Source organism: Rothia nasimurium (assembly GCF_049068285.1).
Classification (GTDB): domain Bacteria; phylum Actinomycetota; class Actinomycetes; order Actinomycetales; family Micrococcaceae; genus Rothia; species Rothia nasimurium_I.
The window spans coordinates 57,158-112,948 of sequence record NZ_JBLKPV010000010.1; the positions used below are offsets into that span (position 1 = coordinate 57,158).

General features: G+C 62.3%; 52 protein-coding genes and 1 riboswitch (2 of these 53 only partly in view). Of the genes, 16 read left to right on the top strand and 36 right to left on the bottom strand.

Annotation, left to right across the window (positions count from 1 at the left end; translation table 11 throughout):
• Positions 1-10, top strand: the 3' portion of a protein-coding gene (locus tag ACMXX3_RS09450; RefSeq protein ID WP_421084459.1) for an MFS transporter. The gene continues 1,307 nt to the left of window position 1, outside the view; only the last 10 of its 1,317 coding nucleotides appear in the window; its start codon lies off the left edge, out of view; the stop codon is at positions 8-10.
• A gap of 62 nt (positions 11-72) precedes the next feature.
• On the opposite strand, the gene ACMXX3_RS09455 is transcribed toward ACMXX3_RS09450, so the two are convergent.
• The 3 genes from ACMXX3_RS09455 to ACMXX3_RS09465 form a co-directional block, all read right to left on the bottom strand.
• The gene (locus ACMXX3_RS09455) at positions 73-906 is read right to left on the bottom strand and encodes an aldo/keto reductase (RefSeq protein ID WP_421084460.1); all 834 of its coding nucleotides are present in this window, start codon (positions 904-906) and stop codon (positions 73-75) included.
• Positions 907-959: 53 nt separating this feature from the next.
• Positions 960-1,835, bottom strand: coding sequence for an aldo/keto reductase (locus ACMXX3_RS09460; protein ID WP_421084461.1), 876 nt, complete (start codon positions 1,833-1,835; stop codon positions 960-962).
• A 110-nt stretch (positions 1,836-1,945) separates the two neighbouring features.
• Positions 1,946-4,312: a Tex family protein gene (locus tag ACMXX3_RS09465; RefSeq protein ID WP_421084462.1), complete on the bottom strand. Its 2,367-nt coding sequence runs from the start codon at positions 4,310-4,312 to the stop codon at positions 1,946-1,948.
• 200 nt (positions 4,313-4,512) lie between these two features.
• Between ACMXX3_RS09465 and ACMXX3_RS09470 the strand changes: the two genes are divergently transcribed.
• The 3 genes from ACMXX3_RS09470 (at position 4,513) to ACMXX3_RS09480 (ending at position 8,177) form a co-directional block, all read left to right on the top strand.
• On the top strand, positions 4,513-5,964 hold the full coding sequence (locus ACMXX3_RS09470; RefSeq protein WP_421084463.1) for a hypothetical protein: 1,452 nt from the start codon (positions 4,513-4,515) through the stop codon (positions 5,962-5,964).
• On the top strand, positions 5,957-6,808 hold the full coding sequence (locus ACMXX3_RS09475; RefSeq protein WP_421084464.1) for an HNH endonuclease family protein: 852 nt from the start codon (positions 5,957-5,959) through the stop codon (positions 6,806-6,808). Before ACMXX3_RS09470 ends, ACMXX3_RS09475 begins: the two co-directional genes overlap by 8 nt.
• 100 nt (positions 6,809-6,908) lie before the next feature.
• On the top strand, positions 6,909-8,177 hold the full coding sequence (locus ACMXX3_RS09480) for an MFS transporter (protein ID WP_421084465.1): 1,269 nt from the start codon (positions 6,909-6,911) through the stop codon (positions 8,175-8,177).
• Between the two features lie 87 nt (positions 8,178-8,264).
• On the opposite strand, the gene ACMXX3_RS09485 is transcribed toward ACMXX3_RS09480, so the two are convergent.
• Positions 8,265-9,761, bottom strand: coding sequence for an amino acid permease (locus ACMXX3_RS09485; RefSeq protein ID WP_421084466.1), 1,497 nt, complete (start codon positions 9,759-9,761; stop codon positions 8,265-8,267).
• A gap of 220 nt (positions 9,762-9,981) precedes the next feature.
• On the opposite strand from ACMXX3_RS09485, the gene ACMXX3_RS09490 reads away from it, so the two are divergent.
• The 3 genes from ACMXX3_RS09490 to trmB all read left to right on the top strand — a co-directional run bounded on the left by ACMXX3_RS09490 (position 9,982) and on the right by trmB (position 13,226).
• A complete protein-coding gene (locus tag ACMXX3_RS09490; protein ID WP_421084467.1) occupies positions 9,982-10,389 on the top strand; it encodes a hypothetical protein in 408 nt (135 codons plus the stop codon).
• Between the two features lie 165 nt (positions 10,390-10,554).
• Positions 10,555-12,258 carry an alanine/glycine:cation symporter family protein gene (locus ACMXX3_RS09495; RefSeq protein WP_421084468.1) on the top strand — a complete coding sequence of 568 codons (1,704 nt, stop codon included), beginning with the start codon at positions 10,555-10,557 and terminating at the stop codon, positions 12,256-12,258.
• Positions 12,259-12,404: 146 nt separating this feature from the next.
• Positions 12,405-13,226: a tRNA (guanosine(46)-N7)-methyltransferase TrmB gene (gene trmB / locus ACMXX3_RS09500; protein WP_421084469.1), complete on the top strand. Its 822-nt coding sequence runs from the start codon at positions 12,405-12,407 to the stop codon at positions 13,224-13,226.
• Between the two features lie 82 nt (positions 13,227-13,308).
• Here the strand turns inward: trmB and ACMXX3_RS09505 are convergent, their stop codons facing one another.
• The 9 genes from ACMXX3_RS09505 to ACMXX3_RS09545 form a co-directional block, all read right to left on the bottom strand.
• Positions 13,309-14,745: an alanine/glycine:cation symporter family protein gene (locus ACMXX3_RS09505; protein ID WP_421084470.1), complete on the bottom strand. Its 1,437-nt coding sequence runs from the start codon at positions 14,743-14,745 to the stop codon at positions 13,309-13,311.
• 150 nt (positions 14,746-14,895) lie between these two features.
• The gene (locus ACMXX3_RS09510; RefSeq protein WP_421084471.1) at positions 14,896-15,981 is read right to left on the bottom strand and encodes an LLM class flavin-dependent oxidoreductase; all 1,086 of its coding nucleotides are present in this window, start codon (positions 15,979-15,981) and stop codon (positions 14,896-14,898) included.
• Positions 15,982-16,110: 129 nt separating this feature from the next.
• Complete coding sequence (locus ACMXX3_RS09515) at positions 16,111-17,244, bottom strand: ATP-binding protein (RefSeq protein ID WP_421084472.1); 1,134 nt, start codon at positions 17,242-17,244, stop codon at positions 16,111-16,113.
• A 152-nt stretch (positions 17,245-17,396) separates the two neighbouring features.
• Positions 17,397-17,822 (bottom strand): heat shock protein transcriptional repressor HspR, encoded by a 426-nt coding sequence (locus ACMXX3_RS09520; RefSeq protein ID WP_421084473.1) that lies wholly within the window; start codon positions 17,820-17,822, stop codon positions 17,397-17,399.
• A gap of 2 nt (positions 17,823-17,824) precedes the next feature.
• The gene (locus tag ACMXX3_RS09525) at positions 17,825-18,820 is read right to left on the bottom strand and encodes a DnaJ C-terminal domain-containing protein (protein ID WP_421084474.1); all 996 of its coding nucleotides are present in this window, start codon (positions 18,818-18,820) and stop codon (positions 17,825-17,827) included.
• A 101-nt stretch (positions 18,821-18,921) separates the two neighbouring features.
• Complete coding sequence (locus ACMXX3_RS09530) at positions 18,922-19,527, bottom strand: nucleotide exchange factor GrpE (RefSeq protein ID WP_421084475.1); 606 nt, start codon at positions 19,525-19,527, stop codon at positions 18,922-18,924.
• 2 nt (positions 19,528-19,529) lie between these two features.
• Positions 19,530-21,377, bottom strand: a complete 1,848-nt coding sequence (gene dnaK, locus ACMXX3_RS09535; protein ID WP_237188402.1) for a molecular chaperone DnaK — start codon at positions 21,375-21,377, stop codon at positions 19,530-19,532.
• A gap of 341 nt (positions 21,378-21,718) precedes the next feature.
• Positions 21,719-22,579: a hypothetical protein gene (locus ACMXX3_RS09540; protein ID WP_421084476.1), complete on the bottom strand. Its 861-nt coding sequence runs from the start codon at positions 22,577-22,579 to the stop codon at positions 21,719-21,721.
• Positions 22,579-23,004 (bottom strand): hypothetical protein, encoded by a 426-nt coding sequence (locus ACMXX3_RS09545; protein ID WP_421084477.1) that lies wholly within the window; start codon positions 23,002-23,004, stop codon positions 22,579-22,581. The genes ACMXX3_RS09540 and ACMXX3_RS09545 overlap by 1 nt, the downstream gene beginning before the upstream one ends.
• A 687-nt stretch (positions 23,005-23,691) precedes the next feature.
• On the opposite strand from ACMXX3_RS09545, the gene ACMXX3_RS09550 reads away from it, so the two are divergent.
• Positions 23,692-24,165 carry a low molecular weight protein-tyrosine-phosphatase gene (locus ACMXX3_RS09550; RefSeq protein ID WP_421084478.1) on the top strand — a complete coding sequence of 158 codons (474 nt, stop codon included), beginning with the start codon at positions 23,692-23,694 and terminating at the stop codon, positions 24,163-24,165.
• Here ACMXX3_RS09550 and ACMXX3_RS09555 read toward each other — a convergent pair.
• Positions 24,162-26,810 (bottom strand): SNF2-related protein, encoded by a 2,649-nt coding sequence (locus ACMXX3_RS09555; protein WP_421084479.1) that lies wholly within the window; start codon positions 26,808-26,810, stop codon positions 24,162-24,164. The two genes, ACMXX3_RS09550 and ACMXX3_RS09555, sit on opposite strands and share 4 nt — an antisense overlap.
• Before the next feature lie 79 nt (positions 26,811-26,889).
• Between ACMXX3_RS09555 and ACMXX3_RS09560 the strand changes: the two genes are divergently transcribed.
• A complete protein-coding gene (locus ACMXX3_RS09560) occupies positions 26,890-27,507 on the top strand; it encodes a hypothetical protein (RefSeq protein ID WP_421084480.1) in 618 nt (205 codons plus the stop codon).
• Between the two features lie 126 nt (positions 27,508-27,633).
• The gene (locus ACMXX3_RS09565) at positions 27,634-28,869 is read left to right on the top strand and encodes a multidrug effflux MFS transporter (RefSeq protein ID WP_421084481.1); all 1,236 of its coding nucleotides are present in this window, start codon (positions 27,634-27,636) and stop codon (positions 28,867-28,869) included.
• A gap of 182 nt (positions 28,870-29,051) precedes the next feature.
• Here the strand turns inward: ACMXX3_RS09565 and ACMXX3_RS09570 are convergent, their stop codons facing one another.
• From ACMXX3_RS09570 to ACMXX3_RS09585, 4 genes are read right to left on the bottom strand one after another with little or no spacing between them, the layout of a single operon-like run.
• The gene (locus ACMXX3_RS09570; protein ID WP_421084482.1) at positions 29,052-29,936 is read right to left on the bottom strand and encodes an aminotransferase class IV; all 885 of its coding nucleotides are present in this window, start codon (positions 29,934-29,936) and stop codon (positions 29,052-29,054) included.
• Positions 29,937-29,946: 10 nt separating this feature from the next.
• Positions 29,947-30,747 (bottom strand): energy-coupling factor transporter transmembrane component T family protein, encoded by an 801-nt coding sequence (locus tag ACMXX3_RS09575; protein ID WP_421084483.1) that lies wholly within the window; start codon positions 30,745-30,747, stop codon positions 29,947-29,949.
• A complete protein-coding gene (locus ACMXX3_RS09580) occupies positions 30,744-32,327 on the bottom strand; it encodes an ABC transporter ATP-binding protein (RefSeq protein ID WP_421084484.1) in 1,584 nt (527 codons plus the stop codon). The genes ACMXX3_RS09575 and ACMXX3_RS09580 overlap by 4 nt, the downstream gene beginning before the upstream one ends.
• Positions 32,328-32,332: 5 nt before the next feature.
• On the bottom strand, positions 32,333-32,944 hold the full coding sequence (locus ACMXX3_RS09585) for an ECF transporter S component (RefSeq protein ID WP_421084485.1): 612 nt from the start codon (positions 32,942-32,944) through the stop codon (positions 32,333-32,335).
• A gap of 107 nt (positions 32,945-33,051) precedes the next feature.
• Positions 33,052-33,153: riboswitch (TPP riboswitch) on the bottom strand.
• Between the two features lie 202 nt (positions 33,154-33,355).
• Here ACMXX3_RS09585 and ACMXX3_RS09590 point away from each other — a divergent pair.
• Positions 33,356-33,628 (top strand): DUF4235 domain-containing protein, encoded by a 273-nt coding sequence (locus ACMXX3_RS09590; protein ID WP_421084486.1) that lies wholly within the window; start codon positions 33,356-33,358, stop codon positions 33,626-33,628.
• A gap of 139 nt (positions 33,629-33,767) precedes the next feature.
• Positions 33,768-35,075 (top strand): MFS transporter, encoded by a 1,308-nt coding sequence (locus ACMXX3_RS09595; protein WP_421084487.1) that lies wholly within the window; start codon positions 33,768-33,770, stop codon positions 35,073-35,075.
• A 43-nt stretch (positions 35,076-35,118) separates the two neighbouring features.
• On the opposite strand, the gene dcd is transcribed toward ACMXX3_RS09595, so the two are convergent.
• The gene (dcd, locus tag ACMXX3_RS09600; protein WP_421084488.1) at positions 35,119-35,709 is read right to left on the bottom strand and encodes a dCTP deaminase; all 591 of its coding nucleotides are present in this window, start codon (positions 35,707-35,709) and stop codon (positions 35,119-35,121) included.
• Positions 35,710-35,873: 164 nt separating this feature from the next.
• On the opposite strand from dcd, the gene ACMXX3_RS09605 reads away from it, so the two are divergent.
• The gene (locus ACMXX3_RS09605; protein WP_421084489.1) at positions 35,874-36,326 is read left to right on the top strand and encodes a MauE/DoxX family redox-associated membrane protein; all 453 of its coding nucleotides are present in this window, start codon (positions 35,874-35,876) and stop codon (positions 36,324-36,326) included.
• Positions 36,327-36,439: 113 nt separating this feature from the next.
• On the top strand, positions 36,440-36,934 hold the full coding sequence (locus tag ACMXX3_RS09610; RefSeq protein ID WP_421084490.1) for a hypothetical protein: 495 nt from the start codon (positions 36,440-36,442) through the stop codon (positions 36,932-36,934).
• Positions 36,935-36,986: 52 nt separating this feature from the next.
• Here ACMXX3_RS09610 and ACMXX3_RS09615 read toward each other — a convergent pair whose 3' ends face one another.
• The gene (locus ACMXX3_RS09615; protein WP_421084491.1) at positions 36,987-37,682 is read right to left on the bottom strand and encodes a hypothetical protein; all 696 of its coding nucleotides are present in this window, start codon (positions 37,680-37,682) and stop codon (positions 36,987-36,989) included.
• A 76-nt stretch (positions 37,683-37,758) separates the two neighbouring features.
• Between ACMXX3_RS09615 and ACMXX3_RS09620 the strand changes: the two genes are divergently transcribed.
• On the top strand, positions 37,759-38,742 hold the full coding sequence (locus ACMXX3_RS09620; protein WP_421084492.1) for a hypothetical protein: 984 nt from the start codon (positions 37,759-37,761) through the stop codon (positions 38,740-38,742).
• Between the two features lie 72 nt (positions 38,743-38,814).
• On the opposite strand, the gene ACMXX3_RS09625 is transcribed toward ACMXX3_RS09620, so the two are convergent.
• Positions 38,815-40,740, bottom strand: a complete 1,926-nt coding sequence (locus ACMXX3_RS09625) for an NHL domain-containing thioredoxin family protein (RefSeq protein ID WP_421084493.1) — start codon at positions 40,738-40,740, stop codon at positions 38,815-38,817.
• 246 nt (positions 40,741-40,986) lie between these two features.
• Between ACMXX3_RS09625 and ACMXX3_RS09630 the strand changes: the two genes are divergently transcribed.
• A complete protein-coding gene (locus ACMXX3_RS09630) occupies positions 40,987-42,420 on the top strand; it encodes an amino acid permease (protein ID WP_421084494.1) in 1,434 nt (477 codons plus the stop codon).
• A gap of 87 nt (positions 42,421-42,507) precedes the next feature.
• On the opposite strand, the gene ACMXX3_RS09635 is transcribed toward ACMXX3_RS09630, so the two are convergent.
• The 15 genes from ACMXX3_RS09635 to ACMXX3_RS09705 all read right to left on the bottom strand — a co-directional run.
• A complete protein-coding gene (locus tag ACMXX3_RS09635; protein WP_421084495.1) occupies positions 42,508-44,709 on the bottom strand; it encodes a cytochrome c oxidase assembly protein in 2,202 nt (733 codons plus the stop codon).
• 39 nt (positions 44,710-44,748) lie between these two features.
• Positions 44,749-46,116 carry a Dyp-type peroxidase gene (locus ACMXX3_RS09640; RefSeq protein ID WP_421084496.1) on the bottom strand — a complete coding sequence of 456 codons (1,368 nt, stop codon included), beginning with the start codon at positions 46,114-46,116 and terminating at the stop codon, positions 44,749-44,751.
• A gap of 14 nt (positions 46,117-46,130) precedes the next feature.
• A complete protein-coding gene (locus ACMXX3_RS09645) occupies positions 46,131-46,787 on the bottom strand; it encodes a copper chaperone PCu(A)C (RefSeq protein ID WP_421084497.1) in 657 nt (218 codons plus the stop codon).
• Positions 46,788-46,896: 109 nt separating this feature from the next.
• Positions 46,897-47,523, bottom strand: coding sequence for a copper resistance CopC family protein (locus tag ACMXX3_RS09650; protein WP_421084498.1), 627 nt, complete (start codon positions 47,521-47,523; stop codon positions 46,897-46,899).
• A 47-nt stretch (positions 47,524-47,570) separates the two neighbouring features.
• The gene (locus tag ACMXX3_RS09655; protein WP_421084499.1) at positions 47,571-48,164 is read right to left on the bottom strand and encodes a hypothetical protein; all 594 of its coding nucleotides are present in this window, start codon (positions 48,162-48,164) and stop codon (positions 47,571-47,573) included.
• A gap of 209 nt (positions 48,165-48,373) precedes the next feature.
• Positions 48,374-48,661 carry an HU family DNA-binding protein gene (locus ACMXX3_RS09660; protein WP_421084500.1) on the bottom strand — a complete coding sequence of 96 codons (288 nt, stop codon included), beginning with the start codon at positions 48,659-48,661 and terminating at the stop codon, positions 48,374-48,376.
• Positions 48,662-48,741: 80 nt separating this feature from the next.
• Positions 48,742-49,047, bottom strand: a complete 306-nt coding sequence (rpsN, locus tag ACMXX3_RS09665; protein WP_237189500.1) for a 30S ribosomal protein S14 — start codon at positions 49,045-49,047, stop codon at positions 48,742-48,744.
• A 3-nt stretch (positions 49,048-49,050) separates the two neighbouring features.
• Positions 49,051-49,221 carry a 50S ribosomal protein L33 gene (gene rpmG / locus ACMXX3_RS09670; protein WP_004005967.1) on the bottom strand — a complete coding sequence of 57 codons (171 nt, stop codon included), beginning with the start codon at positions 49,219-49,221 and terminating at the stop codon, positions 49,051-49,053.
• Between the two features lie 2 nt (positions 49,222-49,223).
• On the bottom strand, positions 49,224-49,460 hold the full coding sequence (gene rpmB / locus ACMXX3_RS09675; RefSeq protein WP_083090534.1) for a 50S ribosomal protein L28: 237 nt from the start codon (positions 49,458-49,460) through the stop codon (positions 49,224-49,226).
• A gap of 571 nt (positions 49,461-50,031) precedes the next feature.
• Positions 50,032-50,832, bottom strand: a complete 801-nt coding sequence (locus tag ACMXX3_RS09680) for an SGNH/GDSL hydrolase family protein (protein WP_421084501.1) — start codon at positions 50,830-50,832, stop codon at positions 50,032-50,034.
• Between the two features lie 77 nt (positions 50,833-50,909).
• Positions 50,910-51,977 carry a siderophore-interacting protein gene (locus tag ACMXX3_RS09685; protein ID WP_421084502.1) on the bottom strand — a complete coding sequence of 356 codons (1,068 nt, stop codon included), beginning with the start codon at positions 51,975-51,977 and terminating at the stop codon, positions 50,910-50,912.
• A complete protein-coding gene (locus tag ACMXX3_RS09690; RefSeq protein WP_421084503.1) occupies positions 51,970-52,794 on the bottom strand; it encodes an ABC transporter ATP-binding protein in 825 nt (274 codons plus the stop codon). The genes ACMXX3_RS09685 and ACMXX3_RS09690 overlap by 8 nt, the downstream gene beginning before the upstream one ends.
• Positions 52,791-53,918 (bottom strand): FecCD family ABC transporter permease, encoded by a 1,128-nt coding sequence (locus ACMXX3_RS09695; protein ID WP_421084504.1) that lies wholly within the window; start codon positions 53,916-53,918, stop codon positions 52,791-52,793. Before ACMXX3_RS09695 ends, ACMXX3_RS09690 begins: the two co-directional genes overlap by 4 nt.
• Positions 53,918-55,024, bottom strand: a complete 1,107-nt coding sequence (locus ACMXX3_RS09700; RefSeq protein WP_421084505.1) for a FecCD family ABC transporter permease — start codon at positions 55,022-55,024, stop codon at positions 53,918-53,920. The genes ACMXX3_RS09695 and ACMXX3_RS09700 overlap by 1 nt, the downstream gene beginning before the upstream one ends.
• Before the next feature lie 18 nt (positions 55,025-55,042).
• Positions 55,043-55,791, bottom strand: partial view of an ABC transporter substrate-binding protein gene (locus ACMXX3_RS09705; protein ID WP_421084506.1) — the 3' portion only. Its footprint extends 289 nt past the window's final position; only the last 749 of its 1,038 coding nucleotides appear in the window; its start codon lies beyond the right edge, outside the window; the stop codon is at positions 55,043-55,045.

Here is a 55,791-nt window from a genome sequence, read left to right on the forward strand (position 1 = left end):
TGATTCTTAAAACACAGCAGGCTCACGGTCAGCGTGAGCCTGCTGCTGTGTTAGCCGTCTATCGGTCTTCTCTTAGAAGTCGATATCAGCAGGGTCGGGGCCGATACGGCCCTCAGCTGATGAGAGCGCGTCAATCTGTGAGACCTCGTCGCCGGTCAGGGCAAGGTCCAGGGACTGGAAGTTAGAGACGATACGCTCGGGGGTCACAGACTTGGGGATAGCCACGATGCCGTGGGCCCGGTGCCAGGCCAGCACCACCTGGGCGGGGGTGGCGCCGTGGGCTTCTGCAATCTTGCCGATGACGGGATTCTCCAGCAGGTCAGAGCGGTTGCCCAGGGGGCTCCAGGCTTCAGTGACGATACCCAGCTCCGCGTGGACCTCACGCAGGTTCTCCTGGGCGAAGTAGGGGTGCAGCTCAATCTGGTGAATAGCGGGCACAACACCGGTTTCAGCAACGATTTCGCGCAGCTGTTCCTCGGGGAAGTTAGAAACACCAATGGACTTGGCCTTGCCCTGCTTCTGCAACTCAATGAGAGCCTTCCAGGTATCGACATAGCGGCCCTGGGCAGGCTTAGCCCAGTGGATGAGGAGCAGGTCAACGTAGTCGGTGCCCAGGCGCTCCAGGGAGGCATTAGCCGCTGCAATGGCCTCGTCATAGCCCTGCTCGTCATTCCAGACCTTGGTGGTGAGGAAGACGTCCTCGCGGGCGACGCCGGAGGCAGCAATAGCCTTGCCGGTGCCCTCTTCGTTGCCGTAAATCTTGGCGGTATCGATGTGGCGGTAGCCAGCCTCAAGGGCCAGGCCCACAACCTTTTCTGCAACCTCGTTTTCTACCTGCCAGACGCCGTAGCCCAGCTGGGGAATGCTGTTGCCGTCGTTGAAGGTGAGGCGGGGTGACTCAGTCATATCTTGTCCTTTCGCGTATGCACGGTCACACCCCACTCTAGTCCTCCCGGCTCCTAGCCCCTAGCCTGTTCGGTAGGGGTGAACGTAGGCCGGTCGCTATATTCAGGTGCGCCCAGGTCCCCTTCGGCGGGGTCGCCGCCGAGTCGGTGGCCACGGTCAAGGGCTTCGATAGCAGCAATCTCATCCGGTGTCAGTTCCAGCCCCTGCACCGCCAGGTTGGAGGCCATACGGGCCGGGGTTTCGGTCTTAGGGATCACGACGTTACCCACCGCCAAGTGCCAGGCCAGCACGAGCTCGGCGACCCCGATACCCCGGTTATCTGCCAGTTCCTTCAGAACGGGGTCGGTAAGCACCAGCCCGTTGCCCAAGGGGCTCCAGGCCTCGGTCAGGACGCCGCGGGCTAAGTTCTCTGCCCGCATGCGGGTTTGGGTCAGGTAGGGGTGCAGTTCAATCTGGTTGACCACCGGAGTGACACCGGTATCGCTGATGATCTGGTCAAGCTGGGTGTCGGTGAAGTTAGAGACACCGATAGAGCGAACCAGCCCGCGCTCGCGCAGTTCAACCAGGGCTTCCCAGGAGGCCCGGTAGCGGCCTAGGGCTGGCTGGGCCCAATGGATGAGGTAGAGGTCCAGGTAGTCAAGACCCAGTAGTTCAAGGGAGCGTTCTGCCGCTTCAATAGCGGTGTCATAGCCCTGGTCGGTGTTCCAGAGCTTGGTGGTGATGAAGAGGTCGGTGCGGGCCACACCGGATTCTGCTACCGCCTGCCCCACCCCGGCTTCGTTCTTATAGATGGTGGCGGTGTCAATATGACGGTAGCCGGTCTCCAGGGCGGTAGCCACTGCGGCGGCGGTAGCCTCGGGGGCAATCCGGCAGGTGCCAAAACCCAGCTGGGGTATGGCGCGGCCATCGTTCATGGTCAGAGAGTTCATGGGGGAATCCTTTGCTGGGGTGATGCAGGGGCGGCGCGGTGGCAGCCAGCTGGCTCGGGGCTGACGTTCAGGGTGCTGGTCACCGGCGCGTCCTACCCCTGCCGTGCTTCCTAGCGGCGCCGGCGTCCGCTTGTTTTACGCCCGCGAGGTTCTGGCTCGTCCAGGAGCAGGGAGAGGGAAATCCGTTTGCGGGCAGGATCAGCTTCAACCACACGCACCTGCACAATATCGCCAGATTTGACGATGGTGTGGGGGTCAGAGACGAAGTCGCGGCTCATCTGCGAGACATGAATCAGGCCGTCCTGGTGGACGCCGATGTCGACGAAGGCACCAAAGGCGGCGACGTTGGAGACGGTTCCTTCCAGGATCATGCCGGGGGCCAGATCGCTGATTGTCTCAATACCCTCTTCAAAGCGGGCGGTGCGGAAGGTGGGGCGGGGGTCGCGACCGGGGGCCCCAAGCTCGGCAATGATGTCGGTAACGGTGGGCAGGCCGTGTTCCTCGGTCACAAAGTCAGCCGGGGTCAGGGCTTCCAGGGCAGAAGCCTCCACCCGTCCGTCCTTAAAACCGCCAGCGGCAGCAACGATGGCCCGGGCAAGCTCGTAGGATTCGGGGTGGACGCCCGAGGCGTCCAGCGGCTCGGAGCCACCGGTGATACGGACGAAGCCGGCAGCCTGCTCGTAGGCCTTGGGCCCCAGGCGGGGCACCTTGAGCAGGTCGGCGCGGCGGGTGAAGGGGCCGTGTTCGGTGCGGTAGGTGACGATATTATCGGCCACCGTGCGGTTGAAACCGGCGACCCGGGCCAGCAGGGCCGGGGAGGCAGAATTAACAAGCACACCAACGGCGTTGACGCAGTCTTCAACAACCCCGTCCAAGGCGCGGGTGAGGGCAGCTGGTGAAACATCGTGCTGGTACTGGCCAACCCCAATGGACTGGGGGTCAATTTTGACCAGCTCGGCCAGGGGGTCCTGGAGGCGGCGGGCAATCGAAACAGCCCCGCGCAGGGTCACATCCAGGCCGGGCAGTTCGGCAGAGGCCAGCTCTGAGGCCGAATAGACCGAGGCCCCGGCTTCAGAGACAACGACCTTCTGCACCCCGCGTATCCCCCGGGCAGCCAGGCGCTTCAGCAAATCCCCGGCTAGTTTGTCGGTTTCCCGGCTGGCGGTGCCATTGCCGATAGCAATCAGTTCAATCCCGTGGCTGGCCACCAGCTCTTCTAAGGTGGCGAGGGAAGCCTCCCACTGGTTGCGCGGGGCGTGGGGGTAAATGGCGGTGGTGGCCAGAACCTGGCCGGTTGCCCCAATGACGGCGACCTTCACCCCGGTGCGCAGACCCGGGTCAAGGCCAAGGGTGGGGCGGGAACCTGCCGGGGCTGCCAGCAGCACATCGCGCAGGTTGGAGGCAAAGACGGTGATAGCGTCCTGCTCTGCCTGCTCGAAAAGGACGGTGCGGGTTTCGGCTGCCAACCGGGGCAGCAGGCGCTGCCGCCAGGCCGTCCGTACTGTTTTGGCCAGCCAGCCAACCACCATGCTCTCATCCGACACCATGTTCAGCACCTGGGCCCCAATTCCCAGGGCTTCAGCAACAGTGCGTTCATACCAGCTGCGTTCGCGCTCGTACTCTTCAGCCAGGATCTCAGCCGCTTCGCGGGCAGCCCCTGTGAGGCCGGTTTTCGGCGGGGGGAGCACGTCCACATCGAGGGTGACCTTGACGGCCCCTTCTTTTTCAGCGCGGAGTAAGGCAAGGACGCGGTGGGAGGGAATCCGGCGGATTTCCTCATTGAATTCGAAGTAGTCGCTAAATTTGGAGCCGGTATCTTCCTGGCCGGGAATCAGGCGGGAGGTAATCATGCCGCGCTTGTGCAGGCGGGCCCGCAGAGTCTCAGCCAGGGTGGGGTCAGTCATGGCCTGCTCAATGAGAATAGCCCTGGCCCCGTCCAGGGCATTTTCTACCGAGGAGACGGTGGCCTCAACGGTGCCGGGATCAGCGTCAGCGAGCGCAGGTTCAACGTAGGCGTCGGCTATCTCGGCGGTGGGGGCAAAAGGCACTTCAAGCAGGTCTTCCACCAGGGAGTCGAGCCCGGCCTCCCGGGCGAGAAAAGCCAGGGTCTTGCGTTTTGTCTTGTGGGGGGCATAGAGGGCTTCGAGCTCGTTTTTGGTGGGGGCTGTTGCGAGGGCGGCGGCTAGCTCGTCGGTGAGCAGGGCTCTTTCGTGCAGGGTGGTGAGGATGGCGGCGCGGCGGTCTTCCAGGTCGCGCAGGTAGCGTAGGCGTTCAGCTAGAGTGCGTAGCTGGGTGTCGGCCAGGCCGCCGGTGGCTTCTTTGCGGTAGCGGGCGATGAAGGGCACGGTGGCGCCCTCGTCGAGCAGGCGGACGGCGGCAGCTACCCGGTGGGTGCTCACGGCAAGTTCAGAGGCGATGCGCTCTTCGATCGGGGGAAGGCCCTGGGCCTGGTGTTCTGCGGAACCTGCGTTTGTCATTCTCTTAGTTTCTCATTAATAACCGGGCCGGTGGGTGGGGCTCAGGGCAAGGTCGGAGCCCGGTTGAAAGGTGCTCCACAGAATCCTGGGACGTAACAGTTTTACCCTTTTGTGGTGTGCTGTCTTCCCAAGTCATAAGATAGAGTGCGTGAACCACGGGGGTTGTGGCCCCCAACCCCAATGTCATCAGGAGTTTTAGCATGCAGGCCCATCAGGACAGAGATTTTGCTGAGTTTTGTGAAAACTATGATGCCTTCTTCACCGATCTCGTATCGATGGGTTGGACAGCTTCTGAGGCCTATAGCCGGGTGGTTGCGGTTTTTCCCTCCATTGACCGGGAGCTTCTTGAGCGGGCCCTGTATTCAGACCGTTGGGTTTTTGAGGGGCAGCAGGCCCAGACCCACAGCAATGTCTTGATGGCGTCGGCGATTTGGTATGCCATTGCTGTCTCCTATGATTTTGAGCCTAACTATGAATATGCCGCGGTGCGCCTGGACCCCACCATCGTTCAGGATTTGCCCCGGATGCTGGAGTCTTTTTCGGTTGCCCCTGAAACGATTGCCACGATTTTGGGACGCATTGGTGGGGCCTTGGAGTACATGGCAGATCACCCCTACACCCAGTTGGAGGAGCACGCGTATGACGAGTTCCTTGAGAACCTTCCGGCTGAGGTGGCCCATTTGTCCCGGGGGGATTTTTCCTGGCCCCCCTCCCGGGCCCTGATCGAGGACCGCTTAGGTGAGCGCTCCTGGGCGAGGGCCCTGCTCAAGGTGGGGGTTTGCCCGCCGGACGCCGAAGAGCTGGGTATTTCCCTGACGGCAAGTGATCTGAGTGAGCGGACCTTCCGCAATACCCTGGGCGAGTTTTTGAGTTTCTGTATCCGCTATGACCGCAAGCCGACCGTCCTGCTCTACGGCCACTGGGCTGAAGATCCAACCCGCAGCGGCCGGGTACCCCACCTGGGGGCCGTCCGTGCCAAGTACGGTTCCTGGCATAAGGCCCTGGGGATTGGCCGGCAGCTTATTAACGACGCCCTGGTCCTGGGGGGCAATTCCTCCCTGCCTGCCCGCCAGGTGCCCTCGGCAGCCAGCGACCCCACTGAACCGCTCAATATTGAAGACATTAAGGCCCAGGGGATCGGGGTGGTCCAGCCCAAGACCCTCAGTGAGGCTGAGAAGCAGGCCCGGGCCTGGGAGCAGCTCACCGGCGTCATGGAACAGCGCTTAGAAGAACTGCCCTGGAGCCTCTCTCTGCGCCTGTACTATATCTCCCCCGATGTGGTTGCTACCGGCGACTACACCAACTACGTCAGCATTCTGCGCTCCCCGGCTGGCTACTTCTGTGAGCTCTCCTCCCCCGAGGAGTTTGACGCTATCACCGTCGAGGTCGATGCCGACTACCTGACCAGCCAGGGGTGGGCCCCGCCCACGGCTACCGGCCGCTGGGCCCATAACTTCTTCTCGGTGGCAGAGGCTGCTACCGGCATCATCTCAGCCATGCGCTACGGTATGGGGGCTAACCAGCCCGACTACTTCCAGTCTGATGATCCTGCGGGCTCAGCTGCTATCAGTGCCGCCCACCCCTCGACCGGGTCCGTCCCCATGGTTCCGGTCACGGGTCAGGGCTATGTAGCAATCGACGATTTTGAGTAAGCTCAAGCCCTCCCGCCGCCGCTCCCGTACCCTTGAGGTGCCCGAGGTAAGTGACCGGCAGATTCGTGCCGGGGTGCGCTGGTGGGGTGCCCTCGGCAAGACCCTCCGCCGGGCCCTCACCGTCCTGCTTCTTGTGGTGCTTCTCTGCGCTTCCCTCTTCTGGCTGGGTAAACACCAGTGGAATCCCCGCCTGGCCTGGGAGGCTATCTGGGATGTCGGCCAGCCCGTCAGCACCGGCTTTGCCCACAGCGGGGTAGAAACCTACTCCACCGCCACCGCCGTCCTAGACTCTTTGACCGTAGCTGACCGCAGCAGCCAGGCCCCCTATGCCCGCGCCGCCTTTGGCGAGCCCTGGGCGGATATCGACGGCAACGGGTGCGACCAGCGCAATGACGTCCTGGCCCGCGACCTAACCGATATCGAGCGGGACTCCCGCTGCCGCGTCCTCACCGGCACCCTGCTTGACCCCTACTCAGCCGAAACCATCGACTTTACCCGCGGCCCCGACACCAGTGAGGCAGTTCCGGTAGACCACGTTGTTGCCCTCTCTAACGCCTGGGGATCTGGCGCCTGGGCCTGGGGGGATGCCCAACGCGCCCTGATCGCCAACGACCCCCTCAACCTGCAGGCAGCCGGCTACCTAGCTAACACCGAGAAATCCGACAAGGACGCCGCCGCCTGGCTCCCCCAGCCCGGCTACCGGTGCGAGTACGTCGCCCGGCAAATCTCCGTCAAGGACGCCTACCATCTCACCGTCACCCAGGCCGAGAAACGGGCCATGCAGGGCGTTTTAGGAACCTGCCCCGACCAGCCCGCCTACCGGTCCAGCTTCGCAGGTGAATAGGGCAGAAAAGCGGTTGCACCGGGTTATTCTGCACAAGAAGCTCCTCCCAGGCTCGCTAGGGTGGTAGCAGATACCCCAGGCAGACCCGAAGGAGCGGCAGGTGAGCGAAACGTTCGAAGGTTACCGGCCCGGTAGCCGCGAATACCGGCGGCTACTCATTGCTATGTTTGCCGCCGGGGTTGCCACCTTCGCCCAGCTCTACTCCCCGCAACCGCTGATTCCGGAAATCGCCCGTGACCTGCAGATTTCTCCTGATGCCGCCGCCCTTACCATGTCCTGCGCCACCGCCGGGCTGGCTCTCTGCACCCTGCTCTGGGCGGCTGTAGCCGACCGGTTCGGTAGGGTCCGCACCATGATGGCCGCCATCTGCGGGGCAACCGCCCTGGGCCTGACGACCCCCTGGATTGATAGCTACCCCCTCATGCTTGCCCTGCGCACCCTCGAAGGGGCCTTCCTCGGCGGCGTAGCTGGCCTGGCGGTGGCGGTCATTGTCTCTGAAGCCCACCTCTCCGCCCGGGCCGCAGCAGCCGGCCTCTACATCTCAGGCACCAGTATCGGCGGGCTCTCTGGCCGCATTATCGCCGGGCCCCTCTCAGAAGTCGTGCCCTGGCGCATGGCCATGCTTGCAGTCTCCGTCGTCGGCCTGGTTGCTGCCCTCATCTTCTTCCTGCTCATTCCGCCCTCCCACGACCGGCCGTCCTCCCGCCCCCACCAGCTTCTGAAAGAAGGCCAGCCCCAAGATTCAGAACCGCCCACCCCTACCGTCCAGAAGGTAGCGGGCCTCTTCCGCACCCTCCCCATTCTGGCCCTCTGGTTTGGCGGATTTGCCCTCATGGGGTCCTTAGTGAGCGTCTACAACTACATCGGATTCAAGCTACAGGCACCGCCCTATTCCCTCTCGCAGTTGCTCCTGTCCCTCATTTTCTTGATGTACCTCTTTGGCACTTTCTCCTCCAGCTTCGGGGCCTCCCTGGCCCACAAGCGGGGGCTCAAGGGGGTCTTCATCGGCTCCTGCCTCACCATGGCAGCCGGTGCCCTGCTCACCCTAGCCTCCCCCCTGCCCCTCATTGTGGTTGGGCTGATTATCTTCACCACCGGCTTCTTTTCCGCCCACGCTATCGCCTCAGGCTGGGCCGGAGCCATCGGCGGCAACGCCAAAACCCAGGCCACCGCCCTCTACAACTCCTTCTACTATGCAGGCTCAGCCCTGGTCGGCTGGGGCACCGGCGTCATCTACACCTGGGCCGGCTGGCCCGGAACAGCCCTCACCTGCGTCGGCCTGCTCCTGGCCTCTGCCCTCTTCTCTGCCCTCGCCCTTCCCGGACGTCCTCCAGCTGCAACTAACCCGGCCGGGGTAGGGGCGTCCTAAACCCAGCCAATCAGTCCCAAAACGCCACAGCCCGCCACCGGAAAACCGGCAGCGGGCTATGCACGGCCTGATAACAGGCTGGGCTTTTTACTTGTTCTGGGACTTATCAGCTGCCCGGGCCGCCAGAGTCTGGCCCCGGTTGGAGCGGTGGACCAGCCACCAGCCGATACCCAGCAGGGCATACCAGACGGGCATAGCGATTAGGGCCTGGCGGGTGTCTTCATACATAAAGAGCAAGATAATCACACCGACGAAGAAGGCCAGCACCGCATAGCAGGTCACGATACCGCCGGGCAGCTTGTAGGCCGATGCCTCGTGCAATTCAGGCCGGTCTTTGCGGTACTTGAGGTAGGAGATGATAATCAGCGACCAGGTCACGATAGTCAGGACGGAGGCCACCGTGGTCACCAGGGTAAAGGCCGTCATCAGGGAGTCGCCCGAGTAGAGCAGGATCAGGGAGGAGAGCAGCAGGACGGTCGTGAGGAAGAGGCCGTTGCGGGGCACCCCGCTCTTGGAGAGCTTGCCAAAGATCGCCGGGGCGCTACCGTTCTGGGCCAGGCCGTAAATCATGCGGGAGGTAGAGAAGATACCGGAGTTAGCTGAAGAGGCTGCACTTGTAATCACCACAAAGTTGATGAGGTGGGCGGCAAAGCCCAAACCAGCTAGGGTAAACATCTCAACAAAGGGGGACTTCTCAGGGTCGATGGTGCGCCAGGGGGTGACCATCAGAATGACGGAGAGGGTCAGCACATAGAAGATGATGATTCGCACCGGTACCGCGTTAATGGCACGGGGCAGGGTTGTGGTGGGATCCTTGGTTTCTGCCGCGGTGGTGCCGATGAGCTCAGCCCCCAGGAAGGCGAAGATACCGATCTGGAAGGCGGCGAAGAAGCCGCTTGCCCCCATGGGGAAGAAGCCCCCGTCGTTCCAAAGATTAGCGACGGACGCCTGGGCCCCGCTCGGGGAGGTAAAGCCGGTCACCACCATAATCAGGCCGACAATAATAAGCAGCACAATGGCCACGATCTTGATGAGGGCGAACCAGAATTCAATCTCACCGAAGTTCTTGACGCTGGGCAGGTTCAGGGCCAGCAGAAGACCGATGAGGGTCAGGGCAGGAATCCAGGAGGGCACATCGGGCCACCAGAAGTGGACGTAGGCGGTGATCGCAATGATGTCAGCTACGCCAATGACCACCCAGGTGAACCAGTAGGACCAGCCCATCAAGAAGCCGGCGGACGGGCCGAGCAGGTCGGTGATGAAGTCGTTGAAGGTCTTGTACTTGAGATTGGAGAGCAGGAGCTCCCCCATGGCGCGAAGCACCAGGAAAATCACGGACCCAATGATGGCGTAGACCAGGAGCAGGGAAGGGCCTGCCAGTGAGATGGTCTTGCCTGAGCCCATGAACAGGCCGGTTCCAATCGCACCGCCAATGGCAATGAGCTGGATGTGGCGGTTAGAAAGGCCGCGTTGGAGGCCTTGACTCTCAGGTGTGTGCTCGGCTGTTGCCACGAGCTTCCCCCTTTGTGGTTTTGTGGTGCCCCGGTCTTTCCCCGGGACGTTCACTGCGCTGGTGCAGCGCATAAGGCCGGGGTAGCCGGGCCTGAATTCATCGTTAAAGTTCAGGTCAAGTGTAAGCCCCTCAGCGGGTGAATGGGTAACTGCCCCCTTTACCCACCCACCTTACTATCTGCCCGGCGTGCCACCACCAACCCCGGCCCCGTCCCCGGTAAAATCTTTACAAGTAAACAATTTTTGCCTGGTTTTCCTTGAAAATTGGGCACCTGCTGAAAGGACACGCCCCATGGCTAAGCTCTCCAACGCCGCCCTTCGCCTCACCACCGGTGCCCTCATTCTCGACCAGGGCATCAATAAGCTCTCCATGGACGAGGGCACCTACGGCTTCCTCAAGAGCATGGCAGCCAGCGGCGTCCCCCAGGTTGCCAAGCTCTCCGACCAGCAGTTCGGCAAGACCCTTGCCGCCTCAGAAATCGCCCTGGGCGCTGGCCTGCTGACCCCCTTCGCCTCCCCCAAGCTGGTCGGCCTGGGCCTGACCGCTTTCTCAGCCGGCCTGCTGACCATGTACTTCAACAACGACGACATGACCAAGGCTGACGGCATCCGCCCCACCCAGGAGGGCACCTCCTTGGCCAAGGACGTCGTCATGCTCGGCGCCGGTCTTGCCCTGCTCTTTTCTTCCAAGAAGAAGTAGGCTCCGAGATTTTTTAGGACGGCCGCCCGCCCCCACCCGGGGCCGGGCGGCTTTTTCGTGCCGTTTCCCCTTCCGCGAGTACCAACCATAAGTAAACAGTAGGCATATCATCAGCCTGATGATAAATTAGTGAGAGTAGCGCCCATCACACCGAAAGGTCTGCTCGTGGAGACAGCAGAAACAATACTAGAAAGCCTAAGTTCCTTCGTCTGGGGCCCCTGGCTCCTCCTCCCCCTCCTCGTTGGCACAGGCATCTTCCTCACGATCCGCCTGGGACTGATCCAGCTCAGACTCTTCACCAAAGCCATGAGCCTCCAATTTGGCCGCCGCTCCAGGCAAAAGGGAGCCAGGGGCGAGATTTCATCCTTCCAGGCCATGAGCACAGCCCTCGGCGCCACCGTCGGCACCGGCAACATCGTGGGCGTAGCCCTCTCCCTCAGCATCGGAGGCCCCGGCGCCCTCTTCTGGATGTGGATTACCGCCCTGCTCGGCATGGCCTCAAAATACGCAGAATGCTTCCTCGGCGTCCGCTTCCGCCACCGCGACTCCATGGGAGAACTCACCGGCGGCCCCCAAGCCTACCTGCAACGCGGCATCCCCAACCGATTCGGCAAATTTCTCGCCCTCATGTTCGCCATCTGCTGCGTCTTTGCCTGCTTCGGCATCGGTAACATGACCCAGGCCAACGCTATCTCAGCCAACCTCCAACACTCATTCAATGTCCCGCCCCTGGCCACCGCCGGAGCCCTCATCATCCTCACCGCCACAGCCCTGCTGGGCGGTATCAAAACTGTTTCAAAGGTCACCGCTTTCTGCGTCCCCCTCATGATCCTGCTCTACCTGGGGTTCGGAGCCTACATTGTGCTGCTCAATATCAGCATGGTGCCCGAAGCCTTCGCCATGATCCTTCGCGGGGCCTTCACCGGAGAAGGAGCCGTCGGAGGCGCCATCGGGTCCGGAATGATCTTCGCTATGCAAATCGGCGCCCAACGGTCCCTCTTCTCCAACGAATCCGGCATGGGCACCGCCGCCATTCCCGCAGCGGTGGCCACCACCTCGCACCCGGTTCGACAGGGTCTTGCCTCCATGACCCAAACCTTTGTTGACACCATCGTCGTCATCTCCATGACCGGCCTGATCCTACTCACCACCGGAACCTGGCAGGGGGCAGACCCCGCCACCGCCACATCCCTAGCCTTCAGCAGCGGCCTGCCCGGTGACTGGGGCGGCTACATCGTCACCTTCTGCCTCGTACTGCTGGGCTACTCCACCGTCCTGGGCTGGTCCTACTACGGGGAGCGGGCCCTTGAATCCCTCGGCGGTGGCCCCAAAGCCATCACCGCCTACCGGCTCCTCTTCGCCCTCATGTGCGGTGTCGGCGCAGTAGCCCCGCTTGCCGTGGTCTTCACCTTCTCAGACCTCATGAACGGCCTCATGGCCCTCCCCAACCTGGTCGGCCTGATCCTGCTCTCAGGCCTCGTCGCCCGCGAAACCAAGAAATACCTGACCCACGACCCCCACTTCGAAGCGACCGTCGATACCATCGACGGCTTCATGTACGGCCACCCCGGCGGTCTTGACGCCCAAATCGACCACCAGGTTGACCTGTCCCAGAAAAACCCGGCCCTCGAACACCCCGATACAACCAGCCTCAAAATCATCACCGAAAAAATGATTGAGGACGATGCCGCCCAACAAGCCAGCACCCCGGTCTACGACGTCACCCTTGAAGAAGTCAACACCGGCAGCATACCGCTAGTCACCGGCTCCCTCCCTATCATCCAGCAGGCCAAGCCCACCTTCGGCACCCCCACCGACCCCAGGGCGGCGGCCCCTCGACCAGCAGCCCCTGACGAGCCAGCCCCCTAGACCTCCGTCAGGGGCAGAGGAGGCCTATAATGGGAAGTTCCTACCTACCGCCCTACCCCGGTCAAACAGCCGGGAAGCAGGCGGGCCCGGTGGCGCTTAGAGTTTCCGCGCACACCGGTAGACCCCCAACCCCGAAATGGAGAGTTATGGAAACCAACAAGCAGAAGCAAGACCTAGCCGATAAGGCAGAACGCGCCGCAGCTGGGGAAGACCTGACCGCCCCCGTCCCCGAAAAATTCCACCGCCAGCCCTACTCCTTCGTCCGCCGCGGTGACCGCCTGACCGCCCGCCGCCAAAAGGCCTGGGACACCTACGCCCCCACCCATGTGCTTGACCTCCCCCGCAACATCGGCGACACCTCGGTTGCTGAGGGCGCAGTCTTTGACCAGCAGGCCCTCTACGGACGCACTGACGCCCCCCTGGTCGTTGAGATCGGCTCCGGCCTGGGCGAGGCTATCGTCAACCGGGCCGCCCAGGTACCCGAGGCCAACTTCCTGGCCGTTGAGGTCTACACCCCCGGCATCGCCGACCTGCTGCTGAAGATGGGCCAGGCCGGGGTTGAGAATGTGCGCGTGGCCCAGGCTAATGCGCCTGAACTCCTTGATAACCTGCTCGAAGAATCTTCGGTTGATGAGCTCTGGGTCTTCTTCCCCGACCCCTGGCACAAGGCCCGCCACCACAAGCGTCGTCTGGTCTCCCCCGCCTTTGCCGACAAGGTAGCCCGGGTGCTCAAGCCCGGCGGCACCTGGCGTCTGGCCACCGACTGGGAGGAATACGCCCTGGTCATGCGCGAGGTGCTGGATGCCCACCCCGCCTTTACCAACGCCCACGCCGGGGAGAACACCACCGAGGATGACCCCGTCGGCGGCTGGGCGCCCCGCTGGGAGGGCCGCGTCGTCACCAGCTTCGAACGCAAGGCTGGCGAAGCCGGACGTCGCGCCCACGACCTGACCTATATCCGCGCCTAACCCTTTAAAGGCCGAATGTGCCACTTATTCCCGAGCGGGGCAGTGAGACCCCCACGGTCGGGAATAAGTGGCACATTCGCGCTTAATGAGAGTCGATAGCCCCCGGCTTACCCTCCATAAAGGCGTCAATCTCAGCCTTGGACGCGGTCAGCTTGGGATCCTGAGACAGGTAATATTTGGTCTCCCGCACCACCAGGCCCGATAGCAGCAGCAGCCCAATGAGGTTGGGAATAGCCATGAGTCCGTTGGCTATATCCGAGAAGGTCCAGGCGACCGAGAGCTCCATGGTGCAGCCGAAATAAATAATGACGGCGAAGAAGATACGGTAGGGGGTCACGCCACGGCGGCCAAAGAGGCGCTCGATGTTGCGTTCGCCGTAGTAGGCCCAGCCCAGAATAGTTGAGTAGGCAAAGAGTACCAGGCCTACGGTGACAATAATGCTACCGGCTGGCCCAATCACCGAGGCAAAGGCCTGGCTGGTCATGACAGAGGCTGCTACCTGTTCGCCGCTGGGGTCGGTTGCCTGCCACGTGCCGGTGACAACCAGCACCAGGCCGGTGCAGGTCACCACGATCATGGTGTCGATGAAGGTCTGGGTCATGGAGACCAGCCCCTGACGGACCGGGTGGGTGGTCTGGGCAGCGGCTGCCGCAATAGCAGCAGAGCCCATACCCGATTCGTTGGAGAAAATACCGCGGGCTACACCGTACTGCACGGCGTACATGAGGGAGGCCCCGGCAAAGCCGCCCACGGCAGAGGTGCCGGTGAAGGCGTCCGAAAAAATCTGCCCCAGGGCAGCGGGAATGGCCGCAGCATTGCCCCCCAGAATGTAGAGGGCCCCGCCCACATAGAAGAGGATCATTACCGGCACGAAACCGGCGGTCACCTTGCCAATAGATTTAATGCCGCCCATTAGCACAAAGAGGGTGATAATGGCCAGGACGATGCCGGTCAGGCCGGTGGGCAGGTGGAAGGTGTCTTCGAGGTTATGGGCAATGGAGTTGCCCTGGGCGGTGTTGCCGATGCCGAAGGACGCCAGCACGGCGGCTACCGCGAAGAAGAGGGCAAGGAACTTCCCCAGGGGGCCCTTAATACCGCGCTGGAGGTAGTACTGGGGGCCGCCGGAGATTTCCCCCTTGGCGTCGGTGGTGCGGTAACGCACACCCAGGAAGGCCTCGGAGTATTTGGAGGCCATACCGAAGAGGGCGGTGATCCACATCCAAAAGAGGGCGCCGGGGCCGCCGATAGAGATTGCGGTGGCAACACCCACAATGTTGCCGGTGCCCACGGTGGCTGCCAGGGCGGTGGTCAGTGACTGGAATTGGGAGATGTCGCCGCCGGGGGCGTCCTCGTCCTTGCGTTCGAGGAAGGCAAGCCGGTTGGCGACGGCTAATTTCGTGAGCTGGATGAAGCCCAGCCGGATGGTGAGGTAGATACCGGTGCCGAGGAGCAGGGGTATCAGGACGAAGGGCCCCCAAATCAGGGAGCTGATCGCACTCAAGATGTCTTGGACGGTCATGTGTTTTCCTTGGATTCGTCGCTTGGGTGAGGGAACCGGCGCGACGGGCGTGATGAAACGAGCGCCCCACCAAGCCGCATGGCCGGTGGGGCGCTCTTCTACTATATCGCTGGGATAGGGCAGACCCTGTTTGGTCTCGTCAGGTGGGGTTTAGTTACCTGCCAGCAGTTCTCGGACGCGGGGCAGCACCTTGGTGCCGTAAAGCTCAATAGAGTTCATGGAGTGCTCGTGGGGCAGGGGGCCGTTGGAGTATTTGAGGTCGAAGCGGTTGATGCCCAGGGACTTGGCGGTATCAGCAATCTTCTGGGCGACGGTTTCAGGCGAACCCACATAGAGGGCGCCGTGTTCGACTTCGTGTTCAAACTCGCGTTCCCCGGCCGGGCCCCAGCCGCGTTCGGCACCGATCTTGTTGCGGTTAGCGATCCAGTGCTCTCGCAGTTGCTTGCGGGCTTCTTCGTCCGTCTCGGCGATGTGGCCGGGTGAGTGGACGGCGATGGGCAAATCGCCGTTACCCAGCTGTTCGTTGGCTCGGCGGTAGAGGTCGGTGTAGGGCTTGAAGCGCTCGGCGGGCCCGCCAATGATTGCCAGCATGAGCGGGGTCTTGTACTGGGCGGCGCGGGCGACGGATTCGGGGCTGCCGCCGACGGCTAGCCAGTGCTTGAGAATACCCTCGGTCTTGGGGTAGATCTCCTGGTTGATGAGGGGCTCGCGGTTGCCGGGGTTCCAGTTGAGGGGTTCTTGGGTGATGATTTTGGTGAAGAGGTCGAACTTCTCAGAGAAGAGGGAGTTGTAGTCTTCGAGTTTGTAGCCGAAGAGGGGGAAGGATTCGGTGAAGGAGCCGCGGCCCAGTACAGCTTCGGCGCGGCCCTTGCTGAGGGCGTTGATGGTGGCGAAGCGCTGGTAGACGCGGATGGGGTCGTCCGAGGAGAGGACGGTGACGGCTGAACCCAGGTGAATACGCTCTGTGGAGGTTGCCAGGCCCGCCAGAATGGTGTCGGGGGCGCTGACGGCGTAGTCGGGGCGGTGGTGCTCACCGATGCCGAAGAAGTCGACGCCGACGCGGTCGGCTAGCTGGCCCTGCTCTAGGACGTTGCGGATCACCTGGGCGTGGTGCAGGCGGTTGCCTGCCAGGTCGGCGGTGGTGTCGCCGAAGGTGTCCAGGCCCATCTGGAAGGCGGTGTCATCGACGCTGGGCAGGCCGGGGCGTAGGTCGGGGGCGGTGTTGATGTCGGTCATGATGTTTTCCTTTCGGTGTTAGCTTTCTCGTCTACAGACAGTTCAATACTAGCCTAAATTACTTGATTCCGAAAGTATTTTGGTGGGGTTTCAACACCCCACCGTCCTAGACACAACCCCGTGAGCCCCCTACCCTTCCAGCGAACGCAAATACTCACGCAGCCCCGGCAGGGTGAACTGGACCTTCCCATACCCAGCCGGCTCAATAAGACCAGTTGCAATGAGCCTTGAGCGGTAATTCCCCACCGTATTTTTAGCTGCGTCCATGCGCTCAGCAATCGCAGAAACAGCAGAAGCCCCGTCATCAACCGCCATAGCCTGCAAGAAATCAAGGTCCTTAGCTGATACCGTCGCCAAGGCTGATTCGATCACCATTCGCCGGTTTCTACGACGGGCTTCATCAAAGGCCAACCTGGCGTCCTCCTCTGTCACAACAGACCCGGGTTCCAGCCTCTCTGCTATCTTCCATAGGTGATACCCCACAAGCTGAATCATAAAAGGGTACCCACCAGTTACCTGCGCCGCCTGGGCCAGCACAGCGTCCTCAATAACAACATCAAGCGGCTTAAAAGTGTGCCGGTAGGATTGGGCGACGTCCTCAACTGCGACCGCCGCTAAATCAATTCGGTCTGCCCGCCGCAAAAAGGTAGCTACCCCCTCATTGAGCAGGTCTGACACTGCCGCAGGCAAACCTGCAAAGACAAGGGCAACCGGCAGGGACTCACGAATATAGTGTTGAATCCATGAAGCCAGCAGGGAAAGTTCCTGCCGGTCTGCTGCGTGAATCTCGTCGAGGGTAATCAGCAGACCGGTGCCCTTTGTATCCAAGATGTGCAAGAGCTCTTTCAAGGAATGTCGGGTGTCTACCTGCTCCTCGGGGAGCAAGGTAGTGCTGATAGAAACCCCAGCTACCGCTACTCCCGTCAGCCTCCTCGTGGGAGGCTTCTCACCAAGTTCCTGTTGATAGGTCCGGGCTAAGGCCCCGATTCGCTCAGAAAACCCCGGCGTAGCTGTTTCAGAAATAACGACCCAGCCCTCCTGCCGGGCAGCATATTCAGCTTCATTCAGCATGACTGTTTTCCCGACGCCTCTAGCACCGGTCATGACGGTCAGCAGGCCAGGGGCACCTGACCTGATTTTTAGACCGTAGGTGAACTCATCAAGCACACCATCTCGACCTACTAGCTGGGGAGGTTCAGCGCCCGCAGTAGGTTTAAAAGGATTAATGTGCCGTGTGTTCGAGGTCTTGTTTGAAACAGCCATAAACCTATTTTATGTACTCCTGTGTACCTTGTGTACTCTTGTGTACTTTGTGTACTCTTGTGAATCTTGTGTACTTTAGCCCCTGACCTGGGCAGGGGCTGGTTAAACAGGGCAGTGCCCCCGGCGTGTAGCCAGGGGCACCGTGGTAAGCATTAGCGTGGCCGGTAGAGCACCACGGCCTGGGAGGTCTGGCGGGCAGCCGGACGCTTGCCCCGGGCCAGGTGCACAGCACCGCCGGAGGTTCCGGCAGCAAATATGCGGCTGCCTTCCTGCAGGCGGTTGCGCAGGGCCTCATTCTCGGCCTGGAGCTCCACCATACGGGCCTGTAGGGCTTCTACCTGGTGCTCCAGCTGCATGATGCGCTTGATACCCTCAAGGGAGACACCCGACTGGGAAAGCTCCTGGATTTCTTGGAGTTTCTGCACGTCGCGCTCGGAGTAGCGGCGGGCCCGCCCCGGTGCCCGCTGGGGCTGCACCAGGCCCAGGCGGTCGTACTGGCGCAGGGTCTGCGGGTGCATACCGGCCAGTTCAGCCGCTACGGAGATAACAAAGACCGGGCGGTCAGATTCGAGGGCCATTCTTAGTCACCAGCTTTCCTCAGCAGGTCCTCACGGGGGTCAGTTTGAGGTGCCAGGGCCAGGAAGGCATCCAGGGCAGCCTCTGCCTCGGGGGTCAGGTCGGTAGGCAGCTGCACCTCGGGGATAACCAGCATATCGCCGGTGCCCTTCTTGGTCACAAAGCCCCGGCCCTTAGCACGCAGCTTACGCCCGGACGGGGCCCCGGCGGCCAGGCGGAGCTTAACACTGCCCCCGTCGAGGGTGGGCGCCTCGATAATCCCGCCCTTGAGGGCTTCTTCCAGGGTGACGGGCACACGCACGAGCAGGTTGTCGCCTTCGCGGTCAAAGACGGGGTGGGCGTCCACGCGGACGGTGACGATGAGGTCCCCTGCCCCACCGGCACCGGGGTGCCCCTTGCCGCGGGCCCGGATTTTCTGGCCGTCCTTGACACCGCGGGGCAGGCGAACCTGGGTCTGGGAGCCGCCGGGGCGGAAGACCGAGACCTCAGCGCCGTCGTAAGCCTGCTGGATGGTGATGCGGGCGCTGGTGGTGGCGTCCTCCCCCTTGGGGGCGGAGAAGCCGCCGCCGGGGAAGCCCCCGGCCCCACCGGGGAAGCCGCCTGCGGAGCGTCCGGCCCCGCCAAAGCCAGCGCCGCCACCGAACATGCCGCCGAGCAGGTCTTCAATGTTGATACCGCCAGCACCGCCGCTGGTGGAGTAGCTGAAGTTGCCACCGCCGGGGAAACCGCCCGGGAATCCGCCACCAGCCCCGCCAAATCCGGCAGCCCCGTACTTGCGGATCTGGTCGTACTCTTCCTTCTGCTTGGGGTCTGAGAGTACGTCGTAGGCTTCTGAGACTTCCTTGAATTTCTTCTCAGCAGCCTCGTCGCCGGGGTTCTGGTCGGGGTGGTACTTGCGGGCCAGCTTGCGGTAGGCCTTCTTGATATCTGCCTCGGAAGCGTCCTCGGCTACGCCTAGTACCTTATAAAAATCTTGATGGAGCCAGTTTTCGCTCGCCATGTGCCTCTCCTTCCGAGGTAGATCTTATGTCTTTTAGGGGGTGGGGTTAGACAGAGCGGGCACCTAGCCTGACGTATCAGGCCGGGTGCCCGCCCGCGTCCTTATTCTGCTACCGCAACAGCTACCTGGGCGGTGCGGACCACGCGGTCCTTCACCTTGTACCCGTTGCGAAGAACCATGGAGATTGAATCGGGCTCAACCTCGCTGGTGGGCTGCTGCAGGACAGCCTCGTGAACCTGGGGGTTGAAGGGTTCGCCGACCTCGCCAAAGCGCTCCAGGCCCTGCTTGGTCAGGGTCTCTTCGAGCTTGTTAGCGATGGCGGCAAAGGGGCCTTCTTCAAGGTCGCCGTGCTTGCGGGCGGCATCGATATCGTCGATGACCGGTAGCAGGGCTGCCACCAAATCAGCGATGACGAAGTCGCGCAGCTGGTCCTTTTCCTTGGCGGTGCGGTTCTTGTAGTTGGTGAACTCGGCCTGAAGGCGACGCAAATCCTCAAGACGCTCGGCGGCCAGGGCCGCGTCAGCACCTTCAGCTGCCTCTGCACCGTCGCCGGCCTCGGCTGCGGCAGATTCTTCATCTGCCGCAGCGTCAGCAGCTACACCTTCGGGCTCGGGGTGACCTTCAGCTGCCGGGGCGGCGAAGGCTTCCTCCAGAGGGTCGGTGCCCTCGGGCTGGTTATCTACGGGCTCCTTGGTGTTCTCAGCCATGGTTAGTTCTTCTTCTCGTCTTCTTCATCGATTACTTCGGCGTCAACGACGTCGTCGTCCTCAGCCTTGGCGCCTTCACCGGCTGCGGCATCTGCCTGAGCCTGGGCGTAGAGAGCCTCACCCAGCTTGGTCTGGGAGGCCTGCAGCTTCTCGAAAGCGGCCTTGACGGCGTCATCGTCTTCACCTTCAAGGGCAGCCTTCAGGGCGTCAACATCGGCCTGAACCTCGGTCTTGACGTCCTCGGGCAGCTTCTCGTCGTTTTCCTTGATGAGCTTCTCGATGGAGTAGGCGGTGTTCTCAGCAGCGTTGCGGGTCTCAGCTGCCTCGCGGCGGGCCTTGTCCTGCTCGGCGTGGGCCTCGGCGTCCTTGACCATGCGGTCGATGTCTTCCTTGGAGAGGGAGGAGCCGCCGGTGATGGTCATGGACTGCTCGGTGCCGGTGCCCTTGTCCTTCGCGGAGACGTGGACGATGCCGTTGGCGTCGATGTCGAAGGTTACTTCGATCTGGGGGACGCCGCGGGGGGCGGGGGCGATGCCGGTCAGTTCGAAGGTGCCCAGGTTCTTGTTGTCGCGGGTGAACTCGCGCTCGCCCTGGAATACCTGAATTGATACTGAGGGCTGGTTGTCTTCAGCGGTGGTGAAGGTTTCAGAGCGCTTGGTGGGGATCGCGGTGTTGCGCTCGATCAGCTTGGTCATCACGCCGCCCTTGGTTTCGATACCGAGGGAGAGGGGGGTGACGTCGATGAGCAGGACGTCCTTGCGCTCACCCTTCAGCACGCCTGCCTGCAGGGCTGCACCCATGGCAACAACCTCGTCGGGGTTGACACCCTTGTTGGGTTCGCGGCCACCGGAGAGTTCCTTGACGACCTCGGTGACGGCAGGCATACGGGTTGAGCCACCGACCAGCACAATGTGGGCGATGTCGGAGACCTTGACGCCTGCTTCAGCGATAACGTCGTTGAAGGGCTTCTTGGTGCGTTCGATCAGGTCTGCGGTCATGTCCTGGAACTTGGCGCGGGTCAGCTTTTCATCCAAGTGGATGGGGCCCTCGGGGGTGACGGACAGGTACTGCAGGGAGATGTTGGTGGAGGTTGCTGAGGACAGTTCCTTCTTGGCCTGTTCTGCTGCTTCGCGCAGACGCTGCAGGGCGATCTTGTCCTTGGACAGGTCAGCGCCGGTCTTGGACTTGACCTGCTCCAGCAGGAAGTCGACGATGCGCTGGTCCCAGTCGTCGCCACCCAGGCGGTTGTCGCCTGAGGTTGCGCGGACCTGAATGGTGGAGAAGCCGTCTTCGTCCTTGCCAACTTCGAGCAGGGAGACGTCGAAGGTGCCGCCGCCGAGGTCGAAGACCAGAATCAGTTCGTCTTCGTTACCCTTGTCGAGGCCGTAGGCCAGGGCTGCTGCGGTGGGTTCGTTGACGATACGCAGGACGTTGAGGCCCGCGATTTCGCCGGCTTCCTTGGTGGCCTGACGTTCAGCGTCGTTGAAGTAGGCGGGGACGGTGATGACGGCGTCGGTGACCTTGTCGTTCAGGTAGGCTTCAGCGTCGCCCTTGAGCTTCATGAGGGTACGGGCTGAGATTTCCTGGGCGGTGTAGGCCTTGCCGTCGATGTCCTGGGTCCAGGTGGTGCCCATGTGGCGCTTGACGGAGGCGATGGTGCGGTCGACGTTGGTGACGGCCTGGCGCTTGGCGACGTCACCGACTAGAACTTCGCCGTCCTTTGAGAATGCGACGACGGAGGGGGTGGTGCGGGCGCCTTCTGCGTTGGCGATGACGACGGGCTCGCCGCCTTCGAGGACTGATACGACTGAGTTGGTAGTACCGAGGTCAATACCTACTGCACGTGACATGTTTTCTCCTTAAGAGTTGGTTATCTGTACATCTTTCAAGCAAGTTGAGCCTGGAAGACTCAACCCGCTTGTCTTGATATCTAGTTTGCCACGTTTTGAGCAGAAGTCAACAGAGTTGAGTCAAAAAGACTCAACTTTTTTGCGCATGAATAGTTTAGGCTTGTGGGAAGCGGACGGACGCCCGCCCCGCCTTTGCAGGGCAGGAAGGTTGGGGCCGGAGTTTATCGGTTGCTGAGCCATGGGGAATCACACCTTTCACGCCAACAGTGCGTTCCATCTAACTTTGCTGGAAAAATGGTCAGCTTGGTTATATTTCGTGCGGTGTTTACGTTTTCCCTGTGCTATCCCTGGGCTTCTTTGCCGCCAGTTTCAAGCTCAGCCCTCCTGCGCTTAGATTTTTTCCCATTACGCACAGCCAAAATTGCAGCGACTACTCCGATAACAAGAGGGACCCAGGCTTTGGAGTATTCCATGAGAAAAAGCAGCCAGTCCGGCGGAGTAATGGTAGGCCAGGGGACGCGCCAGGAAGGAACGGGCAAACTTATCTGAGGTGGAACAGGGATGGAAAGAGTAAATTCCGGAACCGGCAGGGCTATCTGGGGCGCATGTATATCGGGAAGACGTTCAACCAGCCACTGCATTACCCTACTCAACACAGGCATAAGCACCAGCATGGCAAGAAACCAGGCGGAGCGGCCCAAACCGAACAGCAAAGGCAACACAAACCGTCGAGATGGGCTTCTTTCAAGCGCCTCACGGTAGGCTTCTGACCGGCTACCGGCTGGTACGTCAAGCTCAACATATTCCTTAGCTGTCCCATGTTTATAGGCCACGACCAGTAGCTCGTCCAGAAAGTTTGTGGTGAGTTTGAGCTGAGGCTCTGCGGAAACAGTGGCCTTAGCCCGGGAGAACTTCCCGCTGCGAAGGTTCTTCTTGAGCCCAATGCTGGTAGGAGTATGGTCGTACCGGCCCACCACTTCACCGTCAACAAGCACCCGCACCCGTTGCTTAGGCCGGTCGATACGTTCGGCGATACGTTCACGGAGCTTCGCCCCTACCGGGGATTCGTTAAAGGCGTGGAGGGAGTTCTCGTCTGGTTTTTTGATAGGCCAGTCCGGGTCAAGCTCAATGAATTCGGCATCAGATCCACGTTCCAGAAGCAGGTGCCCTGCCTCAGGGTGGTGCAGTTCCCAGCGGAGCATTAGCCCTCTCCCCCGGCTTTTTCTTTACCCTCGGAACGTGTGCCCCACTCGTCCGCAAATTTTTTGTGCCAGGGGCTGACCGACACGATATAGATGATAATTACCGCCCACACATACCAACCTGCCCCGTCCGGATAAAAAAGCCCGGATGCTAGCCACATGCAGACTGCAGCCAGCAAACAAAAGGTGAGATTAGGCCGGTAGGTGGCAGCGTCATAGGCGGCGAGTAAGGCTAGAGTGAGCGGGGTACCAACCAGAATTGAAGTAACCACCACCTGCTCGGGCAGCGTGAGCGCCAGGCCCCAGGGCAGAAGGACGAACACAAGCGGCAGGGCACAAAGGGCTAGGTAGTTGCCCCTACGGCGACGATGAATAGCGTTCTGCTCCTTAGGCCGGTCGTCATTGACCGATGTGCTGGTACTCATATCACCCATTGTAAGCGAGCATATAAAAGCCCCGCACTACCCCGTGCCCCTGAGGAAGTCGATAGGTGGAACGGGGCCACCCATGCCTCTATCTGCCGAAAATCTTTGCAAAGAAACCGGTGCCGGCAGAAGCCTGAGCTTTTTCAGCGTCACTATGCTGGCCATCGCACCACTGGCCCTTGGGCACTGAGGCCTTGACAGTTGCGACATGCTGGCCACATCCGGCCCAGGTGGTCTTTGAGCAAATTTTGCAGGTGACAGGACGGCACATAAAAACTCTCCTTGCTTGAGGAACAACACCTCCAGAATATACCCCCAGGGGTATTACGGCAAGAGGGGGACGCCCCGGTGAATGAAGTTGATACGCAAAAGCCCCGCAGGTGTGTGGCCTGCGGGGCTTCTGTCATCTCGAAAGAACTCAAGACTGTGAGTGTTTGATACTCTTGCCGGTTTCACATCTCTATGAAGATTCACTGCTGTATGAACCGGGTCTAGGGTATGGCTAGACCGCTCCGGCGGGAGCACCATCAAGTGTGTGTACCTGTAAGACTATACACAGGTTATCCCGCTTTTTCCGCCTGAGAGCGAACTTTTTTCACTTATTTATTCAGATATTGGCATATTTCAGGACGCTCCCTACTTACTTCCTGGGGAAACTATGGGAACATGGTGGGCATGTATCGAATCATGACTGTATGCACCGGAAATATCTGCCGCTCCCCCATGGGTGAGTACCTGATCAAGCAGGCCGCCGCCCAGGCCGGACTCACCGTAGAGGTAGCTTCTAGCGGCATTTCCAACGAAGAAGAGGGCAATCCCATTGACCGCCGGGCCAAGAAGGTGCTCGATGAGCTCAACATCAATACCGGCTCCCACCGGGCCCAGCAGTTCACCCGCGCCGATTTTGACTGCTATGACCTACTCTTGGCCATGGACACCAACCACTACCGGGCCCTCAAGCGCCTGGCCCCCAATGAAGAAGCAGCGGCCAAGGTTCGCCTGATGCGGGAGTTCGACCCGGCTGTGGCAGGCCAGCCCCTGGACCAGCTGGGTATCTACGACCCCTGGTACGGCGATATGAGTGACTTCTACGAGACTTTCCAGATGATCCGGGACGCCGTACCCGGGGTTATCGAACACGCCCAGACCCACACCAACTAGTTCTCGGTCGTCCCCTCCCCGTCAGCCACGGGCGCGGTGGCGTCCAGGCCCAGGCGGGCGCGTTCGTCCGCAATAATTTGGGCGGCCATCTTTGAGTCGGAGATGTCCACGGCTTCAGCGGCCCCCTCCTTGGCCGCGGAGAGGCGGGCGTACTCGTCAAAGAGCTGGGATTTGATGCCCAGTAGCTCGATCATGCGTTCGTCCACGGTGTCGACGCCCAAGAGGCGGTAGACGTCGACGGTCTGGGTTTGGCCCATGCGGTGGGCGCGGGCAATGGCCTGGGCTTCAATGGTCGGCTTGAATTGGGGCTCAGCCAAGACAACGACGGAAGCCGATTGGATGTTGAGTCCGGCCCCGGCGGCGGTGATTTGGGCTAGCAGGACGGAGCCAGCCTCAGCCTCCTTGAGCTTGTCAACGGCAGCCTGCCGCTCTGTCGGGGGCATGGCCCCGGTGATGGTGCCGATAGATTTGGCCCCCAGAGCGCTTTCGAGGCGGGCCAGGACGGAGAGGAAGAAGGAGAATACCAGGACTTTCCGGCCCGCTGCGGTGGCTTCGTCGACGATTTCGAGCATCCGTGTGAGCTTGGCGGATTCTTCTGCTGCCCAGGCTGCCCGGCGCATGAGGGAGAAGTTGCCTTCGGCGACGGCTGCCCGGTAGGCGTCGGCGTCGGCGCTGGTGAGTTCGAGCCAGTCGCGGTGTTCGGTCATGTCGGGCAGTTCAGAGAGCACGTCTTTTTGGTTGCGGCGCAGGTAGGCGGGGGCGATGCGGGCGCGGAATTCGCTGGCCAGGAGGTTTTCAACCCCGCCCTCAGCGACCAGCTCGGGTTGCAGGTAGTCGACGAGGGTGACGAATTCGCTGACCCGGTTTTCCATGGGGGTGCCTGAGAGCAGGACGGCGTATTCGGCAGCCCGCACGAGGTCGGCGACTTTTTGGGAGCGTTGGGCCCCCTTGTTTTTGACGAGGTGGGCTTCGTCGGCGACGACGGCGTCAGCTACCCAGGTGGGGTCGGCGTAGAGGCGGGCCCCGTCGTAGGTGGTAATGAGCAGACCCCCCTCAGCCTTCCAGGCGGCAAGGGCTGCTTCGCGGTTTGCCCCGTGGGCAAGGTGGGTGGGGATGGTGGTGAACTTTTCGGTTTCTCGCTGCCAGTTAATGACCAGGGAGGCGGGGCAGACGACGATGAAGCGGTTTTTGCCTTGGTTGGTTAGGTGGGTGAACATGGCCAGGGTTTGCATGGTTTTGCCCAGGCCCATTTCGTCGCCCAGGATCACTTTTTTCTGGGCCAGCATGAATTTTGCGCCGTAGTTTTGGTAACCGCGCAGGGTGGCATTCAGGCCGGTGAGGTTGATGGGGTATTTGCGGATCCGCTCGAAGGTTTCAGCGGGCAGGTAGGTGTCGCCGAGGGTGTCGTTACCCAGGTAGTGGGCCAGCAGGGCCTGGTGGCTGGCGGGGTCAGCCAGATACCCTGCCCAGGCGGTATCGGCGCTGAGCCAGTTGGCCGCGGGGACGCTGAGGATGGAGTTGGCCCGGCACCAGCTGAGGTCGGTGCGGAGCTGGTTGAAGTCAGTGAGGTCATCGCCAACGGCTACATAGAGGGGGCCGGTGGCCGGGGTCGGCTGGGTGAGCAGGGGCTCGTAGGTGGCCAGGCGGTCGAGCAGATCAGAATCACCAAGGGTGGCGTCGATGGTGCGCAGACGATCAAGGCCAATGAGGATTCGTTCGGCGGCCGGGGTGCGGATTTCGCCCAGGTTTTCTTTTTCGTGCCCGGTAGCTTCGTCAAGGAGGCGGGTTGCTGCTGCGTAGATTTGGTTGGCGGTGGTGTCGCCAATGCCAGGGATGCGGGTCAGGGCAGCGGCGCTACCTTGGGCTAGGACGTCGGCAACGGTGGTCAGGCCAGCGTCGGCCAGCGGGGCGGTGCGGACGGTGCCGCTGGTGAGTTCTCGGAGTTTGTCGACGGGGACGCTGGAGAGGGTGAGGGTTGCCCTCTCAGCCTTGAGGGCCTGCATGTCCCCGCTCATGCCGGCCAGGAGCTGGGCACGTTCGGGGGTGTTGAGGGTGCCCCAGACGGTAAGGTAGGCGGCCTGGTCGCTGGCGGGGATTTCTTCCCAGTGGGGGGCGGCCCAGTTTTCCCCGGCGAAGCGGGCAAGAGCCGGGGCGGCGGCGTCCTTAAGCCCGAAGGTGTTGGTGGCGAAGGCGGTTTCTGGGTCCTGCTGCTGGGCTTGGCTGGCAGCTGCCAGGAGGGGCTGGAGGCGGGCTTGGACGGGGCCCAGCTCAGCTAACCGGGTCGCCAGATCAAAGCTGGCAGCTTCGGCGGCCCGTTTCTTGTCGCCGCCGAAGAGTCGGCCCAAGAAGCCACCCTGGCCTGCTTGGATAGCTTCGATCATGGCGGGCAGGCCGGTATCTGCGGTAGCCAGGGTGCGGAGGTCGTCGTGGACGGCTGGTGGCTGGGTGCGCCAGAACTGCTGGCTTGTCCATTCGGGGAGGTTGGCGATTGCCGCCGGGGAGAGCGGGGCGCAACGGTAGAGGGATCCGGCGTAGCCGGTATGGAGGTTAAAACGCAGGGCTGTGGGCTGGGCGAGGGCTGCCAGGATGCTTCGGGCCTGGGCGGCTGCGGCCATGAGGTTGTGGGCGGCGGTGAGGTCGTTCATGGGTCCCCTAAGTTTGGTGCAAGGCTTAGTGCCATTATCGCCTAGTCGGGGCTGGTTCTGCGGTAGCCTGGGGGAAGCTATGTCAGCTTATGGTGAAGGAGCGCCCCTGTTGTTACTGTCGTCTGTCAGCGATCTGGGTGCTGTGGTCAAGGATTCCAGGGGGCGTTTGGGGGAGCCCCGCCCCCTGCTGGTTGCCGTTGACGGACGCAGCGGCTCGGGTAAGACGACCCTGGCCGGTAACCTGGCGGTAGAGCTCTCTCGGAGGGGCCTGCCGAACCGGGTTTTTCACCTTGAAGATCTCTACCAGGGCTGGAGCGGCCTGGCGCAGGCAGCGCGCACCTGGCAGCAACTGGCTGAGGCGGTGGTGAGCGGACGTGCCAGCTCCCCCGATACTGCCCCGCTCTGGTTTGGCTGGGACTGGGCCACATCTGAGCCTACCGGCCCCCACCCCCTGGCCCTATCTGAGGAGCTGGGGGCAGGCGTCCTGATTGCCGAAGGAGTTGGGGCGCTGACCGGAGCCCACGATGTGGGGGTTTTCGTAGAGCTTGATACCGAGCGCCGCAGGCAGCGGGCCCTGGCCCGCGACGGGGAGACCTACCGCCCCTACTGGGATATGTGGGCGGCCCAAGAAACCAACCTGCTGGCAGCCTACGCGAGCGCCTACGGGGGCGCGGACGTCCGCTATATTCAGCAGTAGGTCATCTTCTTTCATTACTGCAAGGTCACATGATTTTCCCTGTCACCCACGAAAGAGGCGGGCGTAGAATACAAGGGGCTTTCTAGGCCTCCTCATCACCACCCCTGAGCCGCAGAGACGAGAGATATGAATACCGCAGATTCTAACGCACCCGACACCGGCCCCGGCCTGCCCCTCATCGCCATTTTCGCTCTTGCTTCTCTCACCGCGGTCGGCCCCCTGGCCATCGACATGTACCTGGCGGCCCTCCCCGCGATTGCCTCCGATCTGGCAACGACAGCCCCCACCGTCCAGCTGACCCTCACCGCCTTTCTGGCAGGTATGGGGGCGGGCCAGTTCGTCGTCGGCCCCCTCTCCGATAAGACCGGTCGACGTCTGCCCCTCCTCATCGGCGTATTTCTCTGCGCCCTCGCCACCCTGGCCTGTGCCTTTGCCCCCACCATTGAGCTGCTGATTGCCGCCCGTTTTGTCATGGGCTTTACCGGGTCTATTGGGCTGGTGCTCTCCCGGGCCGTCATCGTTGATTCCACCAGCGGCCTGCAGACAGCCCGCCTCATGAGCGTCATGATGATGATTAACGGGTTCGCCCCGGTGGTAGCTCCCCTCCTTGGTGGAGTGGTGCTGACCTACGGGGATTGGCGGGATGTTTTTAAGGTCATTGCTGTTTTGGTGGCCTGCTCTATGGTGCTGGTTGCTGTCTTCATCAAAGAATCCCTGCCGCCCGAGCGCCGCCGTACCGGTAGCCTCCTTACCGTGTACGCAGGCATGGTTGAAGTCGCCAAGAACCGCCGCTACCGGGGTTTTATGCTCACCCTGGTGCTGTCCTTCGGGGCCCTCTTCGCCTATGTCTCAGGCTCCCCCTACCTCTTGCAGAACGTCATGGGCCTCTCAGAGGTTCACTTCACCTACGCTTTTGGCCTGAACTCTATGGGCGTGGTGCTGGCGTCCTTCCTCAATGCTTTCCTGATTGGTCGGGTTGCCCAGCGAACCATTCTGACCGTGGGGGCCAGCTCCATCCTGCTGGTCACACTCCTGCTGACCCTGCACTTCCTGCTGGGTCCCTCCCTGGTGGTGACCATGGTTCTACTCTTTACCTTTACCACCTCAGTGGGCCTTATTTTCGGTAACGCTTCAGCCCTGGCCATGGGCGAAGCCCGCCACATTGCGGGATCAGCATCGGCCCTGATGGGCACCGTCCAGTCCCTGATGGGGGGCCTCTCTGCTCCCCTGGTGGCCCTGGGTGGCAGTAGTGCCTTTATGCCCATGGCCTGCACCATGCTGGGCTTTGCGGCCCTGGCCTTCTTGGTCCTGATGACCACCCCGCGGGCAGAGAGCGACTACGTCACCGACCGCCCGTCCTAAAGCCCCAGCCCGCAAGCTCCGGCCCCCGCCCCTGAACTAGCCCAGCCCTCAAGCCCCAGCCCGCAAACTCCGGCCTGACGGCGAGCGCCCCGCCCCCTGCCTTAAAAAGGTCAGGGGGCGGGGCGCTTGGTTTTATGGGCTGGGGCTAGGCGGTGCCTGGGCTGGCTTACCCCTGGGCCCGCTTAGCCCTGGGCCAGGTAGCCCATAAGTTCGGCGGTGAGGTCTGGATCGGTGGCCAGGGCTGTGCCGTTCAGGTGGGTGACCGGGGCGAGCAGGCGCACGGAGGAGGCCAGCCAGACGGCGTCTGCTTCCAGCAAATCCTGGGGGTAGAGGGGGCCGTAGCCAAGCTCCCAGCCATTGTCGCGGGCCCGGTTGAAGATGGTGCCCTGGGTGGTGCCGGGCAGGATTCCGTGGGCCGGTTCGGGGGTGTAGAGCACCTTCTGTTCGCCTTCGGTCACGGCGACGATGACGGAGGAGGTGGCCCCTTCGAGGATTCGGCGGTCGTCGGTGATCCAGATGGCGTCGTCGGCCCCGTGCTGGGCGACGTAGCGCAGCACGGACATGTTCACAGCGTAGGAGAGGGTCTTGGCGCCAGAGAGCAGCCAGGGGTAGGTAGAATCCTCGGCCGGGTCGTGGCCGCGCGGCAGCAGCATAGCGCGGACGCCGTGCTCGCGCTGGTGCAAAATAGTGGGGGCTGAGGGGGCGGCGGTAACCCAGGTGTGGGGGCCCTCAGCGGCGGTGCCCCGGGAGATGATGATTTTGACGGTGTGTTCTTCGCCCAGGACGGTAGCCGCCCCGGGTTCTGCTGAGTCGACGGCCAGCTGGACGGCGGCACGGAGGTTGGCGTCCTCGGGCAGGGGCAAATCCAGGAGGCGGGCTGATCCTGCGAGGCGGGCCAGGTGGGAGTCAAATTTTCGGACGGTGCGGTTGGCAGCCAGCATGGTTTCAAAGACCCCGTCGCCCCGGGTGAGGCCCTGGTCTTCGATATTGATGAGGGGGACACTGGCGTCGACGAGGATCCCGGCGGGGTGGGCCTCGGTCAACAGTACAACGGTGGGTGTAGTCATACCTTAAACCCTACATCCAAACCCAGGTGAGCGTCCCGGTGAAGGCGGCGGTGCCGTATCCGGCAAGCAGGATTCCCAGGCAGATCAGGAGGAAGTAGAGGTCGTCCTTGCCGTAGACGGGGGTGCGGGCCCAGGTGCGGGCCCCTGCGCCGAAGCCGCGGGCTTCCATGGTGGTGGCCAGGCGGGTGCCGCGGCGGATGGATTGGACGACGAGGGCGAATCCCTGGCCGGTGACTGTCTTGAGTTGTCGCAGCAGACTGTCGCTGGAACCCAGGCCGCGGGCGCGGCGGGCCTGGCCCAGGGTGGCCCATTCGCTCATCATGAGGGTCACCAGGCGCAGAGCAGCCAGGGCGGCCAGGACGAAGCGGGCCGGAAGTTTGGCGGTCTGGGCGAGGGCGTCGGCGATGTCGGTGGGATCGGTGGTGGTGATGAGCAGGATACCGGGCAGGATCAGGGCCAGGCTTCGGATCATGAGGGCGATACCGGTAGTTGCTGAGTCGGTGGTGACCCAGATGAAGCCGACCTGGAGCAGGGTGTCACCGGTTTTGTCAGCAATGAGGGAGGTCGACCAACCGGTCAGAAGGGTGCCGATCAGCAGGGGCCAGAAACGGGCCAGCAGGGTCAGGGGGTTGAGGCCCCAGGCAAAGAAGAGGGCCAGTTGCAGGGTGAGAATGGTTGCGGCACTTACCCAGTCGCGGATCAGGACAAGCCCCAGGGAGAGCACCAGGGTTGCCAGGAGTTTGCTCCCTGCTGAGAGGCGGCCGATTCGGCTGGTGTGAGCCGGGGTCGGGGCGAAGAAATCAGGGTTCACGGGCGGTCTCCTAAACGGTAGGTGGCACCGCCGAGGGCTGCAATGTAGTCGGTGTCGTGGGTGACTGAGATGACGGAGGTTCCGGCACTCAGCAGGTCTTTGATGAGGGTAACCAGTTCCCCCCAGGTGGTGGCGTCCTGGCCGAAGGTGGGTTCATCAAGCACCAAGATAGCAGGTTCGGTGGCTAGAGCGGTTGCAACCGAAAGACGTCGTTTTTCTCCGCCGGAGAGGGTGAAGGGATTGGCCTCGGCCAGGTGGGTGAGGTGGAGTTTGGCCAGGAGGGTGTCGACGCGCTGGGTGAGTTCTGTTTCGTCAAGCGGGGTTTTGCGGGTTTTGGCCAGGTGGCGGGGGCCGAATTCGAGTTCGGCGCGGACGGTGGCGGCGATGAACTGCTGTTCGGGGTCCTGGAAGACGTAGCCGATCCGGTCGGCCAGTTCGGCAGCGGGCCAGGTGGCGGGGTCACTGCCCAGGGTTCCTGCCCCGGTGAGGGTGGGGTGGGCGTAGACCTGACCGGCGGCAGGGGTGAGGAGCCCGGCCAGGGTGAGGGCCAGGGTCGATTTGCCGCTGCCGTTGCCACCCGTCAGGGCCAGGTGCTCACCGGTATGCAGGGTGAGGTCAATGCCGCTAGCTACAGCAGGTAGGTCAAGGACGGGACTCCCCCCGGCAGCCAGCGCCTGGCGTCTTTCCTTGCGCTGGCGGCGGGTGGGGGCGGTACGGGTGATGGTGAGGTCGCGGGCTTCGAGCAGGGGCTGGCCACCGGTGGGGGTATGGTCCTGCCCGGTCGCTGGCAGGTGGGGCAGGTAGCCGGGGACCCACACGCCCCCTGAGATGAGTTCGGAGCGGGCTGAAGTGAGGACGCTGGTAGGCGGCCCGTCGTGGGTGACGGTGGTGGCGCCATCCTTACCCCGCCCCAGGACGATAATCCGGTCCATGTGCTGGGCCCACACCTCAATGCGGTGCTCAATCACTACCAGGGTTGCCCCGGTGGCCTGGGCGGCTGCCAGCACAGAGTCCCGCACCTCGCAGACACCTGCGGGATCCAGGTTGGCGGTGGGTTCGTCCAGGAGCAGGGCGCCGGGGTGCATGGCCAGGATTCCAGCCAGACCCAGGCGTTGCTTTTGCCCGCCAGATAGGGCACTGGTGGAGTGTTCTAGGGGCAGGTGGGCCAGGCCCACAGCTTCCAGGGCAGACCGGACGCGGCCCCAGATTCCGTCAGCGGGGACGGCCAGGTTTTCGGGGCCAAAGGCGGTATCGTCGCCGACGCGGGCCAGGACGATGGAGCTTTCGGGATCCTGCTGCATGAGGCCGCAGACGCCCCGGCTTTCAGCGGCGTCGTGGCCGTTGATGGTGAGGGTGCCCAGCTGGGACTGGCCGTCCGCGTCCTCAAGGAGCCCGCCTAGGGCATGGAGCAGGGTGGATTTGCCCGATCCGGAGGGCCCAACCAGCAGGACCTTCTGGCCGGGGGTAATGTCAAAGTTCACCCCGGTAAAGGCCGCCCGGACCCGGCCGGGGTGGTGCCAGCCGAAGTCCTGGGCAACCAGCCGGGCCCCGCCAGCGTCCTGAATCTGCCTCACGCTCATCGGCCCTAGCCCCGGGCTACTGCCCGCGAGCGCGCCCGGCCCGAAGCCAGGGAATCCAAAACGCCTGTGGCGAGGAGGGCGCGGGTGAGTAGCCAGGCGACAAGGCCAGCTAGCAGGGTGCCGGAGATGACGCCGCCGATAGCGTAGGTGATGGCCTTGCTGCCCTCAAAGACACCGGCGTAGTAGATGATGAGTTCTGAGACGCTCATAAAGGCGCCGGAGACGGCACCTGCGAGCAGGGCAAGGGGCAGGTTCCAGAGCTTGTAGAGGAAGAGGGCGAAGACCAGTTCAGCGCCGATTCCCTGGATAATGCCTGAAAGGATAATCTGCCAGCCGTAGTCGCTGCCCATGAGCATAGAAATAATTGCGGCAAGTAGCTCGGTGTAGAGGGCAGCGCCGGGCTTGCGAATAATCAGGCCGCCCAGGACGCCCGCCAGCAGCCAGGTGCCGCCCATGAGGGAGGCGTATTCGGGGGCCAGAGCCAGGGCCGCCGTAGTGGCCTTGTAGCCGACGATGTTCCAGAACCAGAAGAGGATAGCGCAGGCAACAGCCAGCACGGATGCAACAACAATGTCATTGACGCGCCAGGTCAGCGCGGTTTTTTTGGGTGTAGACATGAAAAGCCTTCCTTTGAATTTATATACAAAGGGGGCATGCACAGGCCCTCGCCTCCCCTCCGGCTCCCTGCTCTTGGGGCAGGACGGCCGGGGTGAGACGGCTGGGCTTTTGAAAGTTTTCGACTCCCTAGCGCCGGTACTAACCGGATCAGGTTCGAGGGTCTGCTTGTGCACTCTCAGCACCGGTGGGTGCTCCCCTGTCGTGGCAGGTATTCCCCTGCCGCCCGCGTTACACGGGCCACACTAGTATAGGCAGGTCACCGGGCAAAAGGAAAGGGGCAGGCAGGGCCCTTTCGGGGCCCAGGCCACGTGGGGAGCCGCGTCCTATCCCCCACAAGTACACAGCACTGATAGCATTGGGGGTAAGAGCGCCCCAGACAGGGGCTCCCATTCGTATGGAAAGGGAAGGTTATGAGCAACCCCCTCATCAAGATCGTAGGCACTGCCGCTTCACTCGGCGGCGTGGCCCTGGCCAACAAGGTCCTCTCTGCAAGCTGGACCAAGATCACCGGCAACCAGCCCCCGGCTAACAACCCTGAAGATGATGAGCGCTGGCGCGACATCATCCTCTGGTCCCTGATTACCGGCCTGGTTGGCACCATCATCAAGGTGTCCATCACCCGCGCCCAGTACAAGGTTGAGGCTAAGGCCCTGGGTAAGCGCGGCAGCCAGGCCGAGGTCTAACCGCTTCGAAGCCCCCGGGCCTAGACAGCCCCACCAGGTGCAGGAATCCACCTCTTATTTGGTGGAATCCTGCACTTTTTTCTTGTTATCTTGCCATTCGGCAGGGGCGATGGTTCACCTGGCCGGTAACATTGCAGGCATGAGCACAACATTGAAGGACGCTGCCACCCCGTCCACACGGCGGGAGCCGGCCTCCCGATCCACCCTAATTTCGTGGGCCCTGTGGGACGTCGGCAACGCCAGCTTCCAGGCGATTATGACGACCTTCGTCTTTGCCGTCTATCTCACCAGCGAAGCCTTCGGCGATACCGTACACACCACCGGCACCCTCTCCTTCGGTTTGACTATCGCAGGTATTTTGATTGCCCTCCTCGCCCCGGTTTCTGGCCAGCGGGCAGATGCCAGTGGCCGCCGCCGTCTCTGGCTGACGGTCAATAGCCTGCTCCTGGTGCTCATCATGGCCCTTTGTTTCTTTGTGGCCCCCTCCCCCGACTACCTCATCTTGGGTGTGGCCCTGCTGGCAGCTGGCAACCTGGTCAACGAGTTTGCCGTCGTCAACTACAACGCCATTCTGCCCACTATCTCCACCCGAGATACCATCGGTAAGGCCAGCGGCCTCGGCTGGGCAGCTGGCTACTTCGGCGGAATTGTTGCCCTTGGCCTGGTGCTGGTCGGCTTCATCAGCCCCGGCCTCCTGGGAATTACCGAAGAGGACTCCCTCAATATCCGGGCCGTTGCCGTCTTTTGCGCTGCCTGGGGCCTGGTCTTTTCCCTGCCCCTGCTTCTGCAGATGCGGTCTATGCCCCAGACCGTCCGGGCCCAGGCTGCCACCGGCAGTTTCCTGGATTCCTACAAGGAGCTCTTTGCAACCGTCCGCCGTCTGCGCCGCGAAGCGCCCACCACCCTCTACTTCCTCGTTTCGTCTGCGGTTTTCCGCGACGGCCTCAATGGCATCTTTACCTTCGGTGGTGTGCTCGCCGCTGGCGCTTTTGGCTTCAGCACCAACCAGGTCATTATCTTCGCGATTTTCGGCAATATTGTAGCGGGCCTTGGTGCCATGGTCGGCGGCTGGTTTGACGACCGTTTCGGCCCCAAGAGCGTCATCGTCACCTCTCTCACCGCCCTGATTCTCACAGCCCTCCCCCTGCTTATCTGGCCGTCCACCACCATGTTCTGGGTATGCGGCCTGACCCTCTGCACATTCGTCGGGCCAGCCCAGTCCGCTGCCCGCTCCTACCTTGGGCGCCTGGTAGAGGAAGGCCAGGAGGGCGAAATTTATGGCCTCTACTCGACGACGGGACGCGCAGCCAGCTTCCTGGCCCCGGCCCTCTTCGGCCTGTTCGTCACTCAAATGGGTAGCCAGGTTTGGGGGATCCTCGGGATCATCCTGGTGCTTCTGGCAGGCCTGCTCCTGATTCTGCCGATTCGCAACCCCTCAGCTGAGTAAGACAATGCCCCCGCTTCGTGCGGGGGCATTCCTGTATCTGCCTCTAGTGGTCGCTCACGGGAATCTCGGTGCGGTGGAAGTTCAGGTAGCTGCGGGAGGCGGTGGGGCCGCGCTGGCCCTGGTAGCGGTTGCCGTAGGGGCCGGTACCGTAGGCGTTTTCGACGGGGCTGGTGAGCTTGAAGAAGCAGAGCTGGCCGACCTTAGACCCGGGCCAGAGCATAATCGGCAGGGTCGCCATATTAGAGAGTTCGAGGGTGACGTGCCCAGAAAAGCCGGGGTCAATAAACCCTGCCGTGGAATGGGTGAGCAAGCCCAAACGTCCTAGAGATGACTTACCTTCGAGGCGGGCGGCCACATCGTTGGGCAGGGTGACCTTCTCGTAGGTAGCCCCGAGCACGAACTCGCCAGGGTGCAGGATGAAGGGCTCATCGGGGGCAACTTCAACCAGGCGGGTGAGGTCTTTTTGCTCCTGGGAGGGGTCAATGTGGGGGTACTTGTGGTTGTCGAAGAGACGGAAGAAGCGGTCGAGTCGCACGTCGACGGAGGCTGGCTGGATCATTGCCTCGTCGTAGGGTTCGAGCTGAATGCGGCCTGCCGCTAGGTCTTTGCGGATGTCCTGATCAGAAAATAGCACCCTTCCAAAATACCGCAGGTGACCCCGGTGGTGCGGGTATTGAGGCCGTGTACTAGCCTGGCCCCGTCCTTGCCCGCCTCTCCTGCCCCCGCACTAGGGCTGAGGGGGCCAGGAGGGGTTAGGCTTGGGGAGTATCAGTTTTTTCAGGACGGAAGGGGTGCGGCTTGGTCTACTTGGCCTTGAGCGGGGGCTTGGTGCTGGCCCTCACCCTGCTGGTGAGCGGGGTAGCTAAGGCCCGTCAGCCGCATACGACGGTGGCGGCCCTCGTTGCCCTGCGCCTGCATTCCTTCGTGCCGGTCAGGTGGGTGGCCCGCCTGCTCCCCTGGGTGGAGCTCACCCTGGCCGGGGTTTTGCTCCTCGCTTCTGGGACGTTAGCCCTTGTGGGGGCGGCAGCTACCCTGGCCCTCATGCTGGCCTTTTGGCTGGTAGTTGCCCGGGCCCTAGCCCTGGGGGCTACCGAACCCTGCCAGTGTTTTGGGGATCTCTCCTCCGCCCCCTTATCCTGGCGCACCCTGGTACGAAACACCTTTTTAGTAGCCTGCGCTGCCGCCGCCCTCTACGGGGCCGTAACCTACCGGGGAGGCGTCCTGGCCCTTCTACCCCACCTCCTTGCCTAGGCCCCCGCACCGTAAACCTACCCTTGCCACAACCCAGACACAAATAGTAAGATTACTGATAATACTCCTGTGCGCCAGGTACCCTCCCCACCAACCCCAAGGAGTGATTCTGCATGGCCCACACTCCCGCACCCCATACCCCTCAAAGGCCCCAGTCCCGCCGGATCACCAGGTCAGACAAGCTATCATCCAACTCAAAATACCTACTGGGCTTCGTCGCCGTCGCCCTTGCCCCTGCTACTCTCATTCTGACCTCCCTGCCGGTGCTCGCCTACGCTGGCCTCTGGGGTACTTCCCCTCGCGACCCCGCCCTTTTTGCTGATGTTTTCAACGCCTACGCCCTCATTCCAGCCCTATTTTTCGTTCTTTTCCACCTAGCGAATACCTGGCGGTCGGCGGTAACGAGCTACACCCCGCACCTGAATTGGGCGGTCCTTGGCCTGGCCCTGTACGGACTGGCCCTGGGGTGGTATGTCTGGCTGGCCGATAGCTTCGCGGCTCTCAATTTCCTAACCTGGGCCCTCCCCCTGGCCCTGCTGGCCGGCTGCTGGGCCCATTTCGTCGGCACCACAAAAACCTGGTTCTACCGCTTGCCTGCTGGCGAGTGAATACAGGAAACCCCCTACCTGCCCCAGCTGGGACGGAGAGGGGGTTTCCACTTTAAAGGATGTGAAGCTGGCGCAAGGTGTCATCAGGCAGGAAGGCTGCGATGACCAAGGCCACAAGGAAGATTGCTGAGATAGCTCCCAGGGTTGCTGACTTCCAGCCGGGGTGCAGCTCGTTGAAGGTCACCAGCCCGGGGTGCTGCTTGTTCATCTGCACCACGTTGATGCTGGTGTAGACCGTGGTCTGGGGGGCTATCGAGGTAGCGATAGAGCGCAGGGTTTTAGCGTCCCAGATCCGGCCGTCCAGGCGGAAAATCCGTTTGCCCTGACCGTCAACCCCAAAGAGGGCAGGAACCCCCTTGTAACGCAGGGCGGCAGCCCCCTTAAGCTCCTTGCCGGAGGCCTGTTTGGGGGTCAGCCGCTCAACCAGCACCGTCTGGGCAAAGGAGGCAAGGGGCACCGCCTGCCAGCCGTAGAGGCGGCCGCGCAACACATGGGTGTCGGTTTTAACGACGATATGGGGGCGCAAGGTGCCGTAGATAGAGCAGATTGCAAAGACAGCGACCAGAGCCAGAGCGACCATCACCAGGGGGGTGGGCCGCTTGTAGCCCATGAAGCCAATGCAGGCCAGGGCCAGCAGCAGGCTGGGAAGGACGGCGAGGACGCGCCGGTGGTAGGAGTGGATGCGGGGGTGATAAACAGTGGTGGGTTCCCCGTAGTGCTTGGGTACTTGGTGCGCGTTTTCTGCCATTCTTCTACTGTAGCGGGCAGGAGGCAGACAGGGGCAGCTAGGTGGGGCAAGTGCTTGTGTGAGCTACATTTAAGGGGTGCGTTTTTCTTCTTCTGTTGATCGTGTTTTAGCCCGCTGGTTGATAGGGGTTGCCCTGGCTGTGGCAATTGCCCTGGTAGCTTTAGGCCTGATTAACCGGTTTGTCTATGGGCCGGACGGTCAGGTGCGGGCTTATTTTTCTGCGGTCCGGGAGGGGGACGGCTCAAAGGCCCTGGGCATTTTGGGGGTAGAAGCCCCTGACGCCTCAGCTGCCATGCTCAACGGGGATGCTTTGAAGGCCTCTTTTGCCCAGCTGAAGAACCTGGAGACCTCGCAGGTTGACATTGGGGACGACGGTGAGTCAGCCCGGGTGACCGTCACCTATGATTTGGCCGGGGAGCCCGGATCTACTGTCTTTGAGGCCCAGAAGGTAGGTTCCCACTGGGGCGTATTTGACCAGTGGCACCTGGTGCCGCTTGAACTACCCCTGCTTGAGGTCCATTCCGGGGCGGTCACTGCTGCGACCCTCAACGGGGCTAAGGTGCCCCTGACCCAGGGTGAGGGGACCTTTGCGGTGTTCTACCCGGGCCTCTATACCCTCACCTACGAGTCGGCCCTCTTTTCTGCCGTGTCTGACAGCGTTTCGGTCACCTCTAGCACCGGTGAGACTCCCCAGCTCACTCTGGAGCTGCAGCCGTCTGAGGCGGCTGTTGCTTCAATCCAGCAGCAGGTCAATACCTACCTGAGTTCCTGTGCCACCCAGGATTCGCTCTACCCCACTGCCTGTCCCTTTGAGCTTGCCTTTGACGGCCGGGTTGACGGTGGGGTGACCTGGGAAATCTCCCAGTACCCCGAGGTGGAGGTATCCCTCACGAAGGGCAAGTGGACCCTGGCCCCGGCCCAGGGCATAGCCCAGATATCCTTTACTGAGCTCGACCTTTTTACCGGCAAGAAGAAGCAGTTTGTCCAGAAGATTCCTTTTACAGTGACCGGCTCCCTCACCGCCACCGACGAAGCGGTCACCTTCAAGGCCGCCTCCTAGGCGTCCTGCCCCTTCAAATACACTGGCCCGCCCCGGAGTTACCGGGGCGGGCCAGCTCATTCTTAGGGCAGCCTAGTTGACGCCGCGCAGGTCCAGGGCGAGGTCGCTGTCACCGGTGGCGGTGACGACGACGGGCAGGCCCCAGTCCTGCTGGTAGAGGTGGCAAGCTGCGTGGTCGGGAATCTCTCCACCGGGTTCGCCGTCGCAGGCGGCAGCGCGGGCGGTGATGTGCAGGACGGCCTCGGTAATCTCAGGGTTGAGCACCAGCTGGCGGGTCAGGCCCTGGGAGGTACCGGCTCCTTCAAGGATGAAGTTTTCGGGGGTGGAGGAAATCTTGAGCTGGGTGGGATCTCCCCAGCGGGTATCCAGTTTCTGGCCGGTGGGGGCGGTGAAGCGGGCGGTGAAGTTGAGGGTTCCGCCTGCGATTTCAGTAGGTTTGCGGGTGACCTGGGAGGCCCCCTCGTCCACGTGCTGCATAGCCTCGGGAATAGCCACGCGCACCAGCTGGTGGGCGTTGGCTTCCACCACGATCAGGCGGGCACCGCCGTCCTCGGTCTCTTCCACCAGCAGGTCAGAGGGCTCGGCAAAGCCGCGGTCCAGGGTGCCCAGGGTGCCGGTTGCCGGGTCAAAGCGGCGGATAGCGCCGTTGTAGGTGTCGGCAATGGCAATGGAGCCGTCGGGCAGTTCGGTGAGGCCCAGGCAGTGCTGCATGCGGGCGTCCTCGTAGGTGCCGTCCACAAAGCCGAAGTCGAAGAGGCCGATGCCCACAGCGGAGCTGACGGTAGCTGCACCGTTCTCAAAGGTGATTTGGCGCAGGGCTGAGGTTTCGGAGTCAGCCACCCAGATAGAGCCGTCGCGGGCTTCAATAATGCCGGAGGACTGGGCGAACCAGGAGTCGGCGGCCGCGCCGTCCTTCAGCCCTTCAGCGCCGGTACCTGCGAAAACGGCCAGCTGGCCGGTGACCGGGTCAAAGCTAAAGATCTGGTGGGTGCCTGCCATGGCGATGAGGAAGGCGGCAGCTTCACGGGAGTAGACCAGGTCCCAGGGGGACGAGAGGGCAACGGTGAGGGGGTCAGCGCCTTCAGCAATAAAGTTGGGGTCGGTGCGGGCGGTATCCCCGTCGATCAGGCGCTGGACGCCGGAGCCGGCCAGGGTGGTGACGGTTCCGTCGGCCAGGCGCAGGCCGCGAATACGGTGATTCACAGAATCGGCGATGAGGACGTCCGCCCCCAGGCTCTCGCGCAACTCGGCAGGAACCAGGGCCAGGCCCTGCGGTTCATTGAAGCGGGCGGTGGCGGCGTCGCCGTCCTCATAGCCCTTCTCGGGGCCACCGAAGCTAGCCAGGGGGGTTTCGAGGTCGTTCTCAACCTGGACCAGGCGGTGGCGGGCAGTGTCGGTGACCAGGTAGGTGCCGGCCCGTCCTGCCAGGTCCTCTGGTAGGGCCAGGGCCTTGCCAGGGAAGGCAAAGGTGCCCTGGGGCTTGGGGCGGGGCACATAGGGGCCGTCGCCACGGTGCAGGGTGCCCTTGGCTTCGTGCTCTTCGACCAGTTCGCGTACCAGGGAAGTCAGGCCCTTAACGTGGCCCTCACCGGAGAGGTGGGCGACAATGTAGCCCTCGGGATCCACCACAACCAGGGTGGGCCAGGCACGGGCGGTATAGGCGTTCCAGGTGTCCAGGTTGGGGTCATCCAGGACGGGGTGGGTGATGTCGTAGCGGTCCACGGCAGCAGCGAGCGCCACCGGGTCAGCCTCGTGCTCGAACTTGGGTGAGTGCACGCCCACGGTGACCAGCACATCAGAGAACTCCTCTTCCAGGGGGCGCAGTTCGTCCAGTACGTGCAGGCAGTTCATGCAGCAGAAGGTCCAGAAGTCCAGGATGACGATTTTCCCGCGCAGGCTTTCGAGGGAAAGCTGCTTGTCACCGGTGTTGAGCCAGCCTCGGCCAACGAGTTCTGAGGCGCGGACTTTGGTCTGGCGTGCGGCTGCATTTTCTGCCATGGTTTTACCTTTTCTGTGTTGGTTTTCTTTCAGGTCAAGCCTAGCTGTCTCGGTGGGCCCCTGCCATTTCTTGCTTCACTGTTGAGACGCCCGCCCCTGCGCGTTACATGGGGCGTAACAGTGCGTAACAGTTAGTATTGTTCTCGGCACCTGCCCCGCTAGGGCCCCCTCGCCTGGGAATATTTTTGGACCTTCCTGGTTGGGGTAAATGTCCCGACACCGGGGAATCCGAAGAAAGCTACGTCTGTGAACCATCTTCATACTCCTGGCTCTGAGCCGTCTCTTGACTCTTTGGCTGAGTCTTCATCGCCTCGTCTGGCCCGTACCCTGCAGCCCCGGCACCTCTCGATGATTGCCATGGGTGGGGCGATCGGGGCTGGCCTACTGGTGGCGTCATCTACCGCTATCGCCACTGCTGGCCCCGCTGTGGTGCTGACCTACCTGCTAGCTGGATCCGTGCTGGTGCTGGTCATGCGGATGCTAGGTGAAATGGCCGCTTCCACCCCGGAGACAGGGTCTTTCTCTGTTTACGCCCGCCGGTATATCGGCCGCTGGGCGGGGTTCTCGGTGGGCTGGCTCTACTGGTGGTTTTGGTCGGTGACTGTTGCCATTGAGGCAACGGCAGCGGCTGCGATTATTTCTGACTGGGTGCCAGCCTGGCCCCAGTGGCTGGTTGCCCTGGTAATGGTGCTGGCCTTCCTGGGCCTGAACCTGCTGTCGGTGCGCTCCTACGGGGAGGCTGAGTTCTGGTTCTCCTCCATCAAAATCGGGGCGATTGTAGTCATCATTGCTGTGGGCCTCCTTGCCCTGGCTGGCCTGATCCCCAATTCCCCGGCGTCCTTGGCCAACTACACGGCCGGGGGCGGTTTCTTCGCCCACGGGGTGGGGGCTGTCTTTGCGGCCCTGCTGGCGGTCATTTTTTCGATGTTCGGCGCTGAGATTGCAACCGTTGCCGCAGGCGAATCCAGCAACCCGGCCCTGGCCGTGACCAAGGCCGTGAGGTCGGTGATTTTCCGGGTGCTTTTCTTCTATGTCGGTTCGATTGCGGTCACCCTAGCGGTGATCCCCTGGACCTCAGTGACCAGTGGTGTCTCCCCCTTCGTCACCATGTTTGAGATTCTGGGTATTCCTTACGCTGGTTTAGCAATGAACATTGTGGTGCTGACGGCCCTGCTCTCCTGCTTGAACGCTAGCCTCTACGCCGCCTCGCGCATGGTTTTTGCCCTGGCTGAGCAGGGGGACGCCCCGTCCTGCTTCTCCCGTATTTCCTCGACCAAGGCCCCCCGCAACGCCATCATCCTCTCAACTGTGATTGGCTTTGCCTCGGTCTTGCTCAACTATTTCATGCCCGAGCAGGTCTTTGCTCTACTGGTCAATTCCACCGGTGGCGTGGGCATTTTTGTGTGGCTGATTGTGGCGGTGTCCCACCTGCGCTTCCGCCGGGTTGGAGCAGGGGGTGAGCCTGGGGTTGGGGTTCTGGCTGGTCCGGACGGACGGCCCGCCCCGGCGTCCCTGCGCCTGGCAGGGTGGCCCTGGGTCAATTACCTCCTGATCATCGGCCTGGTAGCCCTGCTGATGTATATGGGTATCACGGAGAAGCACCGGGTTGAGGTGCTGATTTCCTGTGCTGTTGCGCTTGCCCTGAGTCTGGCGGGTGCCTTCTTGCACCGGAGCCGGTAGCCCCCGTCCGTGCATGTAGGTACTTCCTCCCATCGGTAGGTGATGAGCTACCTACAAATGGGAGGAAGTGCCTACAGTCAGTGGCCTCTAGCGGCGGGACTGGTCCTTTTCTGCCAGGGCCGCGAACATGTCGTTGTAGGCCTTGAGCTCAGCGTCGCCGTCCCGATCGGCCTGCCGGTCGATACGGCGCTGCACCTTCTTGTCGTTCATTGACCACTGCACAGCCACACCCACCGCAATGAGCATGGTGGGAATCTCGCCGATGGCCCACATGAGGGAGCCACCCAGCTTCTGGTCATCGATCGCTGATAGGCCCCAGGGGCGGCCCAGGTTCCCGAACCAGGACGCCTGGAGCAGGGTATCCATCTGCATGATCGCAATCCCCACAAAGGCGTGGTAGCCCAGGGTTGCAATGATCATGATGAGGCGCATGGGGAAGGTCGGACGATGCGGGATCGGGTCAATGCCGATGAGCACCAGCGAGAATATATAGCCGGTGATGAGGAAGTGGATCAGCATGAATTCGTGGCCCACATGGTAGTTCAGCATGAAGCCGAAGAGGGGGGTGAAGTAGACGACCACGATGGATCCGGCGAAGTTGACAGCCGCAAAAATGGGGTGGGTGATGAATTTTGACCAGCCCGAGTGCACCAGCCGGAGGATCCATTCGCGGGGGCCGCGGGTTCCGTCCTGGCGGGGTTCGAGGGCGCGAAGGAGCAGGGTGACGGGGGCTCCCAGCACGAGGAAGATGGGGCAGACCATGGTCAGGAGCATGTGTTCGACCATGTGGGCTGAGAAGAGCACCCGGGAGTAGACGGTCAGGGCCCCGCAGGTGATGTAGAGCAGCACGGTCAGGCCCACGAACCATGAGATGAGGCGGCCAATGGGCCAGGTTCCACCTGCCCGGCGGACCTTGATGTAGGCCCAGAGGTAGGCGAAGGCGACGAAGCTGATGAAGGCAACCCAGAACCAGTCGAAGCGCCACTGGGTGAACCATTCAACGACGTGGGGTTCTGGTGGCATGTCGTAGAGGGTGATGATTCGGACGGGTTCGGCCCCCTCGGGCAGGGTCTGGGGGGCTGGCGGGGCGGTGCGGCTGAGGGAGACGGCAAGGCCGCTTGTCGCCCCCATGATGATGATTTCAGCGATAATGGCTGACCAGAGGCCCTTACCGGCGCTGATGAGGCCGGTTTCCATGAGCGGGATCAGGCGCAGGCGGTGGAGGGCGCCGAAGATGCCCAGCAGCAGGGTCAGGCTGAGTTTAGCCAGAACCAACCCGCCGTAGGTAGTGGTGAAGAGTTCCCCAAGGTTGTTGAGGCGGACAAAAGCGTTGATGCTACCTGAGAGCACCACCAGGACGAAGCCAAAGAGGGCCAGGGTTGAATAGCGGCGGAGGACGACGACAGCTAGGGGGGCCCTGCGGCTTGAGGCTGTGTGTTCCCCCCGGCGGGTTTCTGGCAGGGTGCCGCTACCGGCGTCCTTCGCGCTGATGGCCCGCGAGATAAAGATGAGGGTCAGTAGCCCACCGCACCAGAGCACGACGCCAAGCAGGTGCAGGCCCAGGGAGTTGACGGCTCCCATGTGGTCGTCTCCACCGGAGGAGTGGCCGCCCAGAGCCATTGCGACGAGGGATACCAGGGATAGCCCCAGGGTGAGGAGCAGGCCGGTGAGGGAGCGGACGCCCAGGGCGAGGGTGGCGACGGTTGCCGCGACGATGATGTTGGTGGCTTCCTGTTTACCTGAGTCGATGGTGCTGATGTAGCTGATGAGTTCGCCGGTGTAGTCTGCGCCGGAAGAGGGCACCCGGCCGGTGATGTCCGCGTAGCTCAAGATCAGGACGGCGATGGCGGCAACAGTCCAGGTCACGGCCGCAGCGGCGGCTAGGTTGAGGACGGCGGTGAAGGCAGGGTGTTCGGTTCGGCGGTGGTTTTTGGCCCGCTGGTCGGAGCTGGTGGCGTGGGCCATGTTGATGCTGACCCTGCCTCGGGCTGAGTCGAGGAACCTGGGGACAAGCCCGATGGCAAAGATGAGGGCCCCCATGGTGGTGGCCATGGAGAAGTTCTGGAGGGTCTCGGCAAGGGGCAAGCCCCAGCGGACGATCGGGCCGGCGTCGGCCAGGGTGGTTCCGGCGTTGGCGCCGGTGAGCCAGAGGCTGACGATGAGGGCAATCGCTGCAGAAAGGGGGAAGGCCCAGATCCAGGTGCGGCCAATTCCCCGGTGGGCGACCTGGCTTTTTTGGTGTGCCCCTGCCGGGGATCCACTGTGCTGTTCTGCCATCTTTTCAACCATTTTTCTCATTGTGATTAGTGTGTATGCAGTATGAGCTATTTACTGGAAGAGGCCTTGCCCCACGAAGCCGCCCTCACTGCAGCCGGCGGGAATAGCAAAGACTGCTGACCCGATAGGCACCGTCCAGGTGTTGAGCATGTCCAGCTCGGCTAGGCGCTGCTGAATGGGGAGGAACTGCTTTACCGGGTCTGCCTGGTAGGAGCAAAAGATCAGACCGGACCTGCTCACGCCCCCGCTAATCTGCCGGTGTTCTGAGAACCCCGAGGCATCGGCAACTGGCAGGTCATAGCTGTAACCTCGGCGCAGGATTCTTTCAACCCTGGTGGTTGCAGCTGCCCGCCTGATGTGGGCGTAGGGGGCGATGACGGTGAACCCGAGCTCATTGGTGGCAGAGAGGTCAGCAGGGTCCCTTTCTTCCTGGCCGGTGAGGGGGGCACCGTTGGAGAGTTTGCGGCCGACGGCGTCCTCACGGGCGGGCCGGTCAGCCTGGTCCCAGGTATCAAGGTTCATGTGGATACGGCGGATTACAAGGGAGGTCCCGCCCGGCTCCCAGGGGGTGAGCTCTTCGTGGTTACCCCAGACCATGGAGTCCATGCTGCCGTCCTCAGCAGCCGGGTTGATGGTTCCGTCGATTTGGCCAAAGAGGTTGCGGACGGTCTGGCCCGGACGTTCGCTGCCGTAGGCCCGGCGGAATCCGTTTTGGACCCAGTGCACCCGGCCGAAGGTTCTCACATTTTTCAGGAGTACCCGCTGGGCGTGGGCGATTGTCATGGGGTCGTCGGCGCACAGTTGAATGAGGAGGTCGCCGTCGTTCCATTCGGGTTGGAGCTGGTCTATCTGGTCGAAAGCTGGCAGGGGTTTGAGCCAGGAGGGTTTTTTCTCTGGCGCCACGATGTCGAAGATTCGTGGGCCAAAACCAAACGTTACCGTGAGGTTGGCAGCGACGGTTGCCAGTTCGGCTTCCTGGTCGGTGAGGGTTGCCCGGCCCTGGGTGAGGCGGGCGGCGTCGTCCGTCAAAACCCGCAGTAGGCGGGCGATACCCTCCCGCCCAATTTCGCTGTTGAGGTTGACAGCAATGAAGCTGGCATGGGCCGGGGCGGGGGTGTCCACCCCGGCTTGTCGCTGGCCGTAAAAGGGCACGGTAGCCCCTTCAAGCGGAGGGTCCTCGGGGGCTTTTTCCTGTCCCTCTTCAATAGCCTGGGCGGCATATTGGCTTGCCAAGGTGGCGGCAACGCCGAGACCGGCACCTGCGATACCGGCGGTCAGGACGGCCCGGCGGCTACTTCCCTGCCCAGCGGAGGCTTCTGGCCCCTGGGCCTGGTGAAGGTGCCTCTCGGCCTTCTTGCCTTGGGGCTCTTGGGCGCCGCTGAGGGCGTGTTCGAGGTCTTCGTCGAAGGAGCTACTCATGCTCATCTATCTTTCTAGGCGCACTGGGGCAGAACCGCAGCTTCGGTTGCGTGCCCTTCGTGGCTGCTCATGGTTTCATGGCCGCTGTGCTCACCGGGGGCGTATTCCTCCTGGGCACCCTGGTAGTCACGGACAACGGCCTCAAAGCTGAGGTCGCCTGCACTGGTGGTCAGGGTGATGACGGCGGTGCTACCTGCAACGAGGGCGCACTGCATATCCATGAGCATGATGTGGTCACCACCGGGTGCCAGTTCGAGGCTGGCTCCGGGTTCGATGGTGAAGCCACCCTCTACCTTCTTCATGGTGGAGGTTCCGGTGGTGGCGTCAATTTCGGTGGTATGGAGTTCAACCATGCCTGCGGCGGTAGCGGCTGCTCCTTCGATGGTGATGGCCTGGTCACTGTCGTTGGTGATGGTCGCAAAAGCAGCCGTCATGTTGCTACTTGCGGCCTTGACCCAGGCTTCCTGGACGGTGAGGGCTACCTGGCTATCTGATGAGGCGCTAGCGCTAGGTGCGGAACTGGCAGGGGCGCTACTTGCTGCAGAGCTACTTGCTGCTGCGGTTTCATGTGCAGTATGGGAGGCCTCATTGGTCCCTCCGCCGCAGGCGGCCAGGGTGAAGGTAGCGATAGCAGCGATGGCACTGAGGGTCATGTATTTCTTAGATGACATGGTAAAAGTCTTTCGGGTGGGGCCTGCGTCGGTGCAGGCCATGATTAATGGTGGGTCACAAGAGGGCGCAGACTATCTCCGCCCGGACGGGCGGGCCTGCGGGCCGTCCTTATTTCTTGCGGGCCTTCAGCAGTACGGTGGCAACTAGACCGAGGGTGGCCAAACCACCGACCAGGATGAGCAGTTTGACGGGCAGGCTAAGGCCTGTTGCAGCCTGGGTGACGGGGTCGGTAGCAGCCGGGCTTTCGCTTGCCGGGGCTGTTTCGCTGGCTTCAGTCGTTGCCGCAGCGCCGCTGGCCTCAGTTGAGCTGGCAGCGGCGCTGGCCTCAGTTGAGCTGGCAGAGGTGGCAGCGTCCTGCCCCTCCCCTACCGTGTAAGCAAAGGTCCCCTGAATCGGGTGACCGTCTGACGATACAACGCGCCAGGTCACGGTGTAGGTGCCGGGTTCAAGGGCGGCAGAAGAAAGGTCCTGGCTGACGGTTTGGCCCTCGATGTCCGGGGTTTCTTCGGTGACGTTTTCACCGGCGGCATTGGTAACGACGACCTGGTTGGCCCCGTCAACGTCCATAATGTTGCCGGAGTAGGTCATGCTGATTTCGTCAACCCCAACGGCCATGGTGTCGCCGTCGGCGGGGTAGCTGCTGACGAGTTCGTCATGGGCAGCGGCGGGGGCGAGGACGCCCGCCAGGAGTAGGCCGGTTGCGGCCAGGGTTTTAAAGGCTTGTGCCTGAGTCATGAGTTTTTCCTTGCAGGGTAGGGTGACCCAGTAGCGGTTGCTACGGGTTATCTGTATGCAAGGTGGGACGGGGGCCCACGGCTGGTGCGGGTTCCCCGGGTGAGAGTGTCTGCAAGTATCCTGAGCACTCCCCCTACTCCCCGGACCTTTCGGCCCGGTTCGAGGACGGGGAGGCTGGGGACCTCCAGGAGCCTGCGGGCGTAGCTGAGCAGGGCCTTGAGCGCATGGGCCAGTTCTTCGCCGTAGGCCAGCAAGGCATAGGTGATTACAGAAGCTAGGCCGTGGGCTAACCACATGCCGACGCCGTAGCTATGGCCGTCTAGGCTCACGGCCTGAAGGCTTGTGGCTAGTTCTCCGTGCAGGTGGCCTCGGTGGCCTGATGGGAGGCTGACGGGGTGGCCGTAGCTGTAGAGAATATGCAAGAGTCCCTGGCCGGTGAGGACGCCCGCCCCCAGGCTCAGCCGGGGCAGTTTCAATTTGGTCATGCCCAGGGTGATGAGGGCTGCCAGGGCTGTGGCTAGGGCCAGGACGAGGGGGTGCGGCAGGTGCCCTCCTCCCAGGAGGTGGGAGGCTACACCGAGACCGGTGGCTGAGGTAGCGATCATCCAGGCGCGGGCTAGGTTGCGGCTGCGCTGGTTCATAGCTCCCTCTCCTTCCTGGACTGTGGTGGGGACTCCTGGGTTATGTGGCCCTGCCCATTATCTCATAGCCCTCCGCCTGTAGGTACTTAGTCCCGTCTGCAGGTATCTCAGCACCTACTTTTGGGACTAAGTCCAGACTTTTACCCCTGCAGTAGGCATAGCAAAAGGGCCACCTCTTTCGAGGTGGCCCTTTGAAGTCTGTTCAAGAATTACTTCTTGTTGGAGACTGCTGCCTTCAGCTTTGAACCTGCGGTCAGCTTGACGCCGTGGCCCGCGGGAATCTGAATGGTTTCGCCGGTCTGGGGGTTGCGACCGGTGCGAGCTGCACGGTTAGTGCGCTCAATTGCCATCCAGCCGGGGATGGTGATCTTCTCGCCCTTAGCAACAGATGCTTCGAAGACCTGGAAGAGGGCGTCGAGAACGCCGTTCACTGCAGCCTGGCTGGTGCCGGCCTTCTCTGCAACCTCTGCGACGAGTTCGCTACGGTTCTTAGCCATTGAATGCTCCTTCTGAGACTTTCACAAAATTGCGACTGGGGGTTAGCCCTGTTGACAAGGCTACCCACATCAGTTGCAGATTACCAGGAAGACTTGGTGACGCCGGGCAGTTCGCCACGGTGTGCCATCTCACGGAAACGGACGCGTGAGATACCGAACTTCTGGAAGGTACCGCGGGGGCGACCGTCGATCTGGTCACGGTTGCGGACGCGGACGGGTGAAGCGTTGCGGGGCAGCTTCTGCAGACCTACGCGAGCGGCTTCGCGCTCCTCGGGGGTTGCATTTTCGTCGATCAGGGTCTTCTTGAGTTCCAGGCGCTTTTCAGCGTAGCGGGCTACGATGACCTTGCGCTGCTCGTTACGAGCGATCTTGGACTTCTTCGCCATGGTTTAGCGCTCCTCTCGGAAGTCAACGTGCTTACGGACAACGGGATCGTACTTCTTGAGAACCATACGATCGGGGTTGTTGCGGCGGTTCTTACGGGTGACGTAAGTGTAGCCGGTGCCCGCAGTGGACTTGAGCTTGATGATAGGACGTAGGTCCTTAGCCTTTGATGCCATATTTAGATCTTCTCTCCGCGTGCAAGGATGTCAGCTACTACTGCGTCGATACCACGAGCGTCAATAACCTTGATGCCCTTTGCAGAGACGTTCAGGGTTACGTTGCGACGAAGTGAGGGTACGTAGTACTTCTTCTTCTGGACGTTAGGATCGAAACGACGCTTGTTGCGGCGATGCGAGTGCGAGATGCTGTGTCCAAAGCCGGGAACAGCTCCGGTCACCTGGCAGACAGCTGCCATAGTTTTCTCCTCCAATTGTTGACGAAATGACGGTACGCAGTTGGCGTTTGCTCTTGGAAGGGAGCAATCAGCAATGGGCGTCCCGTCACCTATAGGTAGAGCACCGGGTTATTCTCCAAGGCTAGAGTGTTTGAGATCCACTATCGGGTGAGAGGCCGATAGGAATCCCCGCCGCGGGAAAAACGGTGAAGCTTGAGGTGTACGAGAGGTGTTGCCACCACTACGAACAGCCTTAAAGTCTAGGTAATTACGGGATACCACGCAACCTGTTAGGCCAGTAAAAAGCTTGCGTCCGCCGGTGCGGGTTCTACCTGCTCCGGTGTGCGCAAGCTTGTTTTTCTGGTTCTACGGTTGCGTTTGAACCTCTATCAATTCTACCGGTTTTTTAACTTTCCGCAAGTCACCGGGCGCTTATTTCCGGGGTTTTTGAGCCGAAAGCAGGGTGGATCAACCCACCGACCACCCCCGCCTCAACCGTAAATTACACACGTGTAATCTTAAGTGTGACTTTAACAGCTTAAGACTTTTAAACTGCTCCAGAACCTGTTAAAGCCACTTTCACCGGCTTTGCTTAGTCTTCCTCAAGGGTGTCAAAACGGGTCAGCTGGGGGTATTTGGGGCTGATTCCGTCCCCGGAGCTGGTGCCGCGCAGCCGTCGTCCAATCCAGGGAACAACGAATTCACGCGCCCATTTGGCGTTATCCAGAGCCTCTTGAACCCGGGTTTTCTGTTCGGCATCGGGCACACTGGGATCCCCAATCTGTACATTTTCAGCACTGAGGGTTTCAAGAACCCGGCGGGCAACGAGGGTGTGGCCGGCAGCGTTCATGTGCAGTCGGTCGGGGGCCCAGTACCGCAGATCAAGGAGTTCGTGCATCCGCCAATAGTCGACGATGGTCACGCCACGGTTATCTGCCACTTCGCGCAGGATTTCGTTGAAGAGGGCAACTCTAGCCCGGTTCCCGCTGAAGAAGCCCTTAGGGCCGGGGTCAAAGCCCGTCATGGTGAAGACTTCGATCCCTTCATCACGCAGGGTTTTGAAGGCTGCATCGTAGCGGCTGGCCAGGGCATCGACGTCGAATCCGGGGCGCAGGGAGTCATTGCCACCGCCGATAAGGGAGACCAGGTTGGGTTTGAGGGCGAGAGCTGGTTCAAGTTGTTCGTCAATGATGGGCCCAAGCAGCCGGCCCCGGATAGCCAGGTTGGCGTAGCTTGCGGCGGGGTCGGCGAGCATGAACTGTTCGGCGACGCGGTCGGCCCAGCCGCGGACGCCGTTGGGGCGGGTTGGGGCGTCGTCGCCGACGCCTTCGGTGAAGGAATCGCCGAGGGCAACGTAGCGGATAGGTTCTTCGGTATTCAGCAGTGTTTTCACGTTTTCTAACCTACCGCGAGCGCCCTCATCTGCAGAAGTGTCCTGGCCCTTGTGTACACATTGTGAGCAGGCCTATCTCAGCTTTCGGCTTGGCCGGCTTTCCAGTAGCCCATGAAGGAGATGTTGTGTTTAGGGATTTTCGCTTCGTTGACGCAGATCCGACGCAGGGTTTTGATGAGGGATGATTCCCCCGCGATGAAAACATAGCTGCCTTGGGGGTTTTCGGCGAGCTGCCAGACGATTTCGTCTGAGGCGACGAACTCCAGGGCGGTCTCGCAGCCAGCCCCCACGCCGCATGTTTGTCGCAGGTGAGCGATGAGGGCTTCCCCCCGGCTGTGGCCAGGCGGGCGGGCGGCCCAACGCAGGGTGAGTTCGGGTAGGCGGGCGGCGGCGTCCTTCACCTCAGCCCAGGTAGTGAGGTCATCGTCGTCCGGGGTTTCGAGAATGGCGGTGCCCCGGGCCCCGGCCGGTAGAGAGCGCAGGATTGAGAGGACGGCTGGGGCTGCAGTTTCGTCCCCCAAGAGGAGCAGGCGGTGGGCGGCGCCGGGATTCCAGGAGCTCCAGAGGCTAGAGCCGTAGAGGGGGGCCAGGATGGAGACCTGCTGGCCGATCTGGGCTGTGGCTGCCCAGGTGGATCCTGGCCCGGTCGACTCTCCTGCCTTCCCGGTATCTAAGCTGTCGGCTGGCCCGTGGAGCACGAAGTCGATATCGATTTCAGGTTGGACGCCAGCCGGTAGGGGCCTCTCCAAGGGGGTAAGGTCAGCTGCTGCTGCGGGGAACATACCCAGGAGGGGGGTTTCGTCAAAGCCAACGGAGGGTACGAGCCGGGAGTGGCGCACCGTGTAGGTCCGCATGTGGCCTCGTTCGTAAGCGGGGGCGGCGAACCAGCGTTGGCGCCAGGAGTCGTCGAGTTCGATCATGGTCGGGCCGCTGGCCCCAGGCGGGGGCACCAGGAGTTTAATGTAAGCGTCAAAGACCCGGCCGGTGCCGTCTGCGATGGGTTCGGCGGCGTGAAGCAGGGAGCGGCCGGTAAGGGAGATTCTGACGAAGTGGGGGCTCAGCTGCTGGATACGGGAGACGGTAACGGGAAAGACCCCGTACTGGTTGATAGACCGGGAGACCTCGCGGCGGGTTGTTTTAGCCAAGAAGTAGCTCCCGGTCCATGGACGCCCGGGTATGGGGAACCACAACGGTGGAACCGTCGCCTAGAGGGTCGGCGACGGAGGCCCGCAAGCCAAAAATGGTGTGCAGGTTCTTGGAGGTTAGCACCTGCCCGGCATCTCCTGCAGCGGCAACGGCGCCGTCCTTCATGGCCACGAGGTGGTGGGCAATGCGGGCGGCGAGGTTGAGTTCGTGCAGCACCAGGATCATAGTGGTACCTCGTTCTTCGTTGATTGCTGCCAGTAAGTCTAGTAGCTCAACCTGGTGGGCGAGGTCGAGGTAGGTTGTGGGTTCATCCAGCAGCAGGACGTCTGTTTCTTGGGCCAGGGCCATAGCGATCCAGACGCGCTGGCGCTGGCCGCCGGATAGTTCGGTGACCTGGCGGTCAGCTAGGGACAGGGTGTGGGTAGCTTCCAGGGCGCGGGCAACTGCCGCGTCGTCCTCCTTGGAGGAGCCTCTGAAGAGCCCCTGGTAGGGGTAGCGGCCGCGGGCTACCAGGTCGGCTACCGTAATACCTTCGGGGGCAATGGGGCTTTGCGGGAGCAGGCCAACCATCCGGGCAAATTCCTTGCCCCCGTAGGAGCCGACGGGGCGGCCGTCCAGGAGGATTTTGCCCGATGCTGGTTTGAGCAGGCGGGCGATACCGCGCAGGAGGGTGGATTTTCCGCAGCCGTTGGGGCCGATAATGGCGGTCATTTTTCCGGTGGGGAACTCCAGGGAGAGCTCAGGCACGATAACGGTCTCCCCATAGCCCAGGCGTACCTGCTCGACGGTGAGGGATCGGGCGGTTACTGTTTTCATGAAGTTTTCCCTTCGGAGGTTCGGGCGAGGAGCCAGATGAGGGCGGGGGCCCCGAAAGCACCGGTGAGGACGCCTGCGGGCAGGTTTACCCCGGGTATGGCATTGGAGCCGATAAAATCAGCGACGATGACGACGATGGCGCCGACGAGGGCGGCGTTGATGAGGCTGTGGCTGCCCCCGGTGGCGGCCCGGGCAATGGGTCCGGCCATAAAGGCGATGAAGGCTAGGGGGCCTGTGGCGGCGGTGGCCACGGCAACCAGTAGCACCCCGAGGGCGATGAAGCCGGTGCGGACCAGGCCGGTAGGCACGCCGAGCCCCCGGGCCAGTTCTTCCCCGACTGCTGTGGCGTGCAGGGGCCGCCACCAGACCAGTAGGGGGAGCACCAGGAGGGCAAAGCAGATAGCCAGCAGGCTGATGCGGGTCCAGTTGGCGGTGGACAGGGATCCGGCCAGCCAGTGGGTCAGGGTCTGGGCGTTGCTGGTCGATACCCGGGAGAGGACGTACTGGATGAATGCCCCTGAGAGCGCTGAGATTCCTAGGCCGACCAGGATGAAGCGGTTGCCGGCACCAGAATCTCCAGCGGATAGACCCAGGATAAGGACGGCAACAGCCAGGGCAACCAGAATAGCCAGCAGGGTCAGTGGCAGGCCGCCCAGGCCCAGGAAGACAATGCCGATGACTGCTCCTAGGGCAGCGCCGTTGGAGACACCGATGATGTCGGGGCTGGCTATTGGGTTACGCAAGAGGAGCTGGAAGATTGCGCCTCCTAGGCCAAAGCAGGCTCCTGCCAGGGCACCGAGGACGGCCCGCGGTAGCTTTTCTTCCATCACAATGTAGGTGGCACCCCGGGCATGGTCAAGAGTGCCGCCGGACAGGATGGTGAAGAAATCAGGGATTGTGACGGTGTAGGAGCCCAGCAGGACTCTCACGGCAATAGCCGCTACCAGCCCTAGCAGGAGGGCTGCGGTGGCCAGGAGGGGCCGGCGGCGGGCGTCCTTCCGCACCTTCCCGACCGTGTTGAGGGCGGCCTCAGATGCCTGCCGGGGCAGGGGGGAGCCGGTTGCCCGGGCAGAGGCCAGGCAGATGGGGGGCTCGGCCTGCGGGGAAGTTGAGCGGAACGTCATTAGAGATTGACCGCCTTGCCTCGTCGTACTAGGTAAATAAAGACGGGAACGCCCAGGGCCACCATCATGACGCCTACCTGCATTTCTTGGGGGGGCAGGATGACTCGGCCGACCGTGTCTGCGACGGTCAGGAGGACTGCCCCGGTGAGGGCGGACAGGGGAAGCAGGTAGCGATAGTCAGCGCCGACGAGGGCCCGCATGGCGTGCGGGGCCATGAGGCCGAGAAAGCCGATGGGGCCGGTGAGGGCAACGGCGGTGCCGACGAGCAGGGTAACGCCGGCGGTCAGGACGAGTCGGCGGGCTGCAACGTTCTCCCCCAAGGAGGCTGCCATGTCGTCGCCGAGGGCAAAGCTGTTAATGGTCTTGGCCCCGGTGAGTACAATGACTGCGCCAAGGGCCAACAGTAAACCGGCGGGGAATAGGTCTTCCATGGTCGCACCGGCAACTGATCCAATCTGCCAGCGGCGTAAATCGTCGAGGGTGTTTTGGTTGGTGAGGATCATGGCGCTGGTGCCTGAGCCGAGTCCGGCGGTCAGGGCCGCCCCCATGAGGGCTAGTTTAATGGGGGTCGCTCCCCCACTGCCGATGGAGGCCAGTGCGTATACGGCGATAGCGGAGGCTATAGCTCCTGCAAAAGCGTAGAGGGCGAAGACGGTGGTTGAGTCTGCCGCGAAGAAGCTGATTCCGGCCACCACGGCGAAGGCTGCCCCGGCGTTGATACCCAGGATGGCTGGGTCTCCGAGGGGGTTGCGGGTAATTCCTTGTAGGCCGGCACCGGCTAGCCCCAGGGCGGCGCCGACCACCAGCGCCCAGAGGGTCCGCACTGACCTTTGGGTCAGAACGGCCGCTTCGGCCTCGGAAGCCCCGGTGTGGCTAGCATCTGTTCCGCTCACAGAGCTGCCGATAAAGCTGAGCACGGTGGCTGGGTCGATCTGCCGGGTACCGAAAGCCAGGGAGGCGACTGATGCTAGCACCAGCCCCAGGATGAGGACTGTAGCGGTGAGTAGACGACGGCGGGCGGGGGTTCTTGTCCCACGGCGGGCACCCGCCCTCGGGCTGGGAGCCGGGGCGGGTGCGTCCTGTCTGGTGGGCTGGGTTGGGGTCACAGCGGTGGCTGGCACAGGTTAGGCGACTGCTGCTGCGAGCTTGGCCAGGGTGTCGGTTTCGTTGATGGCCCAGTTCAGGGACAGCGGGGATGCGGCGGAGAGGGCCAGGGAGATGGCGGTGTCGGTTTCGACGACCAGGTTGCCGTTGGCTACAGCGGGCATCTGGGCGAAGAGGGTGTTAGCCTTGATGGCTTCTTCGTCAGAATCGCTGGTGCCCCAGGCCCAGACGACGTCGGTTTCGACCTCGGAGAGGACTTCACCGGAGATGTTCATGAAGAAGGCGTCGGCTTCGGTGGCGTTGTCGGTGACGTAGGGGGCCAGCTTCATGCCGAGGGAGGTGAGGAACTGGGAGCGGGAGTCGGTGGCGACGTAGGCGCTGAGGGCCTGGGCTTCAAGGTCGAACATGCCGGCGATGAAGGTCTTGCCGTTGAGGGCTGAGTGCTGGGCTGAGGCGTCGGCGATGAGCTGGTTGGTGGATTCGATGAGGGCGGCTGCTTCGTCTGTTTTCTGGAGCATGGCGCCTGCCTGGTTGACAACGTCTTCCCAGGAGGCGGCAAAGGCGCCGACGCCTTCGGGGGCTGCGACGACGGGGGCGATGCCGGAGAGCTTGTCGTAGATTTCCTGGGTCATATCGCCGTAGACGGAGAAGATGGCGTCGGGGGCCAGGGCTGCGAGGGCTTCGTAGTCGGGGCCGTCGGTTTCGTCGTAGGTGGTGGGGGCGGTGCCGCCGAGTTCGGCGAGTTTGGCGTCGAACCAGTCGGTGGAGC

Coding starts and splice junctions, on each gene's coding strand:
- ACMXX3_RS09455 (WP_421084460.1), bottom strand. CDS start 906: ATGACTGAGTCACCCCGCCTCACCTTCAACGACGGCAACAGCATTCCC.
- ACMXX3_RS09460 (WP_421084461.1), bottom strand. CDS start 1,835: ATGAACTCTCTGACCATGAACGATGGCCGCGCCATACCCCAGCTGGGT.
- ACMXX3_RS09465 (WP_421084462.1), bottom strand. CDS start 4,312: ATGACAAACGCAGGTTCCGCAGAACACCAGGCCCAGGGCCTTCCCCCG.
- ACMXX3_RS09470 (WP_421084463.1), top strand. CDS start 4,513: ATGCAGGCCCATCAGGACAGAGATTTTGCTGAGTTTTGTGAAAACTAT.
- ACMXX3_RS09485 (WP_421084466.1), bottom strand. CDS start 9,761: ATGCGCTGCACCAGCGCAGTGAACGTCCCGGGGAAAGACCGGGGCACC.
- ACMXX3_RS09490 (WP_421084467.1), top strand. CDS start 9,982: ATGGCTAAGCTCTCCAACGCCGCCCTTCGCCTCACCACCGGTGCCCTC.
- trmB (WP_421084469.1), top strand. CDS start 12,405: ATGGAAACCAACAAGCAGAAGCAAGACCTAGCCGATAAGGCAGAACGC.
- ACMXX3_RS09505 (WP_421084470.1), bottom strand. CDS start 14,745: ATGACCGTCCAAGACATCTTGAGTGCGATCAGCTCCCTGATTTGGGGG.
- ACMXX3_RS09510 (WP_421084471.1), bottom strand. CDS start 15,981: ATGACCGACATCAACACCGCCCCCGACCTACGCCCCGGCCTGCCCAGC.
- ACMXX3_RS09515 (WP_421084472.1), bottom strand. CDS start 17,244: ATGGCTGTTTCAAACAAGACCTCGAACACACGGCACATTAATCCTTTT.
- ACMXX3_RS09520 (WP_421084473.1), bottom strand. CDS start 17,822: ATGGCCCTCGAATCTGACCGCCCGGTCTTTGTTATCTCCGTAGCGGCT.
- ACMXX3_RS09525 (WP_421084474.1), bottom strand. CDS start 18,820: ATGGCGAGCGAAAACTGGCTCCATCAAGATTTTTATAAGGTACTAGGC.
- ACMXX3_RS09530 (WP_421084475.1), bottom strand. CDS start 19,527: ATGGCTGAGAACACCAAGGAGCCCGTAGATAACCAGCCCGAGGGCACC.
- dnaK (WP_237188402.1), bottom strand. CDS start 21,377: ATGTCACGTGCAGTAGGTATTGACCTCGGTACTACCAACTCAGTCGTA.
- ACMXX3_RS09540 (WP_421084476.1), bottom strand. CDS start 22,579: ATGCTCCGCTGGGAACTGCACCACCCTGAGGCAGGGCACCTGCTTCTG.
- ACMXX3_RS09545 (WP_421084477.1), bottom strand. CDS start 23,004: ATGAGTACCAGCACATCGGTCAATGACGACCGGCCTAAGGAGCAGAAC.
- ACMXX3_RS09550 (WP_421084478.1), top strand. CDS start 23,692: ATGACTGTATGCACCGGAAATATCTGCCGCTCCCCCATGGGTGAGTAC.
- ACMXX3_RS09555 (WP_421084479.1), bottom strand. CDS start 26,810: ATGAACGACCTCACCGCCGCCCACAACCTCATGGCCGCAGCCGCCCAG.
- ACMXX3_RS09560 (WP_421084480.1), top strand. CDS start 26,890: ATGTCAGCTTATGGTGAAGGAGCGCCCCTGTTGTTACTGTCGTCTGTC.
- ACMXX3_RS09565 (WP_421084481.1), top strand. CDS start 27,634: ATGAATACCGCAGATTCTAACGCACCCGACACCGGCCCCGGCCTGCCC.
- ACMXX3_RS09570 (WP_421084482.1), bottom strand. CDS start 29,936: ATGACTACACCCACCGTTGTACTGTTGACCGAGGCCCACCCCGCCGGG.
- ACMXX3_RS09580 (WP_421084484.1), bottom strand. CDS start 32,327: ATGAGCGTGAGGCAGATTCAGGACGCTGGCGGGGCCCGGCTGGTTGCC.
- ACMXX3_RS09585 (WP_421084485.1), bottom strand. CDS start 32,944: ATGTCTACACCCAAAAAAACCGCGCTGACCTGGCGCGTCAATGACATT.
- ACMXX3_RS09590 (WP_421084486.1), top strand. CDS start 33,356: ATGAGCAACCCCCTCATCAAGATCGTAGGCACTGCCGCTTCACTCGGC.
- ACMXX3_RS09595 (WP_421084487.1), top strand. CDS start 33,768: ATGAGCACAACATTGAAGGACGCTGCCACCCCGTCCACACGGCGGGAG.
- ACMXX3_RS09610 (WP_421084490.1), top strand. CDS start 36,440: ATGGCCCACACTCCCGCACCCCATACCCCTCAAAGGCCCCAGTCCCGC.
- ACMXX3_RS09615 (WP_421084491.1), bottom strand. CDS start 37,682: ATGGCAGAAAACGCGCACCAAGTACCCAAGCACTACGGGGAACCCACC.
- ACMXX3_RS09625 (WP_421084493.1), bottom strand. CDS start 40,740: ATGGCAGAAAATGCAGCCGCACGCCAGACCAAAGTCCGCGCCTCAGAA.
- ACMXX3_RS09635 (WP_421084495.1), bottom strand. CDS start 44,709: ATGGTTGAAAAGATGGCAGAACAGCACAGTGGATCCCCGGCAGGGGCA.
- ACMXX3_RS09640 (WP_421084496.1), bottom strand. CDS start 46,116: ATGAGTAGCTCCTTCGACGAAGACCTCGAACACGCCCTCAGCGGCGCC.
- ACMXX3_RS09645 (WP_421084497.1), bottom strand. CDS start 46,787: ATGTCATCTAAGAAATACATGACCCTCAGTGCCATCGCTGCTATCGCT.
- ACMXX3_RS09650 (WP_421084498.1), bottom strand. CDS start 47,523: ATGACTCAGGCACAAGCCTTTAAAACCCTGGCCGCAACCGGCCTACTC.
- ACMXX3_RS09655 (WP_421084499.1), bottom strand. CDS start 48,164: ATGAACCAGCGCAGCCGCAACCTAGCCCGCGCCTGGATGATCGCTACC.
- ACMXX3_RS09660 (WP_421084500.1), bottom strand. CDS start 48,661: ATGGCTAAGAACCGTAGCGAACTCGTCGCAGAGGTTGCAGAGAAGGCC.
- rpsN (WP_237189500.1), bottom strand. CDS start 49,047: ATGGCGAAGAAGTCCAAGATCGCTCGTAACGAGCAGCGCAAGGTCATC.
- rpmG (WP_004005967.1), bottom strand. CDS start 49,221: ATGGCATCAAAGGCTAAGGACCTACGTCCTATCATCAAGCTCAAGTCC.
- rpmB (WP_083090534.1), bottom strand. CDS start 49,460: ATGGCAGCTGTCTGCCAGGTGACCGGAGCTGTTCCCGGCTTTGGACAC.
- ACMXX3_RS09690 (WP_421084503.1), bottom strand. CDS start 52,794: ATGAAAACAGTAACCGCCCGATCCCTCACCGTCGAGCAGGTACGCCTG.
- ACMXX3_RS09695 (WP_421084504.1), bottom strand. CDS start 53,918: ATGACGTTCCGCTCAACTTCCCCGCAGGCCGAGCCCCCCATCTGCCTG.